At 58.6% G+C, this 57671-nt stretch carries 51 protein-coding genes, 1 tRNA gene and 4 pseudogenes (1 of these 56 running past the window's edge); 29 read left to right on the top strand and 27 right to left on the bottom strand.

The annotated features are described in order from the left end of the window. Both MKI86_RS20075 and MKI86_RS20070 read right to left on the bottom strand, forming a co-directional pair. On the bottom strand, positions 1-2123 hold the 5' portion of the coding sequence (locus MKI86_RS20075; protein WP_370880036.1) for an EAL domain-containing protein. The gene continues 721 nt to the left of window position 1, outside the view; 2123 of the gene's 2844 nt are visible here — the first part of the coding sequence; the start codon lies at positions 2121-2123; its stop codon lies off the left edge, out of view. Positions 2124-2245: 122 nt separating this feature from the next. Further along, on the bottom strand, positions 2246-2839 hold the full coding sequence (locus tag MKI86_RS20070; RefSeq protein WP_241604657.1) for a GNAT family N-acetyltransferase: 594 nt from the start codon (positions 2837-2839) through the stop codon (positions 2246-2248). A 212-nt stretch (positions 2840-3051) separates the two neighbouring features. Between MKI86_RS20070 and MKI86_RS20065 the strand changes: the two genes are divergently transcribed. After that, positions 3052-3201: a DUF1127 domain-containing protein gene (locus MKI86_RS20065; protein WP_241604655.1), complete on the top strand. Its 150-nt coding sequence runs from the start codon at positions 3052-3054 to the stop codon at positions 3199-3201. A 159-nt stretch (positions 3202-3360) separates the two neighbouring features. On the opposite strand, the gene MKI86_RS20060 is transcribed toward MKI86_RS20065, so the two are convergent. The 3 genes from MKI86_RS20060 to thrC form a co-directional block, all read right to left on the bottom strand. Next, positions 3361-4155, bottom strand: a complete 795-nt coding sequence (locus MKI86_RS20060) for a class I SAM-dependent methyltransferase (RefSeq protein WP_241604653.1) — start codon at positions 4153-4155, stop codon at positions 3361-3363. Positions 4156-4284: 129 nt separating this feature from the next. Beyond that, positions 4285-5583, bottom strand: a complete 1299-nt coding sequence (locus MKI86_RS20055; RefSeq protein ID WP_241604651.1) for a M16 family metallopeptidase — start codon at positions 5581-5583, stop codon at positions 4285-4287. A 15-nt stretch (positions 5584-5598) separates the two neighbouring features. Further along, the gene (gene thrC, locus MKI86_RS20050) at positions 5599-6996 is read right to left on the bottom strand and encodes a threonine synthase (protein WP_241604649.1); all 1398 of its coding nucleotides are present in this window, start codon (positions 6994-6996) and stop codon (positions 5599-5601) included. A 253-nt stretch (positions 6997-7249) separates the two neighbouring features. Between thrC and MKI86_RS20045 the strand changes: the two genes are divergently transcribed. Further along, a complete protein-coding gene (locus MKI86_RS20045) occupies positions 7250-7813 on the top strand; it encodes a hypothetical protein (protein WP_241605021.1) in 564 nt (187 codons plus the stop codon). 73 nt (positions 7814-7886) lie between these two features. Here MKI86_RS20045 and MKI86_RS20040 read toward each other — a convergent pair whose 3' ends face one another. From MKI86_RS20040 to MKI86_RS20030, 3 genes are all read right to left on the bottom strand, one after another. Further along, on the bottom strand, positions 7887-8576 hold the full coding sequence (locus MKI86_RS20040) for an HAD family hydrolase (RefSeq protein WP_241604646.1): 690 nt from the start codon (positions 8574-8576) through the stop codon (positions 7887-7889). Positions 8577-8779: 203 nt separating this feature from the next. Then, on the bottom strand, positions 8780-9457 hold the full coding sequence (locus MKI86_RS20035; protein WP_241604645.1) for an ArsR/SmtB family transcription factor: 678 nt from the start codon (positions 9455-9457) through the stop codon (positions 8780-8782). A gap of 240 nt (positions 9458-9697) precedes the next feature. Beyond that, entirely contained in the window at positions 9698-11356 is a 1659-nt protein-coding gene (locus MKI86_RS20030; protein WP_241604643.1) for a vWA domain-containing protein, read from the bottom strand. Between the two features lie 225 nt (positions 11357-11581). Between MKI86_RS20030 and MKI86_RS20025 the strand changes: the two genes are divergently transcribed. After that, positions 11582-12712, top strand: coding sequence for a site-specific DNA-methyltransferase (locus MKI86_RS20025; RefSeq protein WP_241604641.1), 1131 nt, complete (start codon positions 11582-11584; stop codon positions 12710-12712). A gap of 320 nt (positions 12713-13032) precedes the next feature. On the opposite strand, the gene MKI86_RS20020 is transcribed toward MKI86_RS20025, so the two are convergent. Both MKI86_RS20020 and mutY read right to left on the bottom strand, forming a co-directional pair. After that, on the bottom strand, positions 13033-13650 hold the full coding sequence (locus tag MKI86_RS20020; protein WP_241604639.1) for an HAD family hydrolase: 618 nt from the start codon (positions 13648-13650) through the stop codon (positions 13033-13035). Continuing rightward, positions 13647-14741 carry an A/G-specific adenine glycosylase gene (mutY, locus tag MKI86_RS20015; RefSeq protein ID WP_241604636.1) on the bottom strand — a complete coding sequence of 365 codons (1095 nt, stop codon included), beginning with the start codon at positions 14739-14741 and terminating at the stop codon, positions 13647-13649. Before mutY ends, MKI86_RS20020 begins: the two co-directional genes overlap by 4 nt. Positions 14742-14902: 161 nt before the next feature. Between mutY and MKI86_RS20010 the strand changes: the two genes are divergently transcribed. The 5 genes from MKI86_RS20010 to ppdK all read left to right on the top strand — a co-directional run bounded on the left by MKI86_RS20010 (position 14903) and on the right by ppdK (position 23157). Next, entirely contained in the window at positions 14903-15409 is a 507-nt protein-coding gene (locus MKI86_RS20010; RefSeq protein ID WP_241604633.1) for a DUF721 domain-containing protein, read from the top strand. Positions 15410-15579: 170 nt separating this feature from the next. Continuing rightward, positions 15580-16398 carry a DsbA family protein gene (locus tag MKI86_RS20005; protein WP_241604631.1) on the top strand — a complete coding sequence of 273 codons (819 nt, stop codon included), beginning with the start codon at positions 15580-15582 and terminating at the stop codon, positions 16396-16398. 219 nt (positions 16399-16617) lie between these two features. After that, complete coding sequence (gene smc / locus MKI86_RS20000; protein ID WP_241604629.1) at positions 16618-20082, top strand: chromosome segregation protein SMC; 3465 nt, start codon at positions 16618-16620, stop codon at positions 20080-20082. 80 nt (positions 20083-20162) lie between these two features. Beyond that, on the top strand, positions 20163-20309 hold the full coding sequence (locus tag MKI86_RS19995) for a hypothetical protein (protein ID WP_241604627.1): 147 nt from the start codon (positions 20163-20165) through the stop codon (positions 20307-20309). Positions 20310-20487: 178 nt separating this feature from the next. Further along, entirely contained in the window at positions 20488-23157 is a 2670-nt protein-coding gene (gene ppdK / locus MKI86_RS19990; RefSeq protein WP_241604625.1) for a pyruvate, phosphate dikinase, read from the top strand. An 18-nt stretch (positions 23158-23175) separates the two neighbouring features. On the opposite strand, the gene MKI86_RS19985 is transcribed toward ppdK, so the two are convergent. Then, a complete protein-coding gene (locus MKI86_RS19985) occupies positions 23176-23430 on the bottom strand; it encodes a cysteine hydrolase family protein (RefSeq protein WP_241604623.1) in 255 nt (84 codons plus the stop codon). Positions 23431-23490: 60 nt separating this feature from the next. Then, the gene (locus tag MKI86_RS19980) at positions 23491-23871 is read right to left on the bottom strand and encodes a hypothetical protein (RefSeq protein ID WP_241604621.1); all 381 of its coding nucleotides are present in this window, start codon (positions 23869-23871) and stop codon (positions 23491-23493) included. Positions 23872-24218: 347 nt separating this feature from the next. Here MKI86_RS19980 and MKI86_RS19975 point away from each other — a divergent pair, with 347 nt between their 5' ends. Beyond that, entirely contained in the window at positions 24219-25124 is a 906-nt protein-coding gene (locus MKI86_RS19975) for a DUF1499 domain-containing protein (RefSeq protein WP_306424484.1), read from the top strand. On the opposite strand, the gene MKI86_RS19970 is transcribed toward MKI86_RS19975, so the two are convergent. Together MKI86_RS19970 and MKI86_RS19965 are read right to left on the bottom strand one after the other, a co-directional pair. Continuing rightward, the gene (locus MKI86_RS19970; RefSeq protein ID WP_241604618.1) at positions 25125-26060 is read right to left on the bottom strand and encodes an MBL fold metallo-hydrolase; all 936 of its coding nucleotides are present in this window, start codon (positions 26058-26060) and stop codon (positions 25125-25127) included. Positions 26061-26068: 8 nt separating this feature from the next. Then, positions 26069-26365: a cupin domain-containing protein gene (locus tag MKI86_RS19965; RefSeq protein WP_241604615.1), complete on the bottom strand. Its 297-nt coding sequence runs from the start codon at positions 26363-26365 to the stop codon at positions 26069-26071. A 230-nt stretch (positions 26366-26595) separates the two neighbouring features. On the opposite strand from MKI86_RS19965, the gene MKI86_RS19960 reads away from it, so the two are divergent. Further along, positions 26596-26670: transfer RNA gene (locus MKI86_RS19960), tRNA-Gln, on the top strand. A gap of 223 nt (positions 26671-26893) precedes the next feature. On the opposite strand, the gene MKI86_RS19955 is transcribed toward MKI86_RS19960, so the two are convergent. The 7 genes from MKI86_RS19955 to MKI86_RS19925 form a co-directional block, all read right to left on the bottom strand. After that, complete coding sequence (locus tag MKI86_RS19955; RefSeq protein ID WP_241604613.1) at positions 26894-27817, bottom strand: NAD-dependent epimerase/dehydratase family protein; 924 nt, start codon at positions 27815-27817, stop codon at positions 26894-26896. A gap of 24 nt (positions 27818-27841) precedes the next feature. Further along, complete coding sequence (locus MKI86_RS19950) at positions 27842-29683, bottom strand: nucleoside-diphosphate sugar epimerase/dehydratase (RefSeq protein ID WP_241604610.1); 1842 nt, start codon at positions 29681-29683, stop codon at positions 27842-27844. 109 nt (positions 29684-29792) lie between these two features. After that, positions 29793-30359 carry a sugar transferase gene (locus MKI86_RS19945; protein WP_241604608.1) on the bottom strand — a complete coding sequence of 189 codons (567 nt, stop codon included), beginning with the start codon at positions 30357-30359 and terminating at the stop codon, positions 29793-29795. A gap of 206 nt (positions 30360-30565) precedes the next feature. After that, positions 30566-30952: a hypothetical protein gene (locus MKI86_RS19940; protein ID WP_241604606.1), complete on the bottom strand. Its 387-nt coding sequence runs from the start codon at positions 30950-30952 to the stop codon at positions 30566-30568. Between the two features lie 111 nt (positions 30953-31063). Next, positions 31064-31342, bottom strand: coding sequence for a hypothetical protein (locus MKI86_RS19935; protein ID WP_241604604.1), 279 nt, complete (start codon positions 31340-31342; stop codon positions 31064-31066). After that, on the bottom strand, positions 31335-31658 hold the full coding sequence (locus tag MKI86_RS19930; protein WP_241604602.1) for a DUF2293 domain-containing protein: 324 nt from the start codon (positions 31656-31658) through the stop codon (positions 31335-31337). Before MKI86_RS19930 ends, MKI86_RS19935 begins: the two co-directional genes overlap by 8 nt. Before the next feature lie 886 nt (positions 31659-32544). Continuing rightward, positions 32545-32970, bottom strand: coding sequence for a hypothetical protein (locus tag MKI86_RS19925; protein WP_241604600.1), 426 nt, complete (start codon positions 32968-32970; stop codon positions 32545-32547). A 334-nt stretch (positions 32971-33304) separates the two neighbouring features. Between MKI86_RS19925 and MKI86_RS19920 the strand changes: the two genes are divergently transcribed. The 5 genes from MKI86_RS19920 to MKI86_RS19900 all read left to right on the top strand — a co-directional run bounded on the left by MKI86_RS19920 (position 33305) and on the right by MKI86_RS19900 (position 41065). After that, the gene (locus MKI86_RS19920) at positions 33305-34519 is read left to right on the top strand and encodes a P-loop NTPase family protein (protein WP_241604598.1); all 1215 of its coding nucleotides are present in this window, start codon (positions 33305-33307) and stop codon (positions 34517-34519) included. A 425-nt stretch (positions 34520-34944) separates the two neighbouring features. Then, positions 34945-36363 carry a phosphomannomutase gene (locus MKI86_RS19915; RefSeq protein WP_241604595.1) on the top strand — a complete coding sequence of 473 codons (1419 nt, stop codon included), beginning with the start codon at positions 34945-34947 and terminating at the stop codon, positions 36361-36363. A gap of 63 nt (positions 36364-36426) precedes the next feature. Beyond that, entirely contained in the window at positions 36427-37854 is a 1428-nt protein-coding gene (locus tag MKI86_RS19910; protein WP_241604593.1) for a mannose-1-phosphate guanylyltransferase/mannose-6-phosphate isomerase, read from the top strand. A gap of 73 nt (positions 37855-37927) precedes the next feature. Next, a complete protein-coding gene (locus MKI86_RS19905) occupies positions 37928-39070 on the top strand; it encodes a glycosyltransferase (protein ID WP_241604591.1) in 1143 nt (380 codons plus the stop codon). Between the two features lie 441 nt (positions 39071-39511). Beyond that, positions 39512-41065, top strand: coding sequence for an ISL3 family transposase (locus MKI86_RS19900; RefSeq protein ID WP_241604589.1), 1554 nt, complete (start codon positions 39512-39514; stop codon positions 41063-41065). 49 nt (positions 41066-41114) lie between these two features. Here MKI86_RS19900 and MKI86_RS19895 read toward each other — a convergent pair. The 4 genes and pseudogenes from MKI86_RS19895 to MKI86_RS23925 form a co-directional block, all read right to left on the bottom strand. Next, a pseudogene (locus MKI86_RS19895) lies at positions 41115-41470 on the bottom strand (transposase); the annotation flags it as partial. Positions 41471-41498: 28 nt separating this feature from the next. After that, a complete protein-coding gene (gene tnpC, locus MKI86_RS19890) occupies positions 41499-42356 on the bottom strand; it encodes an IS66 family transposase (protein WP_241604587.1) in 858 nt (285 codons plus the stop codon). Between the two features lie 66 nt (positions 42357-42422). Further along, positions 42423-42770 (bottom strand): IS66 family insertion sequence element accessory protein TnpB, encoded by a 348-nt coding sequence (gene tnpB / locus MKI86_RS19885; RefSeq protein ID WP_241604585.1) that lies wholly within the window; start codon positions 42768-42770, stop codon positions 42423-42425. After that, positions 42767-43156, bottom strand: coding sequence for a transposase (locus tag MKI86_RS23925; RefSeq protein ID WP_370880035.1), 390 nt, complete (start codon positions 43154-43156; stop codon positions 42767-42769). The genes tnpB and MKI86_RS23925 overlap by 4 nt, the downstream gene beginning before the upstream one ends. A 105-nt stretch (positions 43157-43261) precedes the next feature. On the opposite strand from MKI86_RS23925, the pseudogene MKI86_RS23920 reads away from it, so the two are divergent. From MKI86_RS23920 to MKI86_RS19820, 13 genes and pseudogenes are all read left to right on the top strand, one after another. Beyond that, a pseudogene (locus tag MKI86_RS23920) lies at positions 43262-43494 on the top strand (transposase); the annotation flags it as partial. 853 nt (positions 43495-44347) lie between these two features. After that, positions 44348-44977: an acyltransferase gene (locus tag MKI86_RS19875; protein ID WP_241604581.1), complete on the top strand. Its 630-nt coding sequence runs from the start codon at positions 44348-44350 to the stop codon at positions 44975-44977. Positions 44978-44998: 21 nt separating this feature from the next. Next, positions 44999-46147, top strand: coding sequence for a glycosyltransferase (locus MKI86_RS19870; RefSeq protein ID WP_241604579.1), 1149 nt, complete (start codon positions 44999-45001; stop codon positions 46145-46147). A gap of 1 nt (position 46148) precedes the next feature. Next, positions 46149-47231: a glycosyltransferase gene (locus tag MKI86_RS19865; RefSeq protein ID WP_241604577.1), complete on the top strand. Its 1083-nt coding sequence runs from the start codon at positions 46149-46151 to the stop codon at positions 47229-47231. 204 nt (positions 47232-47435) lie between these two features. After that, positions 47436-48320, top strand: a complete 885-nt coding sequence (locus tag MKI86_RS19860; protein WP_241604575.1) for a glycosyltransferase family 2 protein — start codon at positions 47436-47438, stop codon at positions 48318-48320. A gap of 26 nt (positions 48321-48346) precedes the next feature. Then, on the top strand, positions 48347-49135 hold the full coding sequence (locus MKI86_RS19855; RefSeq protein ID WP_241605019.1) for an ABC transporter permease: 789 nt from the start codon (positions 48347-48349) through the stop codon (positions 49133-49135). Between the two features lie 8 nt (positions 49136-49143). Continuing rightward, complete coding sequence (locus tag MKI86_RS19850) at positions 49144-49893, top strand: ABC transporter ATP-binding protein (RefSeq protein WP_241604573.1); 750 nt, start codon at positions 49144-49146, stop codon at positions 49891-49893. Positions 49894-50238: 345 nt separating this feature from the next. Further along, positions 50239-51345 carry a DegT/DnrJ/EryC1/StrS family aminotransferase gene (locus tag MKI86_RS19845; RefSeq protein ID WP_269470876.1) on the top strand — a complete coding sequence of 369 codons (1107 nt, stop codon included), beginning with the start codon at positions 50239-50241 and terminating at the stop codon, positions 51343-51345. Beyond that, positions 51342-52604 carry a glycosyltransferase gene (locus MKI86_RS19840; RefSeq protein WP_241604571.1) on the top strand — a complete coding sequence of 421 codons (1263 nt, stop codon included), beginning with the start codon at positions 51342-51344 and terminating at the stop codon, positions 52602-52604. Before MKI86_RS19845 ends, MKI86_RS19840 begins: the two co-directional genes overlap by 4 nt. 291 nt (positions 52605-52895) lie before the next feature. Beyond that, complete coding sequence (locus MKI86_RS19835; protein ID WP_241604569.1) at positions 52896-54047, top strand: hypothetical protein; 1152 nt, start codon at positions 52896-52898, stop codon at positions 54045-54047. 22 nt (positions 54048-54069) lie between these two features. Then, positions 54070-55155, top strand: coding sequence for a GDP-mannose 4,6-dehydratase (gene gmd, locus MKI86_RS19830; RefSeq protein WP_241604567.1), 1086 nt, complete (start codon positions 54070-54072; stop codon positions 55153-55155). Between the two features lie 4 nt (positions 55156-55159). Continuing rightward, positions 55160-56107, top strand: coding sequence for a GDP-L-fucose synthase family protein (locus tag MKI86_RS19825; RefSeq protein ID WP_241604565.1), 948 nt, complete (start codon positions 55160-55162; stop codon positions 56105-56107). An 8-nt stretch (positions 56108-56115) separates the two neighbouring features. Further along, a complete protein-coding gene (locus MKI86_RS19820; protein ID WP_241604562.1) occupies positions 56116-56841 on the top strand; it encodes a glycosyltransferase family 2 protein in 726 nt (241 codons plus the stop codon). A gap of 63 nt (positions 56842-56904) precedes the next feature. Here MKI86_RS19820 and MKI86_RS19815 read toward each other — a convergent pair. Then, positions 56905-57294 (bottom strand): annotated as a pseudogene (locus tag MKI86_RS19815) (transposase); the annotation flags it as partial. Between the two features lie 72 nt (positions 57295-57366). Between MKI86_RS19815 and MKI86_RS19810 the strand changes: the two are divergent. Further along, a pseudogene (locus MKI86_RS19810) lies at positions 57367-57516 on the top strand (transposase); the annotation flags it as partial. A 14-nt stretch (positions 57517-57530) separates the two neighbouring features. Here the strand turns inward: MKI86_RS19810 and MKI86_RS19805 are convergent. Next, the coding region (locus MKI86_RS19805; protein WP_241605015.1) for a transposase domain-containing protein at positions 57531-57671 on the bottom strand (141 nt) is incomplete at its 5' end.

Here is a 57671-nt window from a genome sequence, read left to right as displayed (position 1 = left end):
TAGACGAGGGAGAGTTCCTTGCGCTCGATGGCACGGCGCAGGTCCGTCTCGATCTGAAGCCGGTCCGCGCCGAAGGTGCGGAAGGCGGGGCGGAAGGGCTCGACGCGGTTGCCGCCGGCTTTCTTGGCCCGATACATGGCAAGCTCGGCGTCGTTGAGAAGCCCCGCCGCGTCCTCCTGCTGGTCGACCCAGGAAACCAGACCAATGGAGGCCGTCAGGATGATTTCCCGGCCGCCGAAATTGATCGGCACCATGATCGCCTTGCTCACGGCATCGGCGAAATCCGCCACCTTGGCCGGGTCGCGCTCCGACAAAAGGATGAGGCCGAACTGGTCGCCCGAGAGGCGCGCCAGCGTGTCCTGCGGTCGCAGCAGGCGGCGCAGGCGCCGCGTCAGCGCAATCAAGATATTGTCGCCGGCGGCGATGCCTAGCGCATCGTTGACCTGCTTGTAGCGGTCGATGTCGATGGTCATGACGGTGGGGCGCACCGTTTCCGAGCTTGCCGTCAGTGACAGCATGGCTTGTAGGCGGTCGAGGAAGACCTGGCGGTTCGGCAGGCCCGTAAGGTTGTCGTGCAGCGCGTCCTGCAGCAGCCGGTCGACGGAATTGCGCTGCTCCGTGATGTCGATGATCGTGCCCACACAGCGGATGATCTCGCCGTTGGCGCCGAGCACCGGCCGGGCGCGGATCGAAAGCCAGTGGTAGTGACCGTCTTCGGCGCGCACGCGGAACTGATGATTGAGCCGGCCCCGGCGGTGCTCCAGCAGTACGTCGAGCGTAGCGCGGAAGCGGTCGCGGTCATCGGGATGCAGGCGCGGCAGCCAGTTGCGGGCGGGACCGTGCATGACACCGGGTGCTAGGCCGAGCTGGATGGAGATGTCGGGAATGGTCACGACGCGGTCGCGCGCCACGTCCCAGTCCCAGACCGTATCACCCGAGCCGGTCAGCGCCAGCGACTGGCGCTCGAGATCGGAGAACAGGCCCTGGCTGTAGGCGCCGCCGGCAAAGGCGTGCTGCATGACCGTGAAGCCGATGAGCAGCACGATGAGAACGAGACCCCCGCCGAGCGCCGGCTGGATGATGTCGTTGTTGAGCTGGCCGGTGACCGTGAGCCACGCGCCGAACAGCCAGACGAGGATCAGCGCCCACGCCGGCACGAGCAGGATGGCGCGGTCGTATCGGTTGAAGCCGAGATAGGCGATGAGCACGATACCCACCGTTCCCGTCAGCGCGAAGGACAGGCGCGCAATGCCGGCGGCAATCGGCGGATCGTAGATCGCCACGCCGAAGAGCAGGCCAAGTCCCAGGATCCAGGCGAGCGTCGCGTAGGACAGATGGGCATGCCAGCGATTGAGGTTCAGATAGGTGAAAAGGAAGACCACGAGGCCGGCGGCAAGAAACACCTCCGTTCCCGCGCGCCATATGCGCTCGTCACCGGCAGTGATGCTGATGAGCTTCGACAGAAAGCCGAAATCCACACAGATGTAGCCGAGCACCGCCCAGGCGAGCGCGGCCGTCGCCGGCAACATGGAGGTGCCCTTCACCACGAAGAGGATGGTCAGGAAGACGGCGAGGAGGCCCGCAATGCCGAGCACGATGCCGCGATAGAGCGTGAAGGCGTTGACCGTGTCCTTGTAGGCATCCGGTGCCCAGAGATAGATCTGCGGCAGGTCGGGCGTGGCGAGTTCGGCGACGAAGGTCACCACGGAGCCGGGATCGAGCGTGATGCGGAAGACATCAGCCTCGTCGCTTGGCTGGCGGTCCAGCGCAAAGCCCTGGCTCGGCGTGATGGAGATGATGCGCTTGGCGCCGAGGTCGGGCCAGAACAGCTTGGATTGCACGAGGCGGAAGTGCGGGGCGACGATCAGGCGGTCGATCTGTTCGTCGGAAACATTGGCGAGCGCGAAGACGGCCCAGTCGCCCTGATGCGTATCGGAAGTCGCCCGCACCTCGATGCGCCGCACGATGCCGTCGGTGCCGGGTGCCGTGGAAACCTGGAAGGCTTCGCCCCGGCCCGTATAGATCTCCGTCGTGGCGGTCAGGTCGAGGGCGGTGTCGTCACGCGAAATCCGCACAGGCTCGACAGCAAACGCCTGCCCGGCGAGCGAGGCGAACAGCACCATCGCCGCCAGCAGGATGAGATATGAGGACCGGCTGGCACGCAGCGCGAGCGGCACGATTGAAGACGTCATTGAAAGCGCATTGTCCTTAGGTACTTGCCCAGTCCTGTCGCGCCCGGTGTCGCTCAGGGCCGCCCGTCGGCGGCCAGGAGCGAGAACATCACATGGTCGCGCCACTGCCCGTTTATCTTCAGATACTCCCGAAGGTAGCCTTCCCGCTGAAAGCCGGCCTTTTCAAGGAGGCGAATGCTTCTCGTATTGTCTGGAATACAGGCTGCCTCGATACGGTGCAACTGAAGGCTCGAAAAGATATAGGGAATGGCGAGCTTGAGCGCGCCGAACATGTGGCCCTTTCCGGCATGGCGCGCGCCCATCCAGTAGCCGATCATGCAGCATTGCGCCGCCCCGCGCCTGATATAGCCGACGGTCAGTCCGCCCAGCAGGGCATTGTCCACGCGCGAAAAGACGAGCAGCGGAACGGCCTGGCCAGAGGAAAATTCCTGTTCATTGCGGATGACGCGGGCGCGAAAGGCGCTCTCGGTCAGCTCGTCGCCGCGCCATGTCGGCTCCCACGGTTCGAGGAACGCGCGGCTTTCGGAGCGCAACGCATACCATTGCCGGTAGTCCTGAAAGCGGGGGAGGCGAAGGAGGTAGCCGTCGCCGGCAAGCTCGACCGTGTCGGACTGCCGGGACAGAAACCGAAAAACCGACCTCGTCATGCAGCCCTCCGCGCGCGCCGACTGGTGGCGCGCATTCGCACGAGACTATGACGATAGCGTTACCGGCGTCAAATGCTGTTGACAGTCGGCCGGCCGCGGGACGGTCTGATTTTGCGTGCTATGCAGGATTTGCATGCCTGTGCTGAAAGCATGTGCATTTAAAGTAGGCATGGGAAAGGCTATATTTTCATCAACACAAAGGAGAGATGAACATGAACCTTTTCGCAAAGCTCAAGAAGAATGTTGCCGACCGCCGCGCCATCCGCGAACTCGGTGCCCTCGATGACCGCACCCTGCAGGACCTCGGCCTGACGCGCTCGAACATCCGCGCTGCCGTCAAGGGCGCAAGCGACCTCATCTGATATGGATTGCGGCACACGCCGCGTCCCGTCTGACCGCCGGAACGCACCTCCAGGTTCCGGCCCATAACCCGCCCGCAAGGCGGGTTTTGTTATGGAATAAACCTCCGCCGGAGGTGGCGCAGATGGCCTGCTCAGGCGCTTCGGTTCGCTCTAGGCCGCTCAGCTGGCCGGTTTATCGAGAACGAAATAGGCGTAGCGCTCATCGTCGATGAGATTATCCTTGGGACGAAGCGAGATCGACACCGGTATGAAGCCGGCGCGTTCGGTCCTGTGCCAGAAGTCGTCGATGCAATAGGTCGTCATGTTGGCGAGGTTCCGGCGGTATCCCCATTTGCGGGATTTCGTCTTCCGGTCGGCCGTCTCGTATTTTATCTGGATGATCGCGGTCCCGCCGGGCCGCAGCACCCGGTTGGCAATGTCGAGGATGCGCTGGCCGTGCTCCTGCGAGGGGAGCAGCTCGAAAACATAGGTGCAGAGAAAAACGTCCGCTGTGCCCGCCAAAGCGCCGGCCGCAGCCTCGGGATCGGAGACATCGGTGAGCAAAGGTTGAAAGTTCTCCTGCCCCATGCTGCGCAGCACGACGCCGCATTCCTCCAGCGTGGCCTGTGAGATGTCCACCCCGACGAAGCTTTCAGTCATGGGCGCGAAATGCACCGCATTCGCGCCGCCGCCGCACCCCCATTCGACGACGCGCCCAACCGGCAGACTTCGACCCCGGATGGTTAGGTGGTCGAGCATGAGCTTGAGATGCGGTTTTCCGAGCTCCAGCCAGACGCGTTCCGGCAAGCCTTCGCCGCCTTTCCAGTGGGAGTTGGAGTGGAACGCTCGCTGGTTCACATCACTCCAGTATTTCTGGGACTCGTGCGCACGGCTACGCTCTGATTGCTGCACCGGCATGTGCTCGAGCAACGTATAGCCAGCGTATCGAAGCAGGTTTTTCGCGACTGCTCTCATCGACGTCTCCCCGCCGGGCGCAGAAAACCCGGTCGGTATACCATCGCTGCGATCGACTGGAAAAAACATCCACCGAAAGACGGAGGACGCGTCGGCTTTATGGCGTATGCGCGGTCTTCGAAGGGCCGCTCAACTTGCGACCCGGTCCGGCACGCTGTCACGCGCCAGCGAGCGCGTGATATCGGCGGCCGGCACGAGGTGGTCGAGCGGACCGATGGCCGAAATGGTCGGCACGGTGTCGAAGAACAGGCGTCCGGCAAGGTCCGTCAGGCGCTCGATGGTGATGCCTTCTAGGCGCTCCATCAACTCCTCGTTCGGGATCGGTCGACCGTACAGCATCATCTGGCGGGCGATCTGGCCGGCGCGGGCCGCAGGGCTTTCCTGACCCATGAGCAGCTGGGCGCGAATCTGCGCGCGGGCACGCTCGATCTCCTGCTGTTCGATGATATCGGAGGACTTCTTCAATTCGTCGAAGATGACGGGCATCAGCTCGGGCAGGTTCTCGCCGCCCGTCGCGGCATGAATGCCGAAGATGCCGGTGTCGGAAAAGCCCCAGTGGAAGGCATAGATCGAATAACAGAGGCCGCGATGCTCGCGTACTTCCTGGAAGAGGCGCGAGGACATGCCGCCGCCGAGGATATTGGCGAGGATCTGCGAGCAGTAGAAGTCGCGCGCATGATAGGCCTTGCCCTCGAAGCCGAGCAGCACCTGGGCATCCATCAGGTCGCGCGTTTCGCGAATGTCGCCGCCGGTGTAGCGGGCGGGTTCGAAGACCGGCGAGATTTTCGGCGCCGTCGGTAGGCTGGAAAAGCGCTCCTCGACCTGGCGCACGAACTCGTCGTGCTTCACCGCGCCGGCGGCAACGACGAACATGCGGTCCGTCGTGTAGTTGCGGTCGAGATAGCTGCGGATCTCGCCGGGCGTGAAGGAGAGTACGGTATCCGGCGTGCCGAGAATGGCGCGGCCGATGATCTGGTCGCGATAGGCGACCTCGGAGAACTTGTCGAAGACAACGTCGTCGGGAGTGTCGTTCGCCGCGCCGATTTCCTGCAGGATGACGTGCTTTTCGCGGCGAAGCTCCTCCTCGTCGAAGACGGATTCCGTTAGGATGTCGGCGAGGATATCGACCGCGAGCGGAACATGGTCCTTCAGCACACGGGCATAGTAGGAGGTCGTTTCGGTCGAGGTGGCGGCGTTGACCTCGCCGCCGACATTCTCGATCTCCTCGGCGATCTGGCGGGCGGAGCGGCGCTCCGTGCCTTTGAAAGCCATGTGTTCCAGGAGGTGGGCGATGCCGTGCTCGTCCGTTGTTTCGTTGCGTGATCCGGACTTGATCCACACGCCGAGAGCGACGCTCTCGAGATGTGGCATTGACTCGGTCACCACGGTCAACCCGGATGTAAGCCGGGTGCACTCAACTCTCATCATGCGCACTTTCTGCGTTCAGTCCCGCGCCCGCGTATGTTTGCCGATGTAGTCTTCCACCGCATCGAGCTCAGCACCGAGCACGTCGAACCGCTCTTCCCTTTGCATCAGGTCAGCAAGCCACGACGGAAGCGCCGGGTCAATACCACTCGCCGATTTTACTGCGGCAGGGAATTTTGCCGGATGCGCGGTGGCAAGCGTCACCATCGGCGAACCGGGCTTTTCATGCTTTGCGGCAACGAACACGCCGATCGCCGAATGAGGATCGAGCAGATAGCCGGTCTCGGCCAGCGTGGTCTTGATGGTTTTCGCCACGTCTTTTTCGGTGGCGCGTCCGGCGCGGAACTTCTTGCGGATCGTCTTCAGCGCCTTGTCTTCGATCTCGAAAGCGTTGGATTGCTTGAGGCTTTCCATGGCGCGGCGCACCGCACCCGCATCGCGATCGAGGGCTTCGAACAGCAGTCGCTCGAAGTTGGAGGAAATCTGGATGTCCATGGAAGGCGAGGTGGTGGCCTTCACACCCTTGATCTCGTAGCGGCCGGTCTTCAGCGTGCGGGCGAGAATGTCGTTCTCGTTGGTGGCAATGACCAGCTTGTCGATCGGCAGGCCCATGCGCTTTGCGGCATAGCCGGCGAATATGTCGCCGAAATTGCCGGTCGGCACCGTAAACGAGATCTTCCGGTCCGGGCCGCCCAGCGCGACAGCGGTCGTGAAGTAATAGACGATCTGGGCCATGATGCGCGCCCAGTTGATCGAGTTGACGCCGGACAGTTTCACGCTGTCGCGGAACTTGCCGTCGTTGAACATCGCCTTCACGAGGTTCTGGCAGTCGTCGAAATTGCCCTTGATCGCCAGCGCGTGGACGTTCTTTTCCGTCGAGGTCGTCATCTGGCGCTGCTGCACCGGCGAGACCTTGCCTTCCGGGAACAGAATGAAGATGTCGGTGCGCTCGCGTCCGGCAAAGGCATCGATGGCCGCGCCGCCGGTGTCGCCCGATGTCGCGCCGACGATGGTCGCGCGCTCGCCGCGGGTGGCCAGCGCATGGTCCATCAGCCGCGCGAGCAGCTGCATGGCCACGTCCTTGAACGCGAGCGTCGTGCCGTGGAAGAGTTCCAGCACGAAGGCGTTGGGGCCAGTCTGGATCACAGGTGCGATGGCGGGATGGCGGAACGTGGCATAGGCCTCGTCGATCATCGCCCGGAACTTGTCGGCGGGGATGTCGCCCTCCACGAAGGGCGAGAGGACGGTGAAGGCGATGTCCTGATAGGACTTGCCGCGCAGCGCCCGGATGTCCTTCTTCGAGAAAGTGGGCCATTCGCGCGGCACATAGAGCCCGCCGTCACGGGCAAGGCCCGCCAGGAGCGCATCCGAGAAACCGAGGGAAGGGGCCTCGCCCCGCGTCGAAACATAATCCACGTTCACACGTCCTTGGAATGGTTGGGCTGCAAGGCGTTGCCTGCGGCCGTTCGTGACGATGCCGTTCTGTGCGGCCCACCGATGGCGGACCTTTCGAAATTCTGCGGGCGATTTCATTCGACAATCGATTTTTCCCCGCGCCGCTGCTATAGACCATCGCCTGGGGTCGTGAAAAGGCCCGTAAAACGAGTTCCGAAAGGCTTGGACGCCGGAGGCGGGGCCTGATCGCAGGGGTAGACGTAACGTGTTTGGAATGACAATCCGCCGCTTTCTCGGCATCACCCTTCTTGCCACCGTCGCCGGTTGCAGCCAGTCAGACAAGCCTGTCAATCTCGGCGTGACCAGCGATCCGTCCGGCATCGAGACCGCGACGCAGCAGCAAACCCAGGTCGCCGTCATCCAGGGATCGTGCCCGCAGGTCTATCTGCAGGACGGCACGGCCGTCCTGCAGCGTTACGCAAGGGGCGCCAAGGACGATCCGCAGAACCTCGCCTATCAGGTGACGCTTGCCGACACCACGCGCCAGTGCGTGATCAATTCCAGCCAGCTCTCCATCACGGTCATGGTGCAGGGCCGTATCGTCGTCGGCCCGGCCGGCGCCTCGGGCACCGTGAACGTGCCGATCCGCGTTTCCGTGCTCGATGGCACCAACACGCTTTACACCCAGCTTGTGCAGTACCCGGTCACCGTGCCGGCCGATGGCACGGCGGGTCAGTTTATCTTCAAGCAGGACAATATCGCCGTTCCCGGCGGTTCGGGCGGCTTCACGAAGGTCTATGTCGGCTTCGAGGACGGCCCGGCGAAGAAGCGCAAGTAAGCCCCTTCCCAGATATGAAAAAGGCCGCGGTCGATCATGCCCGCGGCCTTTTTGTTTCCGGTTATCCGTGGCGTCAGATCGCCTCGCTCCATTCGGCAAGTGCGGCGATGACGTCGGGCAGCTCCGTCATGCGGGCAATCACGGTTTCCGCGCCGGCTTCCGTCAGGCGGTCGGCATGGGAGGGATAGGTGTGCGAGGCGCCGGTGAAGCCGACGACGCGCATGCCGGCGGCGCGCGCGCCCGAAATGCCATGCACCGAATCCTCGACGACCAGCGTGCGCGCCGGATCGGCGCCGAACTGCTTTGCGCCATGCAGGAAGATGTCCGGCTTAGGCTTCACCCGGTCCGGCCCGAGGTCCTTTGCCGAATAGATATAGGGGCCGAAGACCGGCTTGAGACCGACCTTGGTCAGCATCATGTCGAGCCGGTGCGAGGACGAGTTCGAACAGATGCAATAGGGCTTGCGGATGCGCGACAGCATCTGCTTCACGCCGTCGATGACCTTCACCTCGCTTGCCAGGCGCGCATCGAGCAGCTTTTCCGACTTGTCGAGCAGCGATGCGGAAAGTGGAATAGCGGCCTCGCGCTCGATGGCCAGCAGGATGTTCTGCCAGGTCATGCCGGCAAAGCGCTCGCCCATCTCTTCTACGCTGATCGGATAACCCGCCTCCGTCAGCAGGCGGGATTCCACTTCCGCAGCTATGATTTCCGAATCGACCAGGACGCCGTCGCAGTCGAAGATGATTAGGTCGAAACCTTCCATGATGGGCTGTCTTTCAAACTGGCGGCGCCGGCAGGCGCATCACGCCTTGCTTGCCGAAACCGGGAAAAGATTGGAGGAGGCGGGCAGGGCCCGCGCAGCTGCGGCATCCCTACACGAAAGGGCCGCCCGGGACAATTGCGCAGTGGTGGAAGGAGCTATGCGCGGCTGCCCGCCGATAGGCTGACCTGCTGTAGGCCTACAGATTATGGAAAAAGCGCCACGAACTCGCGTTCGCCTTCCCCGGTGAAGCGGACGGCGCGGCTGTTCTTTTCGCGTTTTGCCCAGCCGTTGGCAATGAAGCGGGCAAGCAGCGCCTCGCCCAGCGATCCCGCAAGATGCGAGCGCCGTTCGCTCCAGTCGAGACAGGTGCGGCAGACCGGGCGACGTTGCGCCTTCAGGGCCGGCATGTCGATGCCGAGCGCGGCCATGCGCATCTCGCCCGCCGGCGTCAGCGCGGCGTCGTCGCCATCGAGCGTTACATCGCCGTCTGCCACCAACCGGTCGAGCAGGCGCACGCCATAGTCGCCGGCGAGGTGATTATAGCAGACGCGTGCCTTGCGCAGCGCCGGGTCCTTCGGGCCAGGACGCGTGCGCAGATGGCCGCGGTTGGCTGCATATCCCATGATGCTTTCGAGCAGCCGGCCGGCCTCGTCGTCGGCCAGCGCGAAATAGCGGTGCCGGCCCTGCTTGCGCTGGGCGATCAGTCCGCCGGCTTCCAGCTTGGCCAGATGGGCGCTCGTCGTCTGAAGCGTCACGCCCGCCGCACCGGCAAGTTCGCTTGCGGTCAATGCCTGGCCGCCCATCAGCGCGGTCAGCATGTTGGCGCGGGCGGGGTCGCCGATCAGCGCGCCGATCTGGGAAATGTCCGGTCCTTCTTTCATACTTCGATGATAGCCGAAGCATTCGCGTCAGGCAACCTGGGAAAGCCAGGCACCGCCAAGGAGGATAAAATGATGATCACCGCCTTCATCCGCTAAGAGATCGATCTTTTCCGCAAGGATGCTTTTGCTGCCTATGCCTACCGTCTTCGTGTCGCGAGCGTGTGCGTGACGACGGTCTCAACGACCGCAACGGGGCGCCGAAAGATGCCAGCCCTTTCATCCAGCCCAGGCGCAGCCGGCTTATTCCACCGTCACTTCCGAGCGCTCGCCCGCCTTCACCGTGGCCGGCTTCTCCTTCGGTGCAATGTCGCCCTCATAGTTCACGGCGATCACATAATCGCCGGCCGGCAGGGTCTCCTGGTATTGGGCGCCGTAGTTGTTGGAAACGGATTTGCGATTGCCCTGAATGTCCTTTTGGGCGCTGAAAATCTCGATGAAATTTGCGCCCGGAGCGGTGATCGCCAGAACCCCTGCATTGAGGTTGACCGACACGTCGGCCATTTCCCCGGCCTTGATCGTGAAGGGGATTTCCGCCGTTGCCGCGCCGAGCTTGGCCGTCAGGACATGATCGCCGGGTGGCACGTCGATCTTGCTGCCGGTGCCGTAGTTGTAGCCGATCTGCTTTCGCGTGCCGTCGATAGCCTTGTTGGCGGCCACGACCTCGAAAAAGACATCGCCGGAATCGACCGCCGGTCCGCCCTCGGCATAGATGGCGCTGTTCAGCACGGTGCCGGAACCGACGATGAGGTCGTGTTCCATTTGCTCTCCCGCCTTCAGGGTGACGGTTTCCTCGACGGCGGTCGGGCCGACGGATCCCTTGAGTTTCACTTGCCCTGCCGCGGCATAGAATTTGGACGTGCCGTAATAGGTGGTGGTGTAGTCGCCGAAGGCGACGTCGACGCGGATTTCGCGGTCGTCCTCGGCGGCATCAGGGGTACGCTTGGGATGCACGATCACCGTTCCGGCGTCGAAATTGACGAAGGGCTTGGCCACCTCGCCATCCTTCACCTCGAAAGCCACCTGCTTTTCGATGACGCTATCGAGCTTGGCTACGGCCACATATCTGCCGGCCGGGAAGTTGGCGGAATAGGCGCCCTTGTACTCGCTCGTCAGGTCGTCGCCGGTGCGCTGGCCGTTTTCATCGGCCTTGTAGACCAGCCATTGCACATGGTTGTCCTCGCCGATCGAAGGTCCGCCTTCAGAAAGCACGCTGTCGAAGATGGTGTTGAACTCGACTGCGGGTTTGGCTTCGACCACCTGCTCTTTCGGCTTGGACATCGGCGCTTCCGCAACCGTCGCGGTCAGTGCGGCGACGAGCTGGGTGGCGTCCGAGGCCTGGAAATATTTGCCCCCGGTGTTTTCGGCGAGGCACGCGACCTTCTTGCCTTCCTCCGCCGTCAGCCCGAAGCCGACGACATGGGTGGTAAAATCGACCCCTTTGCTTTCCAGCGCCGACGCGAGGGCGCACGGATCGGCCTCGCAGGTCTCCAGCCCGTCCGTGACGAGCACGACGGTCGCCTTGTCCTCGGTATATTTCAACGCCTCGGCCGCCTGTTCCACGGAGCGGGTCAGCGGCGTCTTGCCCTTCGGATTGAGGCCGGAAACGAAGGCGTTGATGGCATTCTCGGTGCCGGCACCCGGCGGCACGGCAAGTTCGATGTCGCTGCACGAACCCTTTTCGCGATGACCGTAGACCATCAGGCCGAGCTCGGCGCCCACGGGCACGGATTTCAGGACCGTACCCAGCGTTTCGCGGGCAATATCGATCTTCGAGCGTCCGTTGATCTGGCCCCACATGGAGCCGGAGGCATCCAGGACGATCATCGTCTTGTCCGCGGCAATCGTATTGGTGGCGGCAAGAAGCCCCGCCAGAAGCAGGAATGCAGCTTTCAGTCGCACATTTCTCTCCTTGTGATGTCGGGGGCTCCCGCGCCGATTGCGGCAATATCGGGAAAAAGACGTTCGGGCGCGGCGGTCTATTCGCATGTGCTTGAATGATGCGGAAAAATTCCGTCTTGCGACGGTTTCGGCTTTTTCTTCAGGGCCTTCAGCCTTTGGTAACCATCTTCGGTAACCATAAGCCCATCAAGTTCAGTTCCCAGTAAGCGTATCAGCGAGTATCAAATGCCATCTGTTCTTTCGCTTGCCGACGTCTCCCGTTCGCCCCGCAAGAGCGTGTGGCTCGACACCATCATCAAGGGAGACTGCGTCGCCGCGCTCGAGGCGCTGCCCGACCAGTCCGTCGATGTCATCTTCGCCGATCCGCCGTATAACCTCCAGCTTGGCGGCATGCTGACCCGACCCGACCAGTCGCAGGTCGATGCGGTCGATGACGAATGGGACCAGTTCGCATCCTTCGGTGCCTACGACGCCTTTACCCGTGCCTGGCTGCTGGCCTGCCGCCGCGTGCTGAAGCCCTCGGGCACGATCTGGGTCATCGGCTCCTATCACAATATCTTCCGCGTCGGCGCGACCTTGCAGGACCTCAACTTCTGGATCCTCAACGACATCGTCTGGCGCAAGACCAATCCGATGCCGAACTTCAAGGGCCGTCGCTTCCAGAACGCGCACGAGACGATGATCTGGGCCACCCGCGACCCCAAGGCCAAGGGCTACACGTTCAACTACGACGCCATGAAGGCCGCCAATGACGACGTGCAGATGCGCTCCGACTGGCTGTTCCCGATCTGCAACGGCGGCGAGCGCCTGAAGGGCGAGGACGGCAAGAAGGTGCATCCGACGCAGAAGCCGGAAGCGCTGCTTGCCCGCATCCTGATGGCATCCTCCAAACCCGGCGACGTGGTGCTCGATCCGTTCTTCGGCTCCGGCACGACGGGTGCCGTCGCCAAGCGCCTCGGCCGTCACTTCGTCGGCATCGAGCGCGAGCAGACCTATATCGATGCCGCTCGCGAACGCATCGAGGCCGTCGAACCGCTGGGCAGCGGCACCCTGTCCGTCATGACGGGCAAGAAGGCCGAACCGCGCGTCGCCTTCAACACGCTGATCGAAAGCGGTCTGATCGCGCCTGGCACCGTGCTGACCGATGCCCGCCGCCGTCACAGCGCCATCGTGCGCGCCGACGGCACGCTTGTCGCGGGCAACGATGCCGGCTCCATCCACCGCGTCGGTGCGAAGGTGCAGGGCTTCGATGCCTGCAATGGCTGGACCTTCTGGCACTATGCGGAAGGGGCCGAACTGAAGCCCATCGACGAGCTGCGCGCCATCGTGCGCTCGCGGATGGCCGGCCTCGAATAGAGGCCTGTCGAAGACTTTAAAACTGTTTCTCCAGCTGCGGCCTCCGGTGTTCCCTGCACCGGGGGCTGTGGCTTTCTAGGGATGCAAATCTTTTGTGGTTTGGCCTTGCGCGATTCAGATGATGTTAACCAACAGGCGCTTACTTTGAAGTCGACAAGGACATCAGGCCAAGCGGCGGAAATCGTTGCGGAAAGCCACGGCCGAACAACCGGCCAGGCAGGCCGGATATCGCTTTTCCGGTTTTTGTACCTTCAGTCCCGGAAATGCGAAAACGCCCGGAGCTTCAAAAGCTCCGGGCGTTTCGGTTTAAGAGCCGCTCCTTAAAGCGCGATGCCGTGGGCGGCGAGGTCCGTCTTCAGCTTTTCCGGATCGGTGAACAGAACGGCATTCCAGCCGGCAAGGCGCGCGCCTTCCACATTGGCCGGCGCGTCGTCGATGAACAGCGTGTGGGCCGGCGACAGGCCGAAATCGCGGCTGTGCTTTTCGTAGATGGCGATGTCGGGTTTGATGAGGCCGATCTCGCCGGAAACCGTGACGCCGCGCGGCATGTCGAGGAAGGGGAAGAGCTTGCGCGCTTCTTTGAAGGTGTCGGCCGCGAAATTGGTGAGCATCGTCACGTCGCGGCCCTCCTGGATGAGGGCCTCCATGATCGCCACGCTCTCAACATAGGCGTGCGACACCATCTCGTGCCAGTGTTTGCGGAAGGCGCGAATGTGCTCGATGCGATCGGGATGTGCCTCGATGAGCAGGGCTTCGGCGTCTTCCCACGCCCGGCCGCGATCCTGCTCAAGGTTCCAGTCGTGCGTGCAGACATTCGTGAAGAACCAGTTCCGCTCGGCGTCGTCGGGAATGAGGCGGGCAAAGGGGATATGCGGATCGTAGTGAATCAGCACCCTGCCGATGTCGAAGACGATGTGTCGGATTTCGATGCTGCTCATGCTTTCCTCGCCTTTTCGAATGCGTCCGGTATCGCTTGTTTTATGGCTTTCTTCATGACGGTCGGCAGTGCCTCGCCGTCGAGCGTCTCCTTGGGCTGCCACCATCCTTCGCCGGCTACGACATCGCGCGATGCCCGTGAGCGATAGACGGTAAGCCGCAGCTCAAAATGCGTGAACACGTGCACGACGGTTCCGCAGGCCTGCCACGCCGCCGGAAACGGTGCTGCGCCAGTGCCAGTGTCACCATCGATGCGTGCCGTCCAGTGGCTGCCGGGCACCTCCGTCATGCCGCCGAGCAGGCCGCTCTCCACGCGTTTGCGCAGGAAGATGGCGCCCGTTTCGTCTTCCGCCACGAAGGCCGCGCCCAATCGGACCGGCTTTTCCTTCTTAGCGGCCTTGCGCGGATAAAGTTCCGGATCGTCCTGGCCAAGCACCCGACATTGCGCGTTGAAGGGACAGAGCGCGCAGGCCGGCCGGCGCGGCGTGCAGATCGTGGCGCCGAGATCCATCATGCCCTGGGCGAAATCGCCCGGCCGGTCCTGCGGCGTCATCGCGGCCACCAGCGCCCGCATTTCCGGCTTGGCCGAGGGCAACGGCGTCTCGATGGCATGGAGGCGGGAAATGACGCGCTCCACATTGCCGTCGAGCACCGCGCTGTGGCGGTTGAAGGCGATGGCGGCGATCGCGGCTGCGGTATAGTCACCGATGCCGGGCAGGGCTTTCAACCCTTCCTCTGTATCGGGAAACACTCCGCCATGCTCGAAGGCGACGACCTCGGCGCATTTTTTGAGATTGCGCGCGCGTGCGTAGTAGCCGAGCCCGGCCCAGGATTTCATCACGTCCTCGTGGTCGGCCTTTGCGAGATTCGTGACCGTCGGCCAGCGCGACGTGAAGAGGGCGAAATAGGATTTCACCGCCTGAACGGTCGTCTGCTGCAGCATGACCTCCGACAGCCAGACGCGGTAGGGATCGGCCGTCTCGCCGCGCGCCGCCATCGGCGGGCTCACCCGCCAGGGCAGGTCGCGATGGTGCCGGTCGTACCAGGCGAGAAGCAGGTCGGCGAGCGCCGTTGTTCGGTGAGGCTTGGTCATGATCGGCCTGAACGGGGTCGGATCACCCCTCTTTGTATCGCTGAATCGGCGCAAAACCCTGCACACTTTTGCTGGAATTGCTCTATAACTGGCGGAGTGGTCCGCGCTCTTCAAGGTGCTTCGCGGGCATGGCAGGAATATTTTCCCGCAAGGGGTAAACCGTGAACAACAAGGCGTCAAGACGCGGCATCGTGCAGATCAGCGAAGTCGCCAACGGTCTCATCGATCCGGTGCTGGCCAAGCGTGCGGGCATCAATACGATGCTTCTGGGCTCGTGGGACGAGATCGCCGGAACGCAGTTTTCCGACTGCACGCGGCCGGAACGCATTTCCTGGCCGCGCCGGGCCTCCGAAATGACGGGGGAGGGCGGCGGCCATCAGCCGGGCGTGCTGACCATTGCCTGCGAGGGCGCGCGCGCACTCTTTCTCAGCCACCAGCAGGGCGAGATCATCCAGCGCATCAACGGCTTCTTCGGCTTTCCCGCGATCAATCAGGTCCGGATCGTGCAGAAGCCGGTAAGCCAGCAGTCGCGCCACCGCGCAAAGCCGCGCCCGCTGACCGGCGAGGCCGCCCGCCATCTCGACGGCCTCGTTGAGGGTATCGAGGGCGATGCCCTGAAGGCAGCGCTGAAGCGGCTTGGTACGGCAGTGCTCGGCCGGCGTCGCTAGAACCATCGAACGGTCACAATTCTTTGAAGTTACTGGCCTCCACGCAGCTTGTTCGCGCCCCAAAGCAGGTATATCGGGAATGCGAAGAGCAATTCTTGCGAAAAGACTTGAACCGTCTTTCCTCAAGAATTGCGCCGATCCCAAGAATTTTCCATCCCACAGGAGAGACCATGTCCCTTTCCGAAATGAGCCTGATGAAACGCCTTCTCACCGGCGTTGCCGTAGCAGGGCTTGCCGTAACGCTTGCCGCCTGCTCCGACGACAAGAAGGAGCAGGCTGCGCAGGATCCGGCGACCAACCAGTCGACATCGACTGAAACCACGGGCTCGACGACCTCGACCGCCACGACCGGAACGACCGAGGTCGCCCAGGCCGACACGGCGACGGCCGCCCCTGCCGAACTGCCGACCGCCGAGGGCGACGTCGACATGGCTGAAGTGCTGAAGCCCGGCGCTCTGCCGGACATGGCGCTGGGTGAAGCCAACGCGCCGGTGACGATCGTCGAATACATGTCGACGACCTGCCCGCATTGCGCCGCCTTCCACAACAACACCTTCGACGCGATCAAGACGAAGTATGTCGACAGCGGCAAGGTCCGTTTCGTGATCCGCGAATTCCCTTTTGATCCGCGTGCCGCCGCAGCCTTCATGCTGGCGCGCTGCAAGCCTCAGAACCCGGCAGAACTGACGGACGCCGCGCAGTACTTCCCGATGATCTCCATGCTCATGAAGCAGCAGGAAGTCTGGGCCGCCGCGCAGGATGGCCGCGAAGCGCTTCTGCAGATGTCGAAACTCGCCGGTTTTACACAGGAGAGCTTCCAGGCCTGCTTGACGAACCAGAAGCTTCTGGATGATGTGAACGCGGTACGGGAACGCGGTGCCAAGGAATTCGGCGTCGCAGCGACCCCGACCTTCCTGATCAATGGCAAGCGCTATTCGGGAGACATGTCGGTTGGCACCATGTCGGCCCTCATCGACAGCATGCTCTGATCCTTCGACCGGATTGACGGCGGGCGACGGCGGAAGCCGTGTGCCCGCTTTTTATTTTTCGTCGGCGTCCGGGGCTCACCCCCCTCTGGCCTGCCGGCCATCTCCCCCACCGGTGGGGAGATCGGCTGGAGGCAAGGCGTCGCCACGATTCAATCTCCACCCTTGTGGGGGAGATGGCCGGCAGGCCAGAGGAGGGTATCCCACCCTCGAGGCGGCCGCATGAAGTTCAACAAGCTCCGTCTTCTCGGCTTCAAGTCCTTCGTCGAACCAACCGAATTCGTCATCGAGCGCGGCCTGACCGGCGTGGTCGGGCCCAATGGCTGCGGCAAGTCGAACCTTGTCGAGGCGTTGCGTTGGGTGATGGGGGAAAACTCCTACAAGAATATGCGTGCGTCCGGCATGGACGACGTCATCTTCTCCGGTTCCGGCAACCGCCCGGCGCGCAACACCGCCGAAGTCGGCCTCTATCTCGATAATTCCGACCGTACGGCTCCGGCTGCCTTCAACGACGAGGACGAGATCCAGGTCTCGCGTCGCATCGAGCGCGAGAACGGCTCCATCTACCGCATTAACGGCAAGGAAGCGCGCGCCAAGGATGTGCAGCTGCTGTTTGCCGACGCCTCCACCGGCGCCCGCTCGCCCTCCATGGTGGGGCAAGGGCGGATCGGCGAACTCATCCAGGCCAAGCCCCAGGCCCGCCGCCAGTTGCTCGAAGAAGCGGCCGGCATTTCCGGCCTGCATTCGCGTCGCCATGAGGCGGAACTGCGCCTGCGTGCGGCCGAAACCAATCTCGAACGGCTCGACGATGTCACTTCCCAACTCGAAAGCCAGATCGAAAGCCTGAAGCGCCAGTCGCGCCAGGCCAATCGCTTCAAGGCGCTGTCGGCCGATATCCGCCGCCACGAGGCGATGCTTCTGCATATCCGCTGGGTGCAGGCGAAGGAGGCGGAAGGCGAAGCGGAAAGCCAGCTCAATCAGGCCACCTCGCTCGTCGCCGAGCGGGCGAACGCCCAGATGCAGGCCGCCAAGGACCAGGCCGTCGCCAGCCTCAAGCTGCCAGAACTGCGCGAAAACGAGGCGAAACTTGCCGCCGTGCTCCAGCGCCTGCAGATCGCAAGGGCCCAGCTCGAAGAGGATTCCGCCCGCCTGCTGCGCCGCCGCGACGAACTCGGCCGCCGCATGGCGCAGCTTGCCGAGGATATCGTGCGCGAGGAACGCATGGTGGCTGATAATGCCGCCGTGCTGGAGCGCCTTGAGGCCGAGAAGGCCGAAATCGGCGAAATCCTAGCCGAGGCCGACGAGCGTGCCAAAGCCGCCCGCGAGACGATGGACGAAGCGGCGGCCAGGCTGGCAACAAGCGAAGCCGCTCTTGCCACAGTCACCGCCGAGCGCGCCGAAGCGCAGGCCGTGCGCAACCAGCTGGAAAAGGCGATCCGCGATCTTTCCGAGCGCCATCTGCGGCTTGGCCAGCAGCTTGATGCGCAGGCGCGCGAGCTTGCCGAAATGGATGCGCGCATTGCGGCACTTCCCGACCCGGAAGAGCGCCGCGCCGCCGTGCAGGAGGCCGAGGAAGCGCTGGAAGCCGCCGGCGAGATGCTGGTCGCCGTCGAGGAGGCGCTGGAGGAGGCCCGCTTCAGCGAAGCCGCCCTGCGCGGTCCCGTCGACACGGCACGCGCCCGGCTGGCGGGTATCGAGACGGAAGCCCGCACCATCCGCCGCATGCTGGAGGCCGGAACGAGCGCGGGCTCTTCTGCGCCCGTCGTCGAGGATGTCGCGGTCGACCGCGGCTATGAAACGGCGCTGGGCGCCGCACTTGGCGACGATCTCGAATCGCCGGCCGATGTGGACGCGCCCGTTCACTGGCGCGCGTCGGGCGATGCCTCCGCCGATGCGGCCCTGCCGGGCGGCGTGCCGGCTCTCATCGCCCATGTCCGTGCACCTGCGGTTCTGCATCGTCGCCTTGCCCAGGTCGGTATTGCCGGCAATGTCGAACATGCGCTTGCCCTCCTGCCGCAGCTCAGGCCCGGTCAGCGGCTCGTGACCCGCGAGGGCGCGGTGTTCCGGTGGGATGGCCATGTCACCGGCGCTGATGCGCCGAGCGCCGCGGCGCTGCGCCTGGAGCAGAAGAACCGCCTCGCCGAACTGGAAGCCGAACTGGACGACGCCCGCGCCGCACTTGCGGATGCCGAGGCTGACCTTGCCCGTGCCGCCGAGACGATCCGCGCCGAAATGCAGCGCCAGCAGGCGGCCCGCGAGGCGCAGCGTGTCGCCACCCGCGCGCTTGCCGAGGCCCGCGAGGCGCTGGAAACGGCCGAGCGCGCCTCGGGCGATCTCATCCGCCGCCGCGCCGTTCTCGGCGAGACGCGCGCGCAGATCGAGGGGCAGGTGGAAGAGGCGGCAGAAGCGCTTGAGGATGCCCGCGCAGCCCTTGAAGACGCGCCCGACCTTGCCGATCTCGACCTTCGCCTGCGCACCCACACCATGGATGTCGCGACCGACCGCGCGACGTTGGCGGAAGCCCGCGCCGCCCATGACGGCCTCGCCCGCGAAATGGCCGACCGCCGCCGTCGCCTGATGGCGATCTCGGCCGAGCGTGAGACCTGGACGACGCGCGCCATGAGCGCGGAAAGCCACATCGCCACGCTGCGTGACCGTGAGGCGGAAGCGCGCGAGGAAATGGAGGAGTTGGCCGAGGCACCCGACGAGATCGAGGAAAAGCGCCGCGAACTGCTGACCGGCCTCACCAATGCCGAGGCCGCGCGCCGCGAAGCCGCCGACGCGCTTCAGGAGGCCGAGAACCGCCAGCGCGAGGCCGATCGCACAGCCACGACCGCGCTCTCGCAGCTGGCTGAGTCGCGCGAAACCCGCGGCCGTGCCGAAGAGCGCCTCGTCTCGGCGCGCGAACGCCGCATCGAAGGCGAGACACGCATTCGCGAGGCGCTGAACTGCGCGCCGCACGAGGCCCTGCGGCTGACCGGCCATGCCGTCGACGCGCCGCTTCCCGATCCGCGCGAGACCGAACGGGACCTCGACCGCCTCAGGATCGAGCGCGAGCGTCTAGGCGCCGTCAACCTGCGCGCCGAGGAAGAGCAGCGCGAACTGTCCGAAAAGCTCGATGCCATCGTCACCGAGCGCGAGGATATCATCGAGGCGATCCGCAAGCTGCGGTCTGCCATCCAGAGCCTGAACCGCGAGGGGCGCGAGCGCTTGCTCGCCGCCTTCGATGTGGTCAACGCGCAGTTCCAGCGCCTGTTTACCCACCTGTTCGGCGGCGGCACGGCAGAGCTTCAGCTCATCGAGAGCGAGGATCCGCTGGATGCCGGGCTGGAGATCCTCGCCCGCCCGCCCGGCAAGAAGCCGCAGACCATGACGCTGCTTTCGGGCGGCGAGCAGGCGCTGACGGCGATGGCCCTCATCTTTGCCGTCTTCCTCACCAATCCCGCGCCGATCTGCGTGTTGGACGAGGTGGACGCGCCGCTCGACGACCACAATGTCGAGCGCTACTGCAACCTGATGGACGAGATGGCGGCCTCCACCGAGACGCGCTTCATCATCATCACCCACAATCCCATCACCATGGCCCGCATGAACCGCCTCTTCGGCGTCACCATGGCCGAACAGGGTGTTTCCCAGCTCGTCTCCGTCGACCTCCAGACCGCAGAACAGCTGCGCGAAGCATCCTGACGCCGGAACAATAGCCTCTCTGATGCGTTTATCTTGGCCTGCAGGGTTTGCAGCGCTGCATACGCAATTGGGGATCACACGTGAACAGAAACGCACTCTACATGATCATCGGCGCCCTTGTCGTCGTGGTGGCCGGGTTCGCCTACTATGCCTATCAGCAGGAAAAGAAGCCCGATGGGGTCGAGATCAAGCTCAACGATCAGGGGCTTTCGATCGAGGGCAACTGACGCTGGCGCGTAACCTCTGAAGCCGTGTTCTGCCTTCGAACGCGGCTTCTCCATCTCAATCAACGCTATATTGCATTGCCGTCGCATTTTTGACGCAGTGCAGCATAATTCCCATCATGCCGCGTTTTCAAAGGGATGCACTTCCTGTAGATTGCGAGCGCGCATGTGGGAGGCGTTGATGGAGAAGTGGGTCTACACCTTTGGGGACGGCCGTGCCGAGGGCAGTGCGGAAGACCGCAACCTGCTCGGCGGCAAGGGCGCGAACCTGGCCGAAATGTGCAATCTTGGCCTGCCGGTCCCGCCCGGTCTCACCATCGTCACCGATGCCTGCAATCACTATTACGAAAATGACCGCACGTTGCCGGAAGGCCTGAAGGATCAGGTCCGTGCCGGCCTGCGCCGGATGGAGACCATCACCGGCCGCATCTTCGGCGATACGCAAAAGCCGCTGTTGCTTTCCGTCCGCTCCGGCTCGCGCGCTTCCATGCCGGGCATGATGGACACCGTTCTCAATCTTGGCCTCAACGACGCGACGGTCGCGGGGTTGGGCGAGGATGCCGGCGATGCGCGCTTTGCCTGGGACAGCTACCGTCGCTTCATCCAGATGTACGGCGATGTCGTCATGGGCCTCGACCACGAGGTCTTCGTGGAAATCCTGGAAGACGAGAAGGGCCGGCTCGGGCACGAGAACGACACCGAGCTCTCGGCCGCGGAATGGCAGGAGGTCGTCGATCGCTACAAGGAGGCCATCCGCGAGGAACTGGATGAAGAGTTTCCGCAGGACCCTGAGGTCCAGCTGTGGCGCGCGATCGGCGCCGTCTTCGCCAGCTGGATGAACGCCCGTGCCGTCACCTACCGCACGCTGCACAACATTCCCGCCGTCTGGGGCACGGCTGTCAATGTGCAGGCGATGGTCTTCGGCAATCTCGGCAATTCCTCCGCCACGGGTGTCGCCTTCACGCGCAATCCCTCGACGGGCGAAAATGCGCTCTATGGCGAATTCCTCGTCAATGCGCAGGGCGAGGATGTCGTCGCCGGCATCCGCACGCCGCAGAACATAACCGAGGAAGCCCGCATCGCCTCCGGCTCCGACCGGCCGTCGCTGGAAAAGCTGATGCCGGAAGCATTCGGTGAATTCCGCGCCATCTGCGACCAGCTGGAGCGGCACTACCGCGACATGCAGGACCTCGAATTCACCATCGAGCGCGGCAAGCTGTGGATGCTGCAAACCCGCGCGGGCAAGCGCACCGCGAAGGCCGCACTCAAGATCTCGGTCGATATGGCGACGGAAGGGCTGATCAGCCAGGGCGAGGCCGTCAGCCGCATCGATCCCGCCTCTCTCGACCAGCTTCTACACCCCACCATCGATCCGCGCGCCCGCCGCGACGTCATCGGCTCGGGCCTGCCCGCCTCGCCGGGGGCGGCAACCGGCGAGATCGTCTTCACCTCGGAAGATGCCGTGAAGGCGCAGGATGAGGGGCGCAAGGTCATTCTCGTGCGCATCGAGACGAGCCCGGAAGACATTCACGGCATGCATGCCGCGCAGGGCATCCTCACGACACGCGGCGGCATGACGAGCCATGCGGCGGTCGTCGCGCGCGGCATGGGCACGCCCTGTGTTTCCGGCGCCGGTACGCTGCGCGTCGACCTGCGCAACGAACTGCTCGTCGCCCATGGCGTGACGCTGCGCAAGGGCGACGTCATCACCATCGATGGCTCGTCCGGCCAGGTGCTGAAGGGCGCGATCCCCATGCTCCAGCCGGAACTGTCAGGCGATTTCGGCCGCCTCATGGAATGGGCCGACCGCACGCGCCGCATGAAGGTGCGCACCAATGCCGAAACGCCGGCGGATGCGCGCGCTGCGCGCTCCTTCGGTGCCGAGGGTATCGGCCTCTGCCGCACCGAGCACATGTTTTTCGAGGGTAGCCGCATCAATGTGATGCGCGAGATGATCCTCGCCGAGGACGAGGCTGGCCGTCGTGCCTCGCTGGCAAAGCTCCTGCCCATGCAGCGTTCGGACTTTGCCGAGCTGTTCGAGATCATGCACGGCCTGCCGGTGACCATCCGCATGCTCGATCCGCCGTTGCACGAGTTCCTGCCGAAGAGCGACGAGGAGATTGCCGAGGTTGCCGCGGCCCTGTCCATCGAGGAGGCCGTGCTGCGCCGCCGCGTCGATACGCTGCACGAGTTCAACCCCATGCTCGGCCATCGCGGCTGTCGCCTCGCGATCTCCTATCCTGAGATCGCCGAGATGCAGGCGCGCGCCATTTTCGAGGCTGCCGTGGAAGCGGCGAAGAAGACGGGGGCCGCCGTGGTGCCCGAAATCATGGTGCCGCTTGTCGGTCTGAAGGCCGAGCTCGACTACGTGAAAGCCCGCATCGAGGCCGTCGCAAAGGCGGTCATCGCCGAAAGCGGCGTAAAGATCGATTATCTCGTCGGCACGATGATCGAGCTGCCGCGCGCGGCGTTGCGGGCCCATGTCATCGCCGAATCGGCGGAGTTCTTCTCCTTCGGCACCAACGACCTGACGCAGACCACCTTCGGCATTTCGCGTGACGACGCCTCGGCGTTCCTCTCGACCTATATCCAGAAGGGCATCGTCGAGCAGGACCCGTTCGTGCAACTCGATTTCGACGGCGTGGGCGAACTGATCCGCATTGCCGCCGAGCGCGGACGACGCACGCGCAACGACCTCAAGCTCGGCATTTGCGGCGAACATGGCGGTGACCCGGCGTCGATCCATTTCTGCGAGGATGCGGGGCTGGATTATGTTTCTTGCTCGCCGTTCCGCGTGCCGATCGCACGACTTGCCGCCGCCCAGGCGGCATTTAACAACGGCAAGGTTTGAACGCGTAGGCTTAGACAGTCAGCGACGGTAGGTCCGCACGACATAGACCGGCTGCGGCATGAACAGCGCATCGCGGCTTGCCGCGCGCAGTTCCGCCCGTCGGTCGAGATCGATGCGTTGCAGGCATGCCGCGAAAGCGTCCGTGCGCGGACGGAAGCCGTAGGAGGCACAACGATTTTCATCGGAGGCGCGGATTTCCTCGGCGGTCTGGCACCCAGCCAGCACAAGCATTACCGCCGCAAGGGCGATCAGGCGGGATGAGATCGGTGACATGCTGGCTCCGGCGATCAGTTGCTGGCTTGAAGTAGGCGAGCGCCGCCGTTTCGGCAAGTGCTAGATCCGTTGCAGCACATCCACAAATGCGTCGGCGAAACGCTTCAGGTCTGCCGTCTTTTCGTCGGGGTTTTCCACGCGAATGGATGATGCCTCCGCATCGAGCAACGCAAAAACCACCTCCAGCACGCCGTTCTCGCCCTTGGGCACACGCAGCGCCGCGATGCGCTGGCAGTCTTCCGCAAGGCCGGAAGCCGGCAACTCGAAGAGGAAATCGCCGTCCAGCTGGCTGGCGGCATTCCGCACGGCATCGGCGAACGCGTCTGCGTCGCCGGAAAAGCCGTCGAGCGAAAGCTCCAGTTCCAGAAGTTCAAGCGGGAGGGCGGATTCCCCGCTATTGGCAGCGGTTGTGGTGTCGGCGGCTGTCGGCGTCGGCAACATTGTCTTCCTCCTAATGCGATCCCTGCAACAATGAAAAAGCGGCCTTCGGCCGGAATCGCGTTAAAGATGAACTACCCCCGTCCCGGGAAAGTTCGTTAAGGAGCGTGGCAATTTTGCGGCAGGCGCGGTTTCTTCGCGTCTGTTGCTGCCTGACAACATCCCGTCCGGTGGTTCTGGCGGATGGAAAAATGCGCGACCCTGCGCTAGGGAAGGGAGCCGGGGCTTCGCCGCCGGCGCATCCGGTTTCTGGCGCGTACCCTTCGCACCAGGAACGGCGTGACGCAGGAAAGGCGCTTGCGGTGAACGGGTTTCACCAAAGCGCATCGACACTTGGTGAGGCCATGGCGATAACGATCCAGTACGAACGGCCCGTTTCCTACGCCGCGCAGTGGGCGCGTCGCCTGTCGCTGTTCTCCTGCGCGCTCTTTGTCGTCGTCGTCGCGGCCCACCGATTCGGCCCTCTGACGACGCCGCATTTTCTTGTGCTTGGCGCCTTCGCCTGTGGCGTTGCGGGCCTCGCCGTGCTGATGGCGGCTGTCGGGCTTGCGCGCCTCTGGCATGTCGGCGCACGCGGCGGAAAGGCCTCGCTCATCGCGCTGCTCTTTGCGCTGTTGCCGCTCGGCGTGGCTGCTGCTGCCGTCTATTCCTACATCTACAAGCCCGCCCTCTACGACGTGACGACCGATACGAGCGCCCCGCCGCCATGGATCGTCGAGCCGGTGGCGGAAAAGAGCTGGCCGGCCCGTGCCCAGACGGTCACGCCGCAGGACCGGCAACTGCAACTCGATGCCTATCCGGCTCTTTCCGGCCGGCGCTACGACGGCGCGCTCGATCGCGTCTATCAGGGTGTGCGCAAGGTGTCCGACGCCTATGGCATCAGGATCGTCGCGGAAGACGGGCTGGACAACATCCTGACCGATCTTGAGGACCTTGCCGTCGAGCCCGCAAAGGCGGGGCAGGGGGTCGAGGCGCTGGGCGAGGTGCCGATACCCGAAGCACGCCCGCTCGAAACGCCTTTGATGCCGCATCTCGGCAGCGCGGGCGATGTGCTGGTGCAGGGCGAGTGGCGCAGCCTGGTCTTCGGCCTGCGCTTCGACGTCGTCATTCGCCTGCGCGAAGAAGCCGAAACCACGCTGGTCGACATGCGCGCCGCCTCCCGCACAGGCGCACATGACCTCGGTATCGGCGCGGATCTGGTGGAAGGGTATCTGAAGGCGCTCGACGCTGAACTGCTCGGCATCGCAGGCGACTGATCAGAGGCCCGGCGCGGGGAAATAGAGGCCCGAAAGCGAGGGCGCCCCCTCCGTCACCACCTCGCCGCGGGCGATGAGGTCTTCCAGATGCGCCAGCACCGAGAGGGCTGCAGCACCATGCAGGCGCGGATCGGTCTCGCGGTAGATGACCTTCACCATATCGGCAATCAGCCGGTCGCCGGCGCGAATGCGCTCACGCACCGCCCGCTCACGCATGCGCCGGTGGGTACGCAAGCCGCGCAGGAAAGCCGCCGGTTCCGTCACCGGTCCGCCATGGCCGGGAAAATACAGCCGGTCGTCCCGCTGCAGCAGCCGCTCGAGCGACGCCATGTAGTCCGCCATGGACCCATCCGGCGGCGCGACGATGGAGGTCGCCCAGGCCATGACATGATCGGCCGAGAAGACGATGCCTTCGGGCCCCTCCAGTGCAAAGGCCGCATGGTTTGCGGTGTGGCCCGGTGTCAAAAGCGCCGTCAGCGCCCAGCCGTCGCCTTCCACCCGCTCGCCATGCGCCAGCGCGACATCGGGCACGAAAGCGGTGTCCGAGCTTTCGGCGAAGGGATTGCTCTCGCCGGCATGCAGCGGCCGTGCGGCGCGATGCGGCCCCTCCGCGACGATGATGGCGCCGGTCTCGGCCTTCAGCCTGCGGGCAAGCGGCGAGTGATCGCGATGCGTATGGCTGACCGCGATATGTGTTACCTCGCGCCCGGAAAGTGCCGCCATCAGCGCCTGGAAATGCGCCTCGTCCTCCGGTCCGGGATCGATCACCGCCACGGATCGGTCGCCGACGATATAGCTGTTTGTGCCGTGGAACGTGAAGGGGCTCGGATTGTTGACGGTGAGGCGCTGCACGCCCGGCGCCACGGCAACGGCTTCGCCATAGGCCGGCCTGAAATCGCGCTCAAAACGCGGGCTTTCGTCCTTTTCGTCGCGCATGGCAGCCGTCACTTGTATTCGATCTCGATGAAGCTCATCGGCTTGTCACCGCCATTGACGACATTGTGCGCCACGCCCGCCTCGCGCCGATAGACGGCACCGGCTTTCGTGGGCACGCGCCGCTCGCCCGTCTCATCCTCGATCAGGAAATCGCAATCCGTCATCGGCACGACGACATAGCCGAGGCCATGGACATGATGGCCGGTATCGGCACCCGGCTCGAAATCCCACCGCGTGACACGCACCAGCGCATCGTCAAGAAGAACGGTGGGGACGGCCGGCGGACGGGCGCGGAACTGGGACATGAGGGCTCCTTGCGGAATTGGATGTCGGGACGGAAAAACGCACAGACGCGCTCACACGCGAAGCCGTGCAGGTCGGGCCGACACAAATCCTATCGCCCGTCACCAGTCCTTGCCAAGCACCAAGCTCGCACCGCCGTGCAAATCCCGCTACTCGGCACAAGATAATCGCAGAAAAGCAGAACATAAGCATTGTCCACGCCCCCCCGCTTTGCTATCAGGCTCCCGCAAGTTGGGGCGTCGCCAAGCGGTAAGGCACCGGTTTTTGGTACCGGCATTCCCAGGTTCGAATCCTGGCGCCCCAGCCACGCTGCCTTTCTATATATTTTTCAATTACTTACGCGGTTCGTCCTTAAGGAAACCGGAACAGTTTTCCGCATCATTTTTCCGGATCACTATGGGTAGGTCCGGTTGCTCAGCGTTGCATCCCCTCTGGGGCGCCGAACTTCGATCGATCAACCTGCTGCTATACCTCTCGCCGTGCCGATCAAGCCGGCTGGAACGTCGCATTCGGTATTCCCTAGCTGAAAGTCACGGGTCGAAACAATGCTTTACAGCATCGTCGACTGACACGGGTGGATACCATCCGAGCGAGTGGCAGGTCGGTGTCACATCCACCTGAAGGCTATCCGTTAGGCGGGCTATGAGGTCTTGGCGGCCGGTGAGCAGGCCGAGGCCACGCAAGAGGGGGAGGGGGATTGGGATGTTTCTTGGGCGGCGGCCTGCGGCATGGGTCAATTGCGTGAGCAGTTCATGCGTGGAGAGGTCTTGGCCGTCGCTTGCCAGGAACAGCCGATTTGTCGCGTCGGGGTGATCCAGCACGGTGATCAGGAGGTCGCAGAGATTGGCGACGTAGATGAAGGAGCGCTTGTTTTTGACAAGCGGGAAGATCGAAGGGCCGCCACTGGCGGCCCATTTCATCAGACTGCGGAAATTGCCGCGGACGCCAGGGCCGTAGACAAGCGGAGGGCGGACGATCGTGATCTCCAATCCGGTCTGCCGGCCCAGCGCCATCAGCGCCGCTTCGGCCTCGGCTTTCGAGATGCCGTAGGGATCTTGCGGATTGGGTGGGTTGTCGGCAGTGAACGGCTTTCCGGGCTCGGTCCGCTCACCGTTCACCTTGATCGAACTGACGAAGACGAAGCGCCGGACACCGGCCTCGGCGGCCTGGCGTGCGAGGTTGAGTGTCGCCTCGACATTGGCCTCGCGAAACACGGCAAGCGGGTTCGCGGCCGTCTCGCGCATGACATGAACGCGTGCCGCGAGGTGAACGATGGTATCGATGCCTTGAAGGCATTCGTGCCAGTCCATGTCGGGGCCGTAGGAAGGCACCGTAATCAGGCCCGGCGTCGCGCCCCGCGTGATACCCCGGGCGGGCAATCCTCGCCGCGCCATCTCGGCCATGAGATGGGACCCTACAAATCCCGATGCACCAGTGACCAGCGTCATTCCCATCGGAGGTCTGTTCTGTATTTGCAGTTAGCCATGGGCGACTGTCTGTTCCGGAAGGTCGTCTGCCGTAATCAGGGCAAACAGGAGTTTCCTGGCCTGCTCTTCGTCTTCAGCGAGGATCGCCTGTTCGAGATCGCGAAGCCAGGCAGACATATCGTAGCGGGCGATCGCTGCCGAATCTGCGCGCATGATCTTCGGATGGTGGGTCTGCTTGGCGTTGCTGCGATCATAGAACAGCTCCTCGAAGAGCTTTTCTCCCGGGCGCTTGCCGATTACCTCGATGGCGATGCCGCTGTCGGGATTCTTGCTGTCTCTGACTTGGAAGCCGGCGAGCCGGATCATGTTCTTCGCGAGATCGCCAATGCGCACGGGTTCGCCCATGTCCAACAGGAAGACGTCGCCACCGGCTGACAGCGCGCCGGCCTGTACGATCAATTCAGCGGCTTCGGGGATTGCCATGAAATAGCGGGTCATGTCCGGATCAGTGATCGTTACCGGGCCGCCCTTGGCGATCTGTTCCTTAAAGAGCGGCACCACCGAGCCGTTCGACCCGATCACATTGCCGAACCGGACGGCGCAGAAGACCTGCCCTTCCGACTTCGCATGCGCTTCGGTCGCCATCTGCCGGACGATGAGCTCGGCCCAACGCTTCGTCGCCCCCATCACGTTGGTCGGTCGCACGGCCTTGTCGGACGAGATTAGCACGAAGCTTTCGACCTTCCGCTCCGCGGCGACGGTGGCGACAGTCAGCGTGCCGAAGACGTTGTTGCGAATCCCTTCGAGCACATTCGCCTCGACGAGCGGAACATGCTTGTGGGCTGCGGCATGATAGAGAACCTGGGCGCCGTGGCTGCGGATGGCCCGGTCCACCGTCATGGCGTCCGTCACGGAGCCGAGAACCGGAACGATCGGCAGTTCCCCGACGGTCAGCAGCTCCTGCTCGATCCGGTAGAGCGCATATTCGCTCGCTTCGAACAGGATGAGCTTTTCCGGCTTCCGGCGGATGATAAGGCGACAGAGCTCCGAGCCGATGGAGCCGCCGGCGCCCGTGACCATGACGACCTTGCCGGTGAGCGCCCGGTCGAGCAGTTCATTGTCTGCGGGCACGAAGGAGCGGCCGAGCAACTCGTCGATCTCGATTTCGCGAATCTGGCTGACGATGTAGCGGCCGTCGACCAGATCGGAAATGTCAGGCAGGCTGCGCACTTTCACGCCCAGCTCCGTCACGCGCTCGAGCACTGCTTGCCGCTGGGCCATCGGGATGGCCGACATGCTGAGGATGATCTCCTTGATCCCGTAGCGGTCGATCAGCGACGGCAGGTCACCGGACGGAAAGACGCGATAACCGCCGATATCGCGGCCTTGGTTGGAGGGGTCGTCGTCGATCAGGCCCATGACGTAGCGGTTGCCGTGGCCCTTCAGGGCGCGGGCGAGCTGTGCCGCCGTCGGCCCCGCCCCGTAGATGAAGACCGGTTCCTCGTCGCGTCGAAGGCCCGTGCCGGACATCAGGACCCACTTTGCGGCAAAGCGCATGCCGCCGATCAGAAGTGTTCCAAGAACGAAATAGAAGAAGGGAACGGAGCGGGGTACGATGCCCTGACCGGCCATCTCCATCAGGAAGATGATGATGACCCAGCTCATCGTGGCGATCAGCATCGCCTTGAGAATGGTCCATATCGCGGCTTCCGGCAGATAGCGGATCACGGACCGGTAGAGGCCCATCCGGATGAACACGGGGATGGCGACGAGAGGAGCAATGGCGGCAAGAAACAGGCGCTCGCTCGTGATTGCCGGCGTCCATACCGAAAGCCGGATCGCGTAGCTTGCCCAGATAGCGAACAGCAGCGCGCCGGTGTCGAGTGATATCATCAGGACCCGTTTCCAGAAACGGGGCGTGCTGATGATACTTTCCCTCAGGCGCCTGACCAGGGACTGGTCGATCCGATCGGAAGTTAACATGATCCTGCCAATGTACTCGCTAATGTTGGATACCGGCCGCGCCGACCACTTTTATGGCCGTCATGGCCAGAATGCGCAAATCGAAAAGAAAGCTGCGCCGTTCCAGATATTCTGCGTCCAGCTTGACCTTATCCGGGATCGTCAGATCGTCCCGCCCATTAACCTGAGCCCAGCCTGTGAGCCCAGGCGGCAGCAGATGCACATTCTTCGCAGTGCGCGCGGCGATAAGATCGTCCTGGTTGAAAAGTGCAGGGCGGGGGCCGACGACGCTCATCTCTCCCTTGAGGATGCACCAGAGCTGCGGAAGCTCGTCCAGGCTGGTCTTGCGCAGGAAGCTGCCGATCGGCGTAAGATGCCGGGCGGGATCACCGAGAAGGTGGGTGGCAACGACGGGCGTATCGATCCGCATCGTACGGAACTTCGGCATCCAGAACAGGCTGTTGTCGCGGCCGACACGCTGCGACCAGTAGAGCGCCGGTCCCTTGGATGTGGCACGCACGGCAAAGGCGATCACCGCCAGAGGCAGGATGAGGACAGCCAGCGCGAGGAGTGCGAGGACGACATCGAAAGCACGCTTCAAGAACATTGGTAACAGCCTCGCCTGAAATCGCGGACAATTTCTGCGTGGATAGGCCAAATTCATCCCGACCGCCAGCGCCATAAAATATGAATCGTTCAGGTTTCCGCTGACGCTTGTTGGGTGTTCGCGGTGAAGGAAGGACGCCTGGAGCGAGGAGGGGGAACGTAGCGATCCCGGAGATCGGCCGTCTGGCCCAACTAAGTTGGAAGAGGCTATGCCGAGTGCCGGGGCCTGATCAATGCCCGTAGGAGACGCTTAGCCACTCGGCTCGGCTCCGCCACGGCGCCATCGGCTGCCGAGCGAATCTCATGGAGCCAATCTTGCTCCGCATTCGTCATGGGCGTGCCAAGCATGCGCTCGAAGAGGCAAATTGCCTTCTCGTCGTAAAACTGGCGCGCGGCCAGGCGGAAGAGTTGCCTCGCGTCGCAACCCAGAGCCGTGGCAACCTCCTCGACACGATCAAGCGGGAGCTTCGCGTAACCGCCCATGACCATCTGGAAGATGCGGTCCCCCAGAACGCCTTCTTCGTGCGCAGGTGCCTGCAACTCCACAAGGTGCATCTTGAGGAAACCAATCAGCGTGGTGGTACTGTCAGTCATTGATATTGCTCCAGCAGTTTCATGCGATAACTGATTTATAGCGTGAGAAGCATGGGGTCGCTGAGCTCCCGCTGGCCTGGGGCAAGAACCCTTCTGATTGAGACATCGCGATCAGAGAGTGATGTGCCGCTTGATCAGCTCCATGACGAGATCGCCGTGAAACTGGGCAAGGCACATCAAGAGGACTTCTCGCTCGTCGAGCTCGAGGACCTCCGCAACGTCGAAAACCTGCCAAAGAGGCAGATTGGAATAACCCCGTAGATAGCTGGTGAATGCCGAAGTCTTCGTAAAACCGGTCGCCCTCATGAATTCGGATCTATCAACGCCCAGTTCCTCAATCCGATCCTCGATCAGCCGGGCTAATGCTATCCTCGCTTCGACCCTAGACATTAGCCATCCTTCTGAGTCCCTGCTGTTTGGACGCCTTCGGCTTCTTGCTCCAGCTCCGAATCATCGCATTGACCCGTGGCTGAACCCGACGGCGAGCCTCCCGGCGGTCCATGCCGGACAGAAGCAATGCGTCGTAATCTGTCATCTCGTGTCTGAGAAAGGTCTGCATCGTGATGCCGACCACCATGCCAAGTGACGCGTTCCGCCAATCTCGGTCAGCGATCTTTTGGGCGAAATATGAGACAGCGAAATCGGGGCAGCCCGGATGATGTTGTCGAATGTGCCGCTCGACACTAGTGCATGAGAACTTGGTCATGTGAGGCTCCATCAATTGGGAGCTCTCTTTTTAAGAGGAGTAGTTTTTCAGAGTAAAATAAGCAGCCGCTTACTTCTTGTTGGTTATCAACAGTATTCTGTGGTTGTGGTCAGAAAATTTTGATTTTAGTTTAAGTGGAAGGGCTTGGTTAGAAACGAGTAGTGATGAAGCTCGGACTCGCGAAGTCGTAGAAGGGGGAGGCTTTGTGATAGGGATGCCTTTAGTGCTGGCGAAATGCGGGCGACCTATCCTCCCATGCCGCGCTTCGGCAATCTCTCGCAACTTGCGTTGAGTCATAACGTTTATATTCCCGTCAATGAACCTTTACCTTTGTCAAGGTTGAGGATGGAAACGACGAAAAACAGCTTTTTTGTGCAGGGTGGATGTAAAGGTCTGCCGTCGTGCAGACCTGCGTTTCTCGCGTTAACCTTGACATAGCTTTACATTAAATTGACAAAAATGCCGGAATTTCAATTTTTCCTTGAAATGTAAAGGTTGGGAAATTTTACTCATGGACAAGAACCCGCCGCAGGCTCACAAGAGCATGATTATTATCTGCGTACAGCGGATAGTCCGTCATCAATAGAACGCGATCTCGATCGCCCGCATGCCCTCGCGGCTCCAAAGCTCGGCCAGGCCGGGTCGGAAACATATTTGCAGATACGCGCCTGACGAGGCTGTCTGTATGTAGCTATTGCTTGCCACACCATTTTGCCAATGCCGGATGCCAGGTGATTTCTGCGGAAGGATGATTTCGGGCCGCTACGAGCGGCTCGTTTCAGAGGAGCCTTGAAACCTCGAGGCCTTTTCCTGAGAACTGAAAATTTTACGCCGAGCCTCCTCATAAACCTGGCCGGCAGGGGGGCCGGCCAGGTCTGGATCTTTATCAGACGGCAATTGCCGAGAGTTCACGCCGCACGCGAGTCACGTCATCTGCCATCTCATAGTCGAAGGCTGCGTTCTCGAGCTGGTAGCGGATACGGTCGACGACTGCGATAGCGGCGTTGACGTTGCCACGATGGATCTTCTGTTCGTCGGTCAGCTCGTCCCAGTCGTCCTCCTCGTGGACGCGGTTACCGCGGCTGTCGCGCTCAACGATTTCTCCCCTGTTAACATCCGGATAGTGGTCAGCGATCTCCCGGAGCGCCGCAGCTTCCGGAGGATCGCTGTCATCGACCTGACGAGCGAGAAGCAGATAGAGTTCCCTAATAGAGTAGACCATCCCCGCAGAGCCCGTCTTCTTTGCGACCTCTTCCGGGTAGGGAAGAATGAAGCAGGCGCAATTCATGGTGGGAACGAGAAGTTCGGACATGTTGAAAATCCTTGTCGAATACTAAGGCCCGGCACCGTGCCGGGAGCCTCGTTCACACGGCCAGGCTTGCATGTTCCTGGCTGACATTGCCCCGTTGACGTGCTGCATCGCGGTCGCTTTCCGCTTCTTCATCTCGACCTCCATTTTCTTGTGCCTCCACTTATAGCGGTCCGCCTGAGCAACTGCATCGAAAGTCCAAATTTTTTGCCATCAAGAGGCAAGGACGCTTGATGCCTGCCCGCAGTAGAGCCGGGAGGCTCCTCCGCTTTGTCTTCGAAACTGGAATCAGCCTAACGACGTCAACGACAGCACTGATGGATTGCGAGGAACGACGTTGACACACGAGGTCACCCTTTATCGGGAAAAAGGCAACAAGGATCCGGTGCTTCTCACATATGTCGAGAAGGCGCTTAGGAGCTCACAGGCGCGCCTGGTCAATCGGACGGCGCTTACCCCTCTGATCGATCTTGGAGCTTACCAGTGCCGCGCTGTGCCAGACTGGATCGATGTCCGCATCGAGCTCAACCGCCCGAGTCAATTCTGGTGGGTAAACAAGCACATCGAGAAACTTACCGGCCGTAGAGAGCACGTCGTTCCGTTCGATGAGGGACCAGGTGGCGCCGCATCGGTCTTTTTCGTCCGCTTTCAGGAGCCGAACTTCACGTTGGTCCGCAAGGTTCTGAAAGAGATCGAAGACAAGCATGGCTTTGCCACCTCTCCGATCGTGACTGCTATCGAGATCAGCATCGATTTCTACCCGGTCAGGCCAAGCGAGGAAGCGCGAGCACGTATGCACGGTGTGTTGGTGCGGCACTTCTTTCCAACAACCCGTGTCTTGAAGAACAACAGGACATGGCCGCGGTTCATGCCCGGGCTTATGAAGAGAACGGACTACGCGATAAGCCGTAACGATAACGATAGCGGCCTTGACATCGGAGGTCGCATGACGCCTGGAATGGATCGTCAGGCTCTCTACGGTTCGACGTACTATGTCGGCGAACGCGACGACCCGCGAGCCTTCTGGCGCATTCAGAACAAGGTGCTCGACAAGCAAAACAAGGCTGCAGGCACTCGGGATGAGCTGCCGGATGACAAGAAGCGAGTCCGGATCGAGGTGGCTTTGGGCGAAGAGGGCTGCCGGGAAATAGGGCTGGAACGATTCAGCGATCTTGAGACATTGAGATTCACGCGGCTGCAGAAAGGCTTCTTCCAGTTCATGAAGCCGACTTTCGCGATCGTGCGGCCAAGGGTTGATCGACCCGGCTCCTCGGCGGTTCGACGGAAGGTCGAGGAATACCGGAAGGAAAGGTTCTTGAACGCAGGTGTGCTCGGGCTCCAGATTCGCGAAGACGCGAGAGAAGAGCTGCGAGCGCTGGAAATGCCAAACATCAGAAGGTGGCACGGGAGAAACGGAAGCAAGGTGCCGGCTAAGATGAGAGCAGGCGCGGGCGCGTATGGAACGATGGTCGCGTACGAAGAGCTGACGAGGATGGTCGAGCGGGCGCTGGCTGGGCTTCAGAGGAGGGTGAGGAAGGAGATGGGGGTGTGAGGGGTGTGTGTAGTGGTGCTGATGGATAGCAAGTTATTAGGTGCTGACGATAGGGTGGGCGCCTGACGCCGCAGTATGATAATTTCTCGGTAAAGAAAGCGGCCAACGTCGCGGGGAAATTCGGGAAAAATATGCCATGATCAGCAGAGAGATGTGCCGATAGACGATCACATCCAGAAGCTCGGGCGGCCCACGAGCATCTCTCGTCGCCGCTTGCAATGGCAGGGCGCAGGTTCGGCAATCGTGGCTCTGTTGCGCTGATCAGCTAGTATAGTGCTGGCAAGTGGCGAGTAGCTGGCTATGAGGCACGCCTTTATCCGCCTTCGCAGTTCGGAAAAGTGCCACTATCACTCGTGAATGTATTGACACGCGCGTGCCAGGCATTACCGGAAGAAGCACAAAGCGGCTCAATTTTAGGAATTCTGATGAAATTCGGTACCAGTGGACTTCGCGGCCTTGTGGCGGACCTTCAGGGCCACGCATCGGCTCTTTATGCCACCGCCTTTGCAAGCCATCTGCTGGGCACTGGATTGGCGAGATCCGGGGATCGCATCTTCGTTGCCGGAGACTATCGACCCTCCAGCCCCGACATTGCTGCTACATGCATCGGAGCGCTCGCTCGCGCCGGCCTCAAACCTATCAATTGTGGCGCGATCCCGACGCCGGCGCTGGCGCTCCATGCCATGTCGAATGGCTGCGCCTCGCTGATGGTTACCGGCTCGCATATTCCGGCCGATCGCAATGGTATTAAGTTCTATCGGCCGGATGGCGAGATCGATAAGGCGGATGAAATTGAAATCACCCGTATCGCCGCTGAGATGAACGACAAGATCGTCGATCTAACACCCGGCATCGCGCCGAACGAGGAACGCGAGGCTCTCGAGCTTTTCCTGTCGCGCAATGGCGCGGTTTTGCCATCCGCAGCTCTTTCTGGCCTGAAGATCGGCGTCTACCAGCACAGCACCGTAGCCCGCGACGGTCTTGTTGATGTCGTTGCAGGATATGGTGCCGAGGTGGTGCCACTTGGACGGTCTGACCTCTTCATTCCCGTCGATACAGAAGCCGTGTCGTCGCAAACGATCGAATTTCTACGTGCATGGGCGATGGAGCATGACTTGGACGCCATCGTTTCCGCCGACGGAGATGGAGATCGGCCGCTGGTGGCCGATGAAGCGGGCACGCCGCTGAGGGGCGATCTGCTGGGCCTCATCGTTGCACGTTTCCTCGATGCCGAGGTCGTCGTCACACCGGTGACGTCTAATTCCGGCATCGAGAGGGCTGGGAGCTACCGTGTTACTCGCACCAGAGTTGGCTCGCCCTTCGTCATCGAAGGCATGGACCGGGCAAGGGCCGCCGGAGAGGCAGCGGTTATGGGCTTTGAAGCAAACGGTGGCGTGCTGACACAATCGGATTTTGTTGTCGCAAATAAAACGCTCACCGGCCTTCCCACCCGTGATAGTTTCCTGCCCATTCTGGCGACGCTGTTTTTGACCAGGCAGCAAGGCAAACCGCTTTCGGAAGTCGCCGCCAGTTTTCGGCTACCGGTGGCAACTGCGGATCGGCTTGAGAACTTCGCTGTCGAGACCAGTTCGGCGCTGATGGCGTATCTGCGGTCGTCTCCCGAAAATCTGTCCACGTTCCTTGCGACGCTCGGTGATGTCGAATCCGTCAGTGACATAGATGGCCTGCGTGTCACTTTCGCCGATCAATCGATTGTCCATCTGCGCCCCTCCGGCAACGCGCCGGAAATGCGCTGCTACGTCGAAGCCAAGGATGACTCATCTGCCTCCGCGCTTCTCGACAAAGGTCTTTCTCTTGTTCGCAATTGGGCTATCACGCAGTAGCTTGATTGCCTATTAGAGACCGAAACCCTACAACCGCGAGCCATCTGACCCTCGGAGACTTTTATGAGCCAGAAAATCATCCCCGTCATTATGGCCGGTGGCAAGGGTACGCGCCTTTGGCCGCTGTCTCGGTCGAATGCGCCGAAACAGTTCATCCAGGTGGTAGATGAAAAGACTCTGTTTCAGGAAACGCTGGAACGTGTGGCAGACGCATCTGTCTACGAGGCGCCGGTCGTCATCACCAATCAGGATTTTCGCTTCACGGTGGCTGAGCAGGCCCGCGAAGTCGGTGTCGATCTTTCCGCAATCATCCTGGAACCTGTGGCACGCAATACGGCAGCTGCCATTGCGGCTGCCGCATTCCATTTGAAGGCGAAGTTCGGGGATGATGCCATCCTCCATCTTCTTGCTTCCGACCACGAGATCGATCCCCGCAAGGACTGGAATGAGGCGATCGCGCTGGCCCGCCAGACAGCCGCATCCGGCAAGATCGTTACCTTCGGTATCAAGCCGACCGAGCCGGCCACCGGCTACGGCTATATTGAGCAGGGCGAACCGCTTTCCACTGGTGCACACCAGGTCAAGCGTTTCGTCGAAAAGCCGCAACTGGCTGTTGCCGAAGAAATGCTGGCAGCCGGCGGGTTCTTCTGGAACTCTGGTATTTTCATGTGCCGGACCGATTTGCTTCTGAGCGAACTGGAAGCCTTCGCGCCCGCCGTACACGACGCGGCGGGGGTTGCCGTCGCGAAGGCGGCAGTGGATCTCGATTTCGTTCGCCTCGACGAGGAGAGTTTCCAGGCGAGTCCCGATATCTCCATCGATTATGCGGTGATGGAAAAGACATCGAATGCCGCGGTCGTTACCTCGGCTTTCGCATGGTCGGATCTTGGCAGCTGGGATGCGGTATGGAAGCTTGGTGAGAAAGATGACAACGGCAATGTCGTTATCGGTCATGCCACTGTCATGAACACGGAGAACTCGCTCGTCCTATCGCGTGCCTCCCATCTTGCCGTCCAGGGCCTGAAGGATGTCGCTGTCGTCGCTAGCGAGGACGCCGTCTATGTTGGCCGTCTCGATGAGGCACAGGAAGTCGGTAAACTGGTCAAGTACCTCGCTAAGTCGAAGGAAACTTCGAGCCTGACAGAGACCCACCCGACCTCCTATCGTCCTTGGGGTGGTTACACCTCGCTGTTGAACGGCGATCGCTTCCAGGTGAAGCGCCTGTTCGTTCTGCCGGGGAAGAAGCTCTCGCTGCAGAAGCATTTCCACCGCTCGGAGCACTGGATCTGCGTCAAGGGCACGGCGGAAGTCACTGTTGGCGACAAGGTCATGTTCGTGCGCGAAAACGAATCCGTCTACATTCCCCAAGGCGATCTGCACAGGCTCTATAACCCCGGCAAGATCATGCTGGAGATGATCGAGGTGCAGACCGGCTCTTATCTCGGTGAGGACGATATCGTCCGTGTTTCCGATGAGTTCGGACGCGGCTAATCGCCAACTCTGGGGTATAGCGCCATCATCTAGGGCGATGGCGCTATACCCGTTTGAATTCGAGAGGCTTGAAATGCGCGTTCTTCATGTCTTCAAGACCTATTATCCGGATTCGTTCGGCGGTGTTGAACGAACTATCCATGCCATCGCGAAGGGGGCATTGGCGTACGGCATCGAGTCCGACGTGCTGTCGCTCAGCCGCGATCCGGTTACCAATACTGTCGAATTCGACGGTCACATGGCATATAAGGCAAAGCTCAATCTTGAATTCGCCTCCACTGGCTTTTCGTGCGACGCCTTCTCGAAATTTAAGGACCTCAGCGCCAAAGCCGATGTAGTTCACTACCATTTTCCTTGGCCGTTCATGGATCTGTTGCATCTTATGCATCCGCCAGGAAAGCCAACGGTCGTCACGTATCATTCCGACATAGTGAAGCAAAAGCTGCTGCTGCAGCTCTACAAGCCATTGATGCACCGCTTTCTATCAAGCGTTACGCGAATTGTTGCGACCTCGCCGAATTATCTCGAAAGCAGCAAAGTGCTGCAGCGATACCGTGACAAGACGGAAATTATCCCGATCGGCTTAGATGAAGCAGACTATCCGCGCGCGTCTCGGATACTAAAGAATAGTTGGGCGGCCCGCTTACCCAAGCGTTTCTTCCTATTTGTCGGCGTGCTGCGGTACTACAAGGGTCTACATACGTTGATCGAAGCGGCAAAGAACGTGGATGCAGGCATCCTAATCGCGGGGAAGGGGCCAATGGAAGGGGAGTTGAGGGCGCAAGCCGTAAGTGCTGGCCTGACCAATGTGAAGTTCCTCGGCGCCGTCAATGACCTCGACAAAGCGGCCTTGCTGGAGCTTTGCACGGCGTTCGTGTTCCCGTCACAACTCAGGTCGGAAGCCTATGGGCTGTCGCTGGTAGAGGCTGCAATGTTTGGAAAGCCGATGATTAGTTGCGAGATTGGGACAGGGACGAGTTTTGTTAACAAGGACGGAGAGACTGGGATAATTGTGGCACCGAACAACCCGGCAGCTTTGGCGACCGCCATGAAAAATATCTCAACCGACACCGCATTACAGAGTTTCTATAGCCTAAATTCAAAGCGCTGGTACTCTCAGAGACTGCGTGCGAGCAAAATGTCCGGTCTGTATGCAGCCCGCTATCGGACTTTAGTCGAGCACGGGGCGTCTAGCACTACTTTGGCAGATTTGTGATTTTCCTCGCGGTTATATAGCAGCGACAGCGTGGACATTGGAGTAGAGGCGCGCAAGATAGACAATCGATGATTGTCTATCTTGCGCGGAATGTTAGCTCTGGCTCAAGCTCGATGATACTAGGATTCAATTGGCGTGGTTTTCTCTGGAGAATCAGGGCCATGCAGAGCCGATTTCGACTTTCTGATCTGATCCCCGCTGCATTCAACGTTAAAGCAGTGCGGCCGGCGCGATTGCTGTCGCAGTATCTGGCCGGTCAGAACAATACAGATGCCCCACTGTGGAACCTGTTCATAGTCGCCATCCTCGAACAATTGCCTGTGTTTCGGCGTAGAATATTGACCCCTCCGGCGGGGTGATCGGCGTCCAATTTTGGCTCTGACTCAGTTTTGATGCAGTTGTGACGATGCTGCGTTGCTGGTTTCCAAAGGAATCAGCCTGATGAGCACCAACTTTCGCCCCTCTGATTTGGTACCGGCTGGTTTCGTCGCCGAACGCATCACCCACATTGACGATGAGACCTGCATCTTGCTTTCCCGTGCCGGCGCTACCGCGTCATGTCCGGCATGCGGACGAATGTCACGAACGGTTCGAAGTCGCTATTGCCGCCAGGTGGCCGACCTCCCTCTGTCAGGAAGGCGCGTCAGGCTTCTCGTCCGCACGCGGAGGTTCACCTGTGACGCGGTGCTCTGCGGCAGGCAGATATTCGCCGAGCGGTTCGGCGATGTGCTGCCTCCTTACGCCAGACGAACCGGGCGTCTCGAGCATCTCGTCCACCATCTGGCCCTCGCGCTTGGAGGACGCCCGGCGGCGCGTTTTGCACAGCGGCTCATGCTTCCCGTCAGCAACGACACCTTGCTCCGCGTCATCCGCAGGCAAGGGTCACCGCCATCGATCCCACCGTCAGTGATCGGCATCGATGACTGGGCCTGGCAGCGCAATCATCGCTATGGCACGATCGTATGTGACCTGGAGCGTCGGCGACCGATCCGTCTACTACCGGACCGTGAGCCAGCGACGGCAGAGGCCTGGTTGCGGGGAAATCCCCAAATCCAGATTATTGCTCGTGACCGCGGCGGCGCTTACGGGCTGGCGGCGGCAAAGGCGTTGCCCGATGCAGTACAGGTCGCTGATCGATGGCATCTGATGGAAAATGCCAGTCGTGCGTTCCTGGACGCTGTCCGCAAATCGATGCGGCAAATCCGCAAGACACTCGGTGCAACGCGAGTCAATCCCAAGCTACTGACCGCGGCCGAACGCCTTCAATATCAAGGCTATCTCCGGCGCGAACAGACCAACGCGGTCATCATGGCGTTCGCAAAGGACGGTGCTACGATAAAGGAAATCGTGCGCCGTACCGGGCATAGCCGTGGCTTGGTCCGCCAAGTGCTCAGGGGACAACGCAACGACGTCTTTCGGTCAAGAGAAAGTTCGTTGGAGAACTATCTCGGATGGCTCGACGCGCAATGGGCTGCTGGCAAGCGGAACGCTACTGAGCTGTGGCGGCGATTGAGAATACAGGGCTTTCGTGGTTCGCGCCGGGTCGTGAGTGAATGGGCAACACGACGGAAGCGGGCCGACAAGGCAGATGCGGAAACGTTGAACCGCATTCCCTCCGCCCGAACGATTGCCCGCCTTTTGACAACCAACAGAGACAATCCGACGAAATCCGAGACCGTCACCATCGCTGCAATAGAAGGCGGTGTTCCCTTGCTGATTAAAGCTCGCGACATCATCGCCGACTTCCATCGCATGATCCGGCGCAAGGCGGAAAACGAACTCGCGCCGTGGATCGATCGCGCTCGCGAAAGTCTGGTTGCCTCCTTTGCCAATGGCGTCGCGAAAGACATACAGGCAGTCAGAGCAGCGATCGTCTCACCGTGGTCGAACGGACAAACTGAGGGGCAGATCACCAAGCTCAAGCTGGTGAGGCGCCAGATGTACGGTCGCGGAAAGCTTGATCTGCTTCAAGCCCGCCTGATCGGGGCGACGTGAGGGAATTGCACCAAATCTGCGTCAGAGCCAAAATTCCGAGCCGATTGACATCGAACTTTAGGACCTTGCAGGCCCGTCGGATCGATATGCCCCAATCCACCAGCATTCCGTCGATCAGCTTGCGCTTCCGGACAGGCCTCAGAGCTTTCGGCGGATGACGTCCTGGAGCATCTCACGGTCGAGGGCCAGATCGGCGACGATCTTCTTGAGCCTGGAATTCTCATCTTCCAGTACCTTCAATCGGCGCATCTCGTCGGGTAGCAGGCCCGCATACTTCTTGCGCCAATTGAAATACGTCGCCTAGCTGATCCCTGCCTTCCGGCAGATCTCTGCCACCGGCACACCATCGTCACCCTGCTTCAAAATGAACGCCTTCTGGGCGTCCGAAAACTTCGATGCCTTCATGCTTCCGCTCCTTTTCCCAGCCGGGAAATTACCGCGGAAAACTCCAGTTATGAACGGTCCAGTTTTTGGGGATCAGAGCACACAACCGCCCGGTCCTAGTCTTGCCCTTGCCTGGCTCCAGAACTGGAACGGGCGTGTCATCACCGTGAAGTCGATGGCCAGCGAACACATGGTCTCGAAGCTTCGCCAGCAGCGGTTCCAGCAATGTGCTGGCCTTGCCGATCCAGTCGGCCATGGTCGAGCGGGAAAGATCGACGCCTTCCCACGCGTAAATCTCGGATTGGCGATAGAGAGGCAGGTGATCGCAATATTTGGCGATTAGCACGTGGGCGACCAGACCCGGTCCCGGCTTGCCTCGTTCGATGGGCAGCGACGGCATCTCGGCCCGGACTTGCCTATCGCAGCCCTTGCAGGTGAAGCGCGGCTGGATATGGCGCACGACACGGAACGAGGCCGGCACGTAGTCGAGAACCTCGCTGACGGTCTCGCCTGAACGGATGAAGTCGGAGCCGCCACAGACCGGGCATGCGCAAGTTGCCTGGTGCGTCACGTCATGGCGTGGCAGATGATCGGGCAATGGCTGGCGGCTCGGCTTGGCTTTTGCCGGACCGGTAATCGACGATGATGCCGGGGCCATGGCCATGGCTTCCGCAGTCTCGATGTCTTCCAGCGCCAGTTCGAGCTGCTCGACGGCGCGGTCCATCTTCTCGGACGACGAGCCGAACCGTGCCCGCTTGAGAACAGCAAGCTGCGCCTTCAACTTGTCGATCAGGGTGTCGCGGGATTGAAGCTTTCGAGCCTGTTCAGCCAGTGGATCTGCCTGCGCAGCGATAATGGCTCGCAATGCATCGACGTCATTCGGCAGGTTCGAATGGCCTTCTTCCATGCCAAAATCTATACCCGATTTGGCGTCAGAATACCACCTATCTGTCTGTAAAGATTGGCCTCTACTCTACGCAACTCGTGTCGACGCAGAGGTCCAGGCGGGTCGCCGCCAGTCGATACCTTCCCACAACATCGACAACCGCGCTGTTGTCGGCCGGGCCGTGCCGTCGGTCGCAGATGGCCAGGGAAAGCGGCCTTTCTCCAGCACCTTGTAGTAGCGGAAAAATCCCTGGCCATCCCAAAACAGCAGCTTGATGCGATCACTACGGCGGCCTCGAAACGCGAAAACCGAACCCGACGCAGGCTTCTGGCGGAGCGACGATTGCACCAATGACATCAGGCCGTCGATCCCTTTGCGCATGTCCGTCTCACCGCAGGCGAGATAGACGCGCACATTTGCGCCTGGCGCGATCATGCGTCTTCAACCGAGCAGATCAGTGCCTTCAGGACATCAGGCTCAATGTTGGCTTCCACCTTCAAGACGCGACCGCCCTTGCAGCCGATCTCGATCCGTGTGGGCCGTGCCGAGCGCTTTGTGGTAGGCTTTGTCCACGGGTGCCGGACGCTCAGCCTCGTCGCTCGATGGCGTCGCGATGAATGCGACCGGCAGGAAAGAAACCACTGGCCCAGCCTGATCCGCAGCAAACTTCCGTCGCTAGGTCTAAATCTGCTGGGTTTGATATCGTGTCGTCGAGCGACGTCGGCGATCCTGGCATCCGGGTTCGCCGCCTCTTGCAGTATCGAAAGCTTCTCGTCGTCGGACCAATCACGCCGACGCTCGACGCCTGTCAAAATCTCCATGCGGCCCATAGCTCATCCCTGATGACGTCTCTAATGACGGAATTAGTGACGTAACTTCAGGTGTTCGTCGGAAATCTCAAAGGCAGCTTCACCGGACGCTTACCCATCATCTGCGATCTTGAACGCCGAAGGGCAATCGCATTGCTGCCCGACATGGAACAGGCGACCGCCGAGGTCTGGCTGGTCCAGCAGCCCAGATCGATATCGTCGCAAGGGACAGTGGTGGTGGCAATGCGCAGGCCGTCGCACAAGCCCTCCCACACGCCGATCAGGTCGCCGACCGTTGGCATCTAATGGAAAACGCCAGTCACGTCTTTCTTGACGCCGTTCGGAAATCGCGCACCGAACCGAGTATAGCCGGAAGCTAGTTAACAGTGGCGTCATGGTCAACTGATCGACATTATCCGGTCTGGCAACCCCCCCTCTCGAACCGAACCTACCTCGGTTTGAAACTCAATGAGATGCTGGATTGTGTAATGGTACCGAACTGCGGCGGCAGCTTCGGCTGGCTGGTTTTGGCGGAGGCCGCCGTGTTGTCGCCGAATGGGCAACGAGACGAAGGCGGGCAGAAAAGGCTGAAAGCGGCTCGGTCATCGTAACTTCCGGTCTATAACCCGCTCGAAGACAGCGCGAAGGCTCGATGAATGATTGGAGGCCGCCAAGAACAGTCTGGCCGGGCCGTTCGCCGACGGTGTGGAAAAGGACTTCGACGCTGTAAGAAACGCGATTATCTCACCGTGATCAAATGGACAAACGGAGGACCAGATCACACGCTTGAAACTCTTTAAACGCCAGATGTACAGGAGAGCAAAGCTCGATCTGCTGCAAGCGCGATCGATCGGCACATGGTAGAGCGGCTCACCAGCAAATGTGCGTCAGAGCCAGTTCTCAGTGGCAATCAACAGTATTGCTGGCATATTCGCTCGAAAACTGAAAATGGCCGTGTGAATTCTACCGTTGAGCACCGTTAAAACGGTAGGATTACCCATATCACTTGCAAATCCGGTTGATTTACGGGCATATAGCATCCGATCAGTTCACGCTGGGCAACCGTGTTTCCCGTCAATGTGCAACAAGTTCGACGGAGTCGGATATTGATGAGACTCAACCCTGTAAGTTCGATTCAAAGGTTGCGGTTTCCAACGCATATGTGGGCAAACACGATAAAGATAGTTCAAAGTCGAGAATAGAATGATTGGTCGAGAAAAACTTGTAGAAAACCCTTTTGATCAGGGCTTCTTTGTGAGCGATGAATTGCGTAAATTCGGCTTTGCATCAGTCGGCGAGAATGTCTTAATATCAAAGCGGGCCACTATTATCGGATTGAAAAATATTTGGATCGGAAATGATGTAAGAATTGATGATTATGCAGTTATCACTGCATATGGTGGAAGCTTGTTCTTGGGAAATTATATCCATATTGGTAGCTTTTCGTTTCTTGGCTGTCGCGGGGGTGTTGTTTTAGAAGATTTTTCTGGATTGTCTCAAGGCGCGAAAGTCTATTCGGCGTCTGACGATTATACAGGTGGGGCCCTCACTAATCCTACGGTGCCCGCAGAATATACAAATGTCAAAACGTCTCAGGTTCTGCTGCGGCGGCATGTTATAGTTGGTGCTGGAACGGTTATACTGCCCGGAGTAGAGTTAAAAGAGGGGGTCAGTGTCGGTGCGCAGTCTCTTGTAACCAAGAATCTTGATGCGTGGGGGGTGTATGCGGGTCGGCCTGCATCATTTCTTAGAAAGAGAAAAATGGATTTGTTGGAGGCGGAGAAAAATCTAAAGCTTCACTTAGATGAAGACAAAAAGAAAAATTCAATGTGACTTTGGAAAGTTATCGCTGACATGGTGAGAAATATAGGCATTTGCGCACATGATTTTCTGTTGAATACAGGCGCAAACGATTATCTGAAAATACAAATTCGTGCACTTGATTTTGATCCGGACAACAAGATATTTCTTCTGGTTCCACCCGAAAATCAAGCTATGGAGTTGATCAGGAGAGCTGCGGACGGAGATTCGAGCTATAGCTTTTATCGCGAAGCCGCACCAAATCTAGAACTTATTGAGTGCGAATTCGACAGTGAAAGTTTTCGCGCTTTGATGCGCGACCGCGGGATTGATATCTTTTATCCCAGTGGTCGTGCCTTGGACAGAGATATTCCATTTGTCACCTATTGGCCGGATTGCCAACCAAAACATTTGCCAGAATTCTTTGATGACGAAGCCCAAGCGATACGTGACGGGATGATACTTCGACTGCTGCAAACGAACAAGTACATGATCACGAATTCGCAGAGCGTTGTCAACGACATGAAAGCGTTTTACAACGCCGGCCCTGATCAAGTTCATAGCCTTCCGTTTGCGCCAACAATTGATACAGACTACTTATTCCCGCACACAGAGAAGCTGCTAAAATATAAGCTGCCTAAGAAATATTTTCTGATCAGTAGCCAGTTCTGGATACATAAATCCATTGAAACGGTCTACAAGGCGATCCGGATATGTAAGGATCGTGGAATGGACGTGAAGTTTGTCTTCACAGGACGAGTTGAAGAGCCGCGACGGCCTGAATACATCACCCGCCTGGAGGAACTAGTCCGTAAGACAAAAATTGCATCACAAATCCAGATACTGGGTTTGCTTCCGAAGCGCGATCAGATTGAGATAATGAAGGGCGCCATCGCGGTCATTCAGCCAACGCTTTTCGAAGGCGCGCCGGGAGGGGGCGCCGTTCATGACGCTATGGCTTTGGGCATCAGGGCAATTGTTTCGGATATCGCCGTGAACAAGGAAATCCCGTCTTCTGATGATGTCTTCTTTTTTGAGGCAAAAAACGAAGTGAGTTTGGCCGACAAGATCGAGGAAGTGTTGTCCGTTGATCATGAGCTTCCAAGCTTCGAACAGCAGTTTGGTCGAAGCAGACACTCGCTCGCCCGGCTAAGCGAAGTCATTGGCCGTGTTATGGACTTGGAACTTGGCGGAAAGAAGTAAGATGGCGGAACCCATCAATGGCGAAGCGAGAATAACAGTTGTAACTGTTACGCTGAACGTAGAAGACGTTGTGAGAGCAACGATAGAATCTGTAAAAGGGCAAACCTACCAAAACGTCACTCATCTCATCATCGATGGAGCTTCGGAGGACCGTACTGTAGAGATAGCTCGAGAGTATGATCTGGAAGGTATCATTTCTGAGCCTGACAACGGCGTATATGACGCCATGGAAAAGGGCCGGAAATTGGCCAAGGGGAATTACGTTATTTTCCTCAATGCGGGTGATGTATTTTACGATAAATATGTGTGTGAAAAAATTGTAGAATTTTTCTCGAAGTATGATGTCGATATCGCGTATGGTGATTTGCTGCCGGTCTATTTTCGCCCGACCGATGTGCATGACCACCCTTCTTTTGTGGCTGGTGTTGCAATTGACGGCTCTGTGGTCAGCAACAAACGGCATATATTCGACAATTCCATTCACCATCAGCTGACTATTTATAAAAAATGGATTTTGGAGGAGTGCAGTTATATATCCAGCGATCGTGCGATTAGCGGCGAGTACTTCTTGCTCATGAGTGCAGTTTTTGCCAAGGGGGCCAAGCTTGGATATATGCCGCACATAATAACGCGATTTGCGCTTGGTGGGATCAGCACGCGGAATTTCGGGAAACAGGCAGTTGAATATAATCAGGGACGTGCGAAGCTCAGAACTATGTTTTGTCCGGTTCGAGAAGACATATCGATCGAAAGGGAAGACGAGTTCCATGTCGTCGAAAACTGGCGGGATGTGAAGGCGCAATATTTACAAGCCGAGGTTAAAGCCAGAGGTGTTGTGCATCCGTGGCTAAAACGCAGAATCGACAGATTGAAGCCTTTTATTAAGGCATTCATTTTGAAATTGTTAGGCGGCTTCTGGCGCCGAATGTTCTATTGGACTGTTTATTCCGAGGTCTTACGTCTAGATAGCCGCATCACCGAAACTGGTAGGAATATTTCTCAGGTTGAAAGAGACTTGGTTGAAGAGGTGAGGGATTTGCAGAGGCGTCTTCGCGATCTCGAAGATAAGAATTATACTAAGTAATAGATGTCTAAAATCTCTTTAACCGCTCGAGAATGAGTTATAGGGTTTCGCATGAAATTAGCTCTTCCCGTGCAACTTCCGCAGGAATTTCCGACGCGAGTTTTGTATTGACTACTACTTACCGAAAGAAGGTCAATTGCCAAATGGAGCAGAAGAACTATACGAGCTCACGTGCGCAATTACACATCTCGATCGGAGGTCAATTTGGCTCAGGGCTCATCTAGCGCGGTCAAACGTGTATCTGTGGTGACGGTCTGCCTCAACGCTGAGGACACCATTGAGCAAACGATGAAAAGTGTACGCGACCAAGCGTATGAAGACATTGAGCATGTAATCGTTGATGGAAAATCGGTGGATCGCACCAAAGAAATTGTTGAGAGCCTTGGCCCTGCAATATTTGTGAGTGAGCAGGATGGTGGCATTTATCAGGCGATGGAAAAGGGTGCAAAGTTATGTACTGGCGACATCGTGTTCTTTCTCAACAGTGGAGATTTGTTTCACGATGAGAACGTCGTCGCAGATGTCGTGTCGTTTTTTAATAGATTGAAAGCTGATGCTGTATTTGGAAACTTACTTCCATACTGCGTCAATAAGGATGACAAGTACAATCACCCCGCGTTCACGCCCGACAGACGGATGGATATGTCGTACTTCTCCAATCGTCGTTTGTTCTATGAGGGGTCGGTTCATCACCAGACGATCTTCTACCGCAAAGAAATATTCGACAGTTGCAGCTACCTAGCCGAGAACGCAGCGGCAACGGGAGAATACAATCTCAACGTACAAGCCTTCGTTCAACACGGTTTCATGTTGAAGCATATGCCCAGGACAGTCTGCCGATTTGCGCTCGGCGGAAAAAGCACGTGTGATTTCTCAATTGAGTGGGAAAGGTTTGAAGCCGCGAGGCGGATCATTCGCACCAAATATTTTCCAAATGGTCGAAAAACAGACCGCGTGAGCGCTATTGAATACCTCGCCTCCTGCCCCGGAATTAAAACCCTGACGAAAATTGCGCTGCGGGAAGTCGGGGCCCTTGATTTCCTGCGTATAGTCAGCCAGAAGCTACACCGCTCCGGGACAAGAAGCTAAATCTGATACCTGAATTCGTGGACAAAATGCAAAAACAAAAGCTACTGACTGACTTACGCTCAGCATTTGCAAAATGGCGAATTTGGTTACTCCTGGCATTGTTGGACATCAAGACCCGATACAGAAGATCGCGTATCGGTCAGTTCTGGATTACGCTTTCGATGGGCATCACGATTATCAGCTTGTCTTTCGTCTATTCGCGGATTTTTGGTCTTCCACTGGCCAAATATGTTCCATTGATGGCGATAAGCTTCATCGTCTGGGGCCTACTCGCTACGCTTGTGACTGAAGCTGGTAACGTCTTCATTGAGGCAGATTCTTATATTCGAAGCTCTTCGCTTCCACGGTTCCTGTTTATATTTCGGATGCTCTGTCGCAATACGCTGGTTTTTGCGCACAATCTTATTCTTGTCCCTGTCGTGATGGTAGCATTTCTTGTTCCGCCAACATTACAGATTTTGTGGTTCTTCCCAGCCTTCGTCCTTACTTTGCTGAATGGCGCTTGGATCGCAATGTTGCTTGGTCCGCTTTGCGCGCGTTTTCGGGATCTTCCGCAAATCATCGCGAGCATCGTGCAGATTGCATTCTTTGTCTCGCCTGTCATCTGGAGCAAGTCACAGCTCGGTGATAATTATCCCTTTATCCTTGATCTCAATCCGTTCGCGATCTTTCTTGAACTGATGAGGGAGCCTCTTCTAGGGCGTGCGCCGACCTTTGAAATGTGGGCCTCAGCCGGGGCGGTGACCTTCATCGGCTTAGCGATAGCCATTCCCTTTTTCGCGCGCTTCCGGGCACGCGTTGCGTACTATATGTGAGGACTTAAATGGCTTCCATTCTGGTTGAAGACGTGTCTCTCAATTATCCTATTTACGATGCCGGTGGGCGTTCACTAAAGTCGGCAATCATCCAAACAGTTGGTGCCAAGATGGCGACCAATTCCGGACGTGTGGAAGTCGAGGCGCTACGTGACATTTCTTTGAATCTGAAGGATGGGGATCGGCTGGGTATTGTTGGTCATAACGGTGCCGGCAAAACCACCCTGCTCAGGGTATTGGGTGGTGCTTACGAACCGCCCAAAGGGCGTGTTCTAATTGATGGCACCGTTTCGTCGCTGACGGACATCACGATGGGAATGGACATGGATGCGACAGGGCGCGAAAACGTCCGTCTAAGGTGTGTTTTCCTTGGCATGAGCTACAGCGAGGCTGCGCGCCACTCTGACGAAATCGCAGAATTCAGCGAATTGGGCTCTTTTCTTGATTTGCCCATCCGGACGTACTCAACAGGTATGCTGGTCCGTTTGGCATTCGCCGCGTCAACGGCTTCCCGTCCGCAAATACTAATCATGGATGAAATGATTGGTGCGGGTGATGCAGCATTTGCGGAAAAAGCCAAAGCAAGGGTCAACGAATACGTTGAAAACGCTAGCATTCTCGTCTTGGCTTCCCACAATGACGGGATCCTGCGCACTTTTTGCAATCAGGCAATTCTTCTCGATCAAGGAAGAATAACGTTTGCTGGTTCGGTGGACGAAGTGCTTGAGCGCTATCATGCGGAGAAGGGTAGGTCATAAGAAATTTGGAGCCGGGGACGTTGGCATTCAAATAGCTTGAAAGTGACAGCGAAAGCCAAGGGTAGGCAGCTGTAGTTGTAAGGGTTAATCGCTCTTATGAGTACGCATTTGAAAATGCCGGCGAAATCTATATTGGTGTGGTCGCATGTTCATAAATGAGCTTGCTTTGGTAGAAAAATACCTCCTGGCTGAGTTGACATAATGCGTGCGATCGCTGCAACGGAAACGTTTGACGCAAAAATATGCGCGCCGGATCAATAAGTTAGGGCCTGTATCCTTCGCTCAAACGACTCCGTTTGAGCGAGACAGGGTTTAGAATATATCGCGCATCTGGAAGATAACCTAATGGCCATCAAGTACCCAGTCTACAGCCCGCACTTCGTTGGAAAAGAGAAGGAATATGTGAATGACTGCTTGGACAGCACATGGATATCGTCCAAGGGCCGTTACATTGCGCTATTCGAGGATGCTTTTAGCCAATTCGTTGGCGTAAAACACGCTGCGTCCGTTAGCAACGGCACTGTTGCGTTGCACGTTGCGCTTATCGCTCTTGGTATCGGCCCTGGGGACGAGGTACTGGTTCCAACATTCACCTACATCGCTTCTGTAAATTCAATCGCTTACACAGGGGCAACGCCTGTTTTCGTCGATAGCGAACCTGAATTTTGGCAGATCGATGTTGCAGATGCGCGCCGAAAAATCTCTGCGAAAACCAAAGCCATCATGCCGGTGCATCTTTATGGTCAGGCATGTGATATGGTGGCTATTATGGAGTTGGCGCGTGAGCATAATCTGCTCGTCGTTGAAGATTGTGCAGAAGCGATTGGCTCGATGGTCGAGGGCGCGCACGTCGGCACATTCGGCGACATTTCCACATTCAGTTTTTTTGGAAATAAAACGATCACGACAGGTGAAGGAGGCATGGTCGTTACCAACAACGACGAATATGCCGAAATGGTGAATCGCTTGAAGGGTCAAGGGCTGGCAGCGAACCGAGAGTACTGGCACGATCTGGTTGGCTTCAATTACCGAATGACGAATATCTGTGCGGCAATCGGCTATGCACAGCTTGAGGGTATCGGTCAAATTCTGGCCAAAAAAAAAGAGATTGCTGTCTGGTATAAAGAAGAATTGGTCAACCTTGCTCTGAATGTTCATGCTGAACGAGAAGGGTCGGTACACAGCTACTGGATGGTTTCTATTCTTCTGAGAGATAAGAATCTGCGCGATCCGATGCGGCGATTTCTGAGAGAAAATGGCGTGGAAACCCGACCTCTCTTCCATCTGTCACACGAGATGGAGATGTACAAAGAGGATATCAGTTATCCGGTTGCTGAAGACCTGTCCACTCGGGGCATGAACTTGCCAAGCTATCCCGATCTCGGACGTCAAGACGTAGCAAATATTTGTGCCTTGATTAGGAAGTTTATGCTTGTCGAGGCAAACAAGTGAGCGAAGGCGAGCTATTGCATGTCGGAATTTTGGCTCGTGAGTTCCTAGGCAATATTGGGGCGAACGACTTCCTTCGTAATGTAATACGTGGACTTGGACAGCGGCCCGGCACTAAAATTACCTTCTTGTGTCCACGTTCGAATGAAAAGGTCGAGATGATCGCTTCCGCCCATCTCAAGGAGCGTTTGAAACGCATACCCTTTCTGAAAACAGTCACACGCAGTGTCATGCGGTATGCCGGACCAATTACTGACCGCATCTTTCCCCAGGATCCAGACGAATACGCTTTTTACGCAGAAGTGTGCGAGCGTATGGAGTTCGTAACCAGTGAAACAGACGCTCAATCGCTGATACGCCTAAAGGAGGAGCAGGGTATAGATGTATTGCTACCCTCCGTTCAGGTTCTGCCTTCAGAGATACCCTATGTGACCTACTGGCCAGACTGTCAACCGAAGTACTTTCCCGAGTTTTTTGATGACGCGTCCCAGAAAGTGCGAGATGAACGGATTTTTGCTCTTCTGGCGACAGGGAGGCCGATGATCGTTAATTCCAGAGATGCCAAATCCGATATAGTGAAGTTCTACAAGGCTGATCCAGACCAAGTTTTCGCATTACCATTTGCTCCGATCATCGAGCCGGAGAAGATCATACCGCGTCAGGAACTTTTGGCCAAATACGAGCTTCCGCCCAAATATTTTTTGATTTGTAATCAGTTTTGGGTCCATAAATCGATCGAGACAGTTATTGAAGCTGCGGCCTTGGCCAAAGGGCAAGGCCTTAAGGTCGACTTCGTGTTCACCGGGCGGATGGAAGAGCCCAGAAGACCTGGCTACATCAAGAGTCTTCGCCAGCTTGTCGTTGACAGAGGGGTTAGCGATATAGTCCATTTTCTGGATTATATACCGAAGGACGACCAGCTTGAACTTATGAAGGGCTGTGTGGCGGTCGTTCAGCCAACGCTGTTCGAAGGCGGTCCAGGGGGCGGCGCGGTTCACGATGCGATCAGCCTTGGCGTAAGAGCAGTCGTATCGGACATCCCCATAAATTATGAGCTTCCTCTTGAGAGCAGCGTAGTGGAGACTTTCAAAAGAAAGGATCCAGCGGATTTAGTAAAAAAGCTAAGGGTGATGTTAAACACTCCCTACAACAAGCCGAGCCCCGAGAGCTTGCATCAACAGTCAAAGCGGTCAACTGAAAGCTTGTGCGGTGAATTGTACAGGGCGATCGGATACGCTATCAAGCGGGGAAACTATTCATGAGCGTAAAAAGGCTTCAGGCGTTGTCGTTTTCATCAGTATGAAGACTTCATTACGCATCGTGCCACGTTTCCCAGGCGTAGGATTCAGCATATTCGTTGCAGCACCCGTGCTGAACTGGATGCAGCCAACAATTACAGCCTTTTGAGAAAGGGTGACTTTTTGTCAACAAAGCAAAAACTCTGCTTTCCTGCGGATTTCTCTCACGTCTCGGTCTCGACTGCATGAACATGCGCGGTTGTGGCACCGAATTGCAAAAATATAACTGCACCACCGGATTTGGGGGACTTAGTTTTGCCGAATAACCCCATTGATAATAGACCGCGCAAATCGTTTCTGGACAAGCGTCGGTTAAAGATGCGCCTGAAGCGAAGCTGCGCTTTCAGAGTTTATGACCGGCTGATCCTGAGCTTGGCAGCGCGTTTGTCAAGCCAACTGAGCCAGACAGAGCCATTTGTTGGGCTTGGACAGCGGGTAAACGCACTTCAACAACAACTCGACTCGATTCAGTCACAGACGAACGAAGCGGTGGGTTTGCTCGCGAGATCGGTTGTGGGGCTTGAGCGCGGACAAAGTCTGCTGCGTGGAAAGATAGAAGACGCCCAGGTCGTGATTGGGGGTATTGAAGACAAGATTTCGGAATCCAGCACTATTTTTGACCATGGATACCGAGTCTTCTCGCAATGGAACGAAGATGGAATTCTTCAGTATCTTCTGCGTCGGATTGGCTCGCACAACAATACGTTCATCGAAATTGGTGTCGGTGATTATTCAGAGGCGAATACAAGGTTTTTGGTCCAGAAGGACAATTGGCGCGGCCTGATCGTCGATTCCGATATGGAGGCGCTCGACCGTTTCACAAACATGGGAATGCGGTGGAAGACCAATGTTGACGTTAAGGCGGCTATGGTAACGTCAGAAAACATAAACGACATCATCGGTGATGCTGGGTATGGCGGTGACATTGATATATTTTCGCTTGATATTGACGGTATGGATTATTGGGTATGGAAAGAAATCAGTATCATTTCGCCCCGCATTGTTGTCTGTGAATATAATGCGCTTTTCGGGCCTGATGCCGCCGTGACCGTGCCGTACGATCCAAGCTTTGATCGGCGGGAAAGGCATTATACCTGGACATATGCGGGGGCCTCTCTTGGCGCGCTCAAAAGCCTTGCCGCGGAGAAAGGTTACACGCTGGTCACCTGCAATAGTGGCGGTAACAATGCCTTTTTTGTCAGAGACGATCTTCTCGCGGCCTCTGGCATTGGGCCGGATGATATTCTATTTCGTCCACCCGCATTCCGTGAGACCCGTAATGAAGTAGGGCAGCTCACTTTCCTGAGCGCGCAGGAAACACTGAAACTGTTGGCTGGGATGCAGGTAGTCGACGTTAATACCGGTCAAGTTATAGATGTGGCCGACTTGATGCGTGACGTTATATAAATCGAATTACGGAGTAAGGCGTATGCAAAAGACGGCGTTGATCACAGGCATTACAGGGCAAGATGGTGCATACTTGGCCGAGCTGTTGCTTTCCAAGGGTTATGTGGTGCATGGCATCAAGCGCCGCACTTCTCTTTTTAACACAAATCGCATCGACCACCTATACCAGGATCCACATGTACCTAATCAAAAGCTGATCCTTCACCACGGCGACCTGACGGACTCGACCAACCTCATTAGGATTATTCAGCAGGTGCAACCTGACGAAATCTATAACCTGGCTGCAATGAGCCACGTTGCTGTCAGTTTCGAAACGCCGGAATACACAGCCAATGCCGATGGCATTGGAACACTTCGTATTCTTGAGGCGATCAGGCTTTTGGGTCTCGAGAAAAAGACCAAATTCTATCAAGCGTCAACCTCTGAACTTTATGGGCTGGTGCAGGAAGTTCCGCAGAAGGAAACAACGCCGTTCTATCCCAGAAGCCCCTATGCGGTAGCCAAACTTTACGGCTACTGGATCACTGTGAACTACCGCGAAGCTTACGGGATGTATGCCTGCAACGGCATCTTGTTCAATCACGAATCTCCGCTTCGCGGTGAGACATTCGTTACGCGGAAGATCACCCGTGCGCTCGCCCGTATCAAGCTCGGCCTGCAGGACTGCCTATATCTGGGCAATGTGGATGCGCTGCGTGACTGGGGTCATGCGAAAGACTATGTGGAAATGCAGTGGCTTATGTTGCAGCAGGAATGTGCTGAAGACTTTGTTATTGCAACGGGTCAGCAATACAGCGTTCGCGAGTTCGTAAACTTGGGCGCTGAGGAGCTGGGAATGAAGTTGATATGGTCTGGCAGCGGCGTTGATGAAACTGCAACCGATGTGAACGGCAAAACGGTTGTGCGTGTCGATCCTCGCTATTTCCGCCCAACTGAAGTGGAAACGCTTCTTGGCGATCCAACAAAGGCGATGGAGAAGCTCGGTTGGAAACCGAAGATCAGCTTCAAGATGCTGGTATCGGAAATGATTCGCGAAGACTTACGCTCAGCTGAGCGAGATGCTCTGGTCAAGCAGCATGGCTATAGCGCATTCGATTATCATGAGTAAGACAATGGACAAATCGAGTAAGGTTTATGTGGCGGGCCATACAGGCATGGCCGGTTCGGCAATTGTGCGTGGGCTAATCTCCCGTGGGTATGTCAACATTGTTACAAAAACACGCAGTGAGCTAGACCTCCTAGATCAGACGGGTGTTAAGGAATTCTTCGAACAAGAAAAGCCTGATTACGTTTTTCTTGCCGCTGCCAAGGTTGGTGGAATTCAGGCCAACAATGAAAAGAGGGCAGAGTTTCTTTATGACAATCTTGTGATTGAGGCGAATATCATCCATGGCGCTTGGAAAGCGGGCGTTCAGGATTTGCTTTTTCTAGGCTCGACGTGTATTTATCCACGTGATTGCCCACAGCCGATGAAAGAGGAATATCTGCTCACGGGGCCACTGGAATCTACTAATGAACCCTACGCGGTTGCCAAGATTGCCGGTATCAAGATGTGCGAAAGCTATAATGCGCAATATGGAACGCGCTATACTTCGGTAATGCCATCAAATCTTTATGGTCCCAATGACAACTATAGCCTAGAATCCAGTCATGTTTTGCCGGCTCTTGTTCGCAAGGCTCATGAGGCAAAACTGCGTGGGGATTCAACATTTGCGGTCTGGGGTTCAGGCAATCCGAAACGCGAGTTCCTCTATGTAGATGATCTCGCGGATGCCTGTATATTTCTGATGGAAAGGGGCGTCTCGGAAGGGATGTACAATGTCGGCCTTGGAGCGGATGTTACAATTCGTGAACTTGCTGAAATTGTTATGGAGGTTATCGGATTCAAGGGCGAGATCAAGTTTGATTCTTCAAAACCCGACGGTACGCCGCGTAAACTCGTTGATGTTTCGAAGATGAATGCTCTGGGCTGGAAAGCGACAACAAGCCTTAGGGATGGCCTGGTGTTGGCTTACCAGGACTTCTTGAAAGGAGCACAGCTATTTCAGAACCGCTCATAACCGTTGTAATGCCGTCTTTTAATCAGGGACGCTATCTTGAATCCGCGCTGGAATCAGTTTTCGCGCAGAATGTCTCTTTCGAAATCTACGTTATGGATGGTGGATCCAGCGACAACAGCTTGGAAATACTGAAAAGATGGGATTCGCGTCTGACTGGATGGAGAAGCGGGCCGGATGGTGGTCAGGCATGCGCGATAAACAACGGTATGCGCCTAGGCAGTGCGCCTTATGTCTGTTGGTTGAATAGTGATGACCTGTTCCAGCCTGAGGGATTAGCGTCGCTTCTGGAGGCGCTGAAAAAAAAACCGGCTGCACCTCTCGCATACGGCCTTTGCTGGAATCTGCAAGGAGAAACAAAACGTCAATGGCCTGTTAACGTTGAACCGTTCAGCCGCAAAAGGCTTGCTGCCCGTTGTATCGTTGCTCAACCGGCAACGCTTATTCGCCGCAACGCCTGGGAGAGTGTTGGCGGTCTTGATGAAAGTCTTCACATGGCGTTGGACTACGACCTTTGGTGGCGCTTGTTTGCCCGATTTGGAGAGTTTGCCTTTGTTGACAACTATGTCGCGACAAATAGGGTTCACGCCGATACCAAAACGCGGAACTTCCGTCGCTTACACTATAAGGAGGCTATGAGTGTCGTTAAACGCCACAATGGCCATGTCCCAATTCGCTGGTGGCTGGCGCAGCCATATTCAATTTGGTACAAAGCCCTTATTAGGCAGTTTTTATGACAAGGGTGTTGATTGTCATTGAGAACTGCCCCAGCGGGGGTGCGGATAAAAAGTTGGACTGCTTTATAAGTTCAGGCCGAGGCTCTTACGATATTCGACCGGGCTGAGCGATCCCAACGATATCTTGATACGCTTCTCGTTGTACCAGCGAATATAATCATCTACCTCGGCGACGAACTGTTCGATTGTGATGGCCTTCCAATCTCGTGGATAGAAGAGTTCCGTTTTCAGCCGGACGAAGAACCCTTCGCACGCGGCGTTGTCTTGTGAGCAGCCCTTTCGGGACATCGAGCGAACCAATTTTGCATCGCTAATCCGTGTGAGCCAACCGGGCCAGCGATAATGGGCTCCGCGATCGGAATGGACGATTGGCCGTTCCGCAGCGTCGGTCACAGTCTCGATGGCGGCGTCCAGCATGGTATTGACTAGGCCCGCATCTGGTTGCGTTCTAATGAACTGCCCCCCATTTCGACCGGACAGTCGGCATAAGCAGGAAGGCTCAAGCACAGGCTTGAGGACAGGCTTATGTCTAACGAGTATCGACGCATTGAAGTGATCACCGGCGATGTGCTCTGGAGACGGTGGACAACCGAGCAGAAGCTGCGGATTATCGAAGAGAGTTTTGAGCCTGGCGAAACGGTTTCCTCGACGGCCAGGCGTCACGGTAAGCCTCCGGTGAAGGCCACAGTTCAGGCAGCTTGAGCGTTGACGGTCGGCGGCGTCCAATTCCACGGAAGCAACTGCTCCAGCCTGATAATCGGCGTGTCAGCGATGCGGGCAAGAACGTCGGCGAGCCACGCCTGCGGATCGATGTCGTTGAGCTTTGCCGT

The organism is Shinella sedimenti, assembly GCF_022601905.1.
GTDB lineage: Bacteria > Pseudomonadota > Alphaproteobacteria > Rhizobiales > Rhizobiaceae > Shinella > Shinella sedimenti.
Note: the sequence above shows the minus strand (reverse complement) of the source record. Positions and strands in the feature narration are given on the sequence as shown.

Excerpts from the sequence above, each read along its gene's own strand:
- MKI86_RS20070 (WP_241604657.1), bottom strand. The coding sequence starts at position 2,839 with ATGACGAGGTCGGTTTTTCGGTTTCTGTCCCGGCAGTCCGACACGGTC.
- MKI86_RS20065 (WP_241604655.1), top strand. The coding sequence starts at position 3,052 with ATGAACCTTTTCGCAAAGCTCAAGAAGAATGTTGCCGACCGCCGCGCC.
- MKI86_RS20060 (WP_241604653.1), bottom strand. The coding sequence starts at position 4,155 with ATGAGAGCAGTCGCGAAAAACCTGCTTCGATACGCTGGCTATACGTTG.
- MKI86_RS20055 (WP_241604651.1), bottom strand. The coding sequence starts at position 5,583 with ATGATGAGAGTTGAGTGCACCCGGCTTACATCCGGGTTGACCGTGGTG.
- MKI86_RS20045 (WP_241605021.1), top strand. The coding sequence starts at position 7,250 with ATGACAATCCGCCGCTTTCTCGGCATCACCCTTCTTGCCACCGTCGCC.
- MKI86_RS20040 (WP_241604646.1), bottom strand. The coding sequence starts at position 8,576 with ATGGAAGGTTTCGACCTAATCATCTTCGACTGCGACGGCGTCCTGGTC.
- MKI86_RS20035 (WP_241604645.1), bottom strand. The coding sequence starts at position 9,457 with ATGAAAGAAGGACCGGACATTTCCCAGATCGGCGCGCTGATCGGCGAC.
- MKI86_RS20025 (WP_241604641.1), top strand. The coding sequence starts at position 11,582 with ATGCCATCTGTTCTTTCGCTTGCCGACGTCTCCCGTTCGCCCCGCAAG.
- MKI86_RS20020 (WP_241604639.1), bottom strand. The coding sequence starts at position 13,650 with ATGAGCAGCATCGAAATCCGACACATCGTCTTCGACATCGGCAGGGTG.
- mutY (WP_241604636.1), bottom strand. The coding sequence starts at position 14,741 with ATGACCAAGCCTCACCGAACAACGGCGCTCGCCGACCTGCTTCTCGCC.
- MKI86_RS20005 (WP_241604631.1), top strand. The coding sequence starts at position 15,580 with ATGTCCCTTTCCGAAATGAGCCTGATGAAACGCCTTCTCACCGGCGTT.
- smc (WP_241604629.1), top strand. The coding sequence starts at position 16,618 with ATGAAGTTCAACAAGCTCCGTCTTCTCGGCTTCAAGTCCTTCGTCGAA.
- ppdK (WP_241604625.1), top strand. The coding sequence starts at position 20,488 with ATGGAGAAGTGGGTCTACACCTTTGGGGACGGCCGTGCCGAGGGCAGT.
- MKI86_RS19985 (WP_241604623.1), bottom strand. The coding sequence starts at position 23,430 with ATGTCACCGATCTCATCCCGCCTGATCGCCCTTGCGGCGGTAATGCTT.
- MKI86_RS19980 (WP_241604621.1), bottom strand. The coding sequence starts at position 23,871 with ATGTTGCCGACGCCGACAGCCGCCGACACCACAACCGCTGCCAATAGC.
- MKI86_RS19970 (WP_241604618.1), bottom strand. The coding sequence starts at position 26,060 with ATGCGCGACGAAAAGGACGAAAGCCCGCGTTTTGAGCGCGATTTCAGG.
- MKI86_RS19965 (WP_241604615.1), bottom strand. The coding sequence starts at position 26,365 with ATGTCCCAGTTCCGCGCCCGTCCGCCGGCCGTCCCCACCGTTCTTCTT.
- MKI86_RS19955 (WP_241604613.1), bottom strand. The coding sequence starts at position 27,817 with ATGGGAATGACGCTGGTCACTGGTGCATCGGGATTTGTAGGGTCCCAT.
- MKI86_RS19950 (WP_241604610.1), bottom strand. The coding sequence starts at position 29,683 with ATGATATCACTCGACACCGGCGCGCTGCTGTTCGCTATCTGGGCAAGC.
- MKI86_RS19945 (WP_241604608.1), bottom strand. The coding sequence starts at position 30,359 with ATGTTCTTGAAGCGTGCTTTCGATGTCGTCCTCGCACTCCTCGCGCTG.
- MKI86_RS19940 (WP_241604606.1), bottom strand. The coding sequence starts at position 30,952 with ATGACTGACAGTACCACCACGCTGATTGGTTTCCTCAAGATGCACCTT.
- MKI86_RS19935 (WP_241604604.1), bottom strand. The coding sequence starts at position 31,342 with ATGTCTAGGGTCGAAGCGAGGATAGCATTAGCCCGGCTGATCGAGGAT.
- MKI86_RS19930 (WP_241604602.1), bottom strand. The coding sequence starts at position 31,658 with ATGACCAAGTTCTCATGCACTAGTGTCGAGCGGCACATTCGACAACAT.
- MKI86_RS19925 (WP_241604600.1), bottom strand. The coding sequence starts at position 32,970 with ATGTCCGAACTTCTCGTTCCCACCATGAATTGCGCCTGCTTCATTCTT.
- MKI86_RS19915 (WP_241604595.1), top strand. The coding sequence starts at position 34,945 with ATGAAATTCGGTACCAGTGGACTTCGCGGCCTTGTGGCGGACCTTCAG.
- MKI86_RS19910 (WP_241604593.1), top strand. The coding sequence starts at position 36,427 with ATGAGCCAGAAAATCATCCCCGTCATTATGGCCGGTGGCAAGGGTACG.
- MKI86_RS19905 (WP_241604591.1), top strand. The coding sequence starts at position 37,928 with ATGCGCGTTCTTCATGTCTTCAAGACCTATTATCCGGATTCGTTCGGC.
- MKI86_RS19900 (WP_241604589.1), top strand. The coding sequence starts at position 39,512 with ATGAGCACCAACTTTCGCCCCTCTGATTTGGTACCGGCTGGTTTCGTC.
- tnpC (WP_241604587.1), bottom strand. The coding sequence starts at position 42,356 with ATGGAAGAAGGCCATTCGAACCTGCCGAATGACGTCGATGCATTGCGA.
- tnpB (WP_241604585.1), bottom strand. The coding sequence starts at position 42,770 with ATGATCGCGCCAGGCGCAAATGTGCGCGTCTATCTCGCCTGCGGTGAG.
- MKI86_RS23925 (WP_370880035.1), bottom strand. The coding sequence starts at position 43,156 with ATGGAGATTTTGACAGGCGTCGAGCGTCGGCGTGATTGGTCCGACGAC.
- MKI86_RS19875 (WP_241604581.1), top strand. The coding sequence starts at position 44,348 with ATGATTGGTCGAGAAAAACTTGTAGAAAACCCTTTTGATCAGGGCTTC.
- MKI86_RS19870 (WP_241604579.1), top strand. The coding sequence starts at position 44,999 with ATGGTGAGAAATATAGGCATTTGCGCACATGATTTTCTGTTGAATACA.
- MKI86_RS19865 (WP_241604577.1), top strand. The coding sequence starts at position 46,149 with ATGGCGGAACCCATCAATGGCGAAGCGAGAATAACAGTTGTAACTGTT.
- MKI86_RS19855 (WP_241605019.1), top strand. The coding sequence starts at position 48,347 with ATGCAAAAACAAAAGCTACTGACTGACTTACGCTCAGCATTTGCAAAA.
- MKI86_RS19850 (WP_241604573.1), top strand. The coding sequence starts at position 49,144 with ATGGCTTCCATTCTGGTTGAAGACGTGTCTCTCAATTATCCTATTTAC.
- MKI86_RS19845 (WP_269470876.1), top strand. The coding sequence starts at position 50,239 with ATGGCCATCAAGTACCCAGTCTACAGCCCGCACTTCGTTGGAAAAGAG.
- gmd (WP_241604567.1), top strand. The coding sequence starts at position 54,070 with ATGCAAAAGACGGCGTTGATCACAGGCATTACAGGGCAAGATGGTGCA.
- MKI86_RS19825 (WP_241604565.1), top strand. The coding sequence starts at position 55,160 with ATGGACAAATCGAGTAAGGTTTATGTGGCGGGCCATACAGGCATGGCC.
- MKI86_RS19820 (WP_241604562.1), top strand. The coding sequence starts at position 56,116 with ATGCCGTCTTTTAATCAGGGACGCTATCTTGAATCCGCGCTGGAATCA.